Source organism: Silvania sp. (assembly GCF_051656365.1).
GTDB lineage: Bacteria > Pseudomonadota > Gammaproteobacteria > Enterobacterales > Enterobacteriaceae > Enterobacter > Enterobacter hatchlandensis.
Window position 1 is genome coordinate 1 of sequence record NZ_JBOGBT010000086.1, and the last position, 57671, is coordinate 57671.

The following is a 57671-nucleotide window of genomic DNA, read 5'->3' on the forward strand; positions in this document are numbered from 1 at the left end:
ACCGGCACGTCGTAATCCGGACGTTCACGGGCATCAGCCAGCGCGGCTTTGAAGGCGGTGTAAACCGCATTACTTTTCGGCGCGCAGGCCAGATAAACAATCGCCTGCGCAATGGCACGTTCACCTTCTGCAGGCCCGACCCGGGTAAAACAGTCCCAGGCGGATAGTGCCACCTGCATGGCGCGCGGATCGGCGTTACCGACATCTTCCGAGGCAATAGCCAGACAGCGGCGCGCCACATACAGCGGATCGCCCCCGGCGGTAATAATGCGTGCATACCAGTACAGGGCAGCATCAGGTGAACTGCCGCGCACCGATTTATGCAGCGCGGAGATCAGGTCGTAGAAACGGTCGCCCTTATTATCAAAACGCGCGCTGCGCTCCCCGGCGATTTCAGTGAGCAAAGCGGGTTGCAACACCCGCTTGCCGCGGGTATCAGACTCGGCCATGTCGGCCATCATCTCGAGCGTGTTCAGCGCCCGGCGTGCATCGCCGTTGACCAGCTCCGCAATGGCGCGGCGGGTTTCGTCAGGCAGAACAATGTCCTGCCCGCCGTAGCCGCGCGCTTTATCGTCCATTGCCTGGGTCAGCACCTGTTCAATGTCTTCGGTGGTTAACGACTTCAGCAGATAGACGCGGGCCCGGGACAACAGCGCCGAGTTTAGTTCGAACGAGGGATTTTCGGTGGTGGCGCCGATAAACGTAATGGTGCCATCTTCGATGTGCGGCAGGAACGCATCCTGCTGGCTCTTGTTGAAGCGGTGGACTTCGTCGACAAACAGGATCGTGCGGCGACCGGCATTGCGACTCTGACGTGCACGTTCAATTGCTTCACGGATCTCTTTCACCCCGGAGGTGACGGCAGAAATACGTTCAACGTCCGCATCCGCATAGCGGCCGATGACTTCGGCCAGCGTGGTCTTGCCGGTGCCTGGCGGTCCCCACAGGATCATCGAATGCAGATGCCCGGCCTCAATGGCGCGCGGCAAGGGCTTACCCGCAGCCAGCAGGTGCTGCTGGCCGATGTATTGCGCTAAATTTTCTGGCCGCATACGGGCGGCCAGAGGTTGAAACGCATTATCAGAAAAATCGAGCGACAGGTTGCCCACTCACGCCTCTTACTTGTTACGTTGGTCATCCACCGTTACGCCCTTCGGCGGGGTAAAGGTGAATTTCGATGCCTCAATAGCACCGTTTTGCTGTGATTTCAGCTGATAACTGCTGCGCTGTTCGTCCTGCTCAACGGCGCTGAACTGATTGATGGTGCCATTCGCGCTAACGTTGATGGTGAACTGCTTCAGGTTGCCGTTGCTGCCTTTTGGCGTCAGGACAAAGTCATCGCCGTTCTGTTTAATGTTGTACTGCTGCCAGTCGCTGGTCTGGTTACGGGCGATCAGCATAAACGGGGTATTGCTGGTGGCATCTTTCAGCCAGGTCGCCGTCGCCTGCTCAACAAACGGGTTAAAGAACCACAGTGTTTGTCCGTCAGAGACGAGGATGCTTTCATCCGGCTGCGTCATATGCCAGTTGAAAAGATTCGGACGCTTAACCCACAGATCGCCCTGACCTTCCTGCACCGCATTACCGCTGCCGTCAGTCACTTTCTGGGTGAAGCTGGCGTGGAAGCTGCTCACTTTATCCAGGCGGCTTTTCAGATCGCTGGCGGCATCAGCCCAGACGCTGCTTGCCACAAAGCTGGTCAGTAATGCACAGGTGATAGCGATTTTTTTCATTGTTATTCCTTACAATACGTCATCCCGAAATGGGAGCTTTCTGTCAACTATTCTGGACCTGCCCGCAGGCAGGCGACAGAAGAAAATGCTTAAATTTTGCTGATTTACCCATCTTTGCAATCGCGGGTGAATCACTCAAACGGCGGGGGTGCCAGTACTTCACGGTTACCGTTATGGCCCTGTTCGCTGACGATCCCCTGCGCTTCCATCTGCTCGATGATACGCGCCGCGCGGTTGTAACCGATGCGGAACTGACGCTGTACCCCGGAGATCGACGCTTTGCGTTTTTCGGTGACGAAGTTAACGGCCTGGTCGAACAACGGATCGAGATCTTCACCGCCGTCAACACCGCCGCCACCGCCACCTTCGCTCTCGCTGTCAGAGGTGATGCCTTCAACATACTGGGGACGACCACGCGCCTTCCAGTCCTGGACCACGGCATGGACTTCCTGGTCACGGACGAACGCGCCATGAACACGCACTGGCGAGGTGGAATTCGGCCCGGAATAGAGCATATCCCCCATGCCGAGCAGTGATTCCGCACCCGCCTGATCGAGGATAGTACGGGAGTCGATTTTGCTCGACACGGTAAAGGCAATACGGGTCGGGATATTGGCTTTAATCAGGCCCGTGATCACGTCCACCGACGGTCGCTGCGTCGCCAGCACCAGATGGATCCCCGCCGCACGCGCCTTTTGCGCCAGGCGGGCAATCAGCTCTTCAACTTTCTTGCCGACGGTCATCATCAGGTCGGCAAATTCATCCACCAGCACCACAATATACGGCAGTTTTTCCAGCACCGGATGTTGGGCATCCATGCTGTCACCCGGCTTCCAGTACGGATCCGGGATTGGGCGCCCCATTTTGGCTGCTTCCGCGATGATGTCGTTGTAGCCCGCGAGGTTACGCACCCCGAGCGCCGACATCAGCTTATAGCGGCGTTCCATCTCGTTGACGCTCCAGCGCAGGGCGTTGGCGGCATCTTTCATATCGGTGACCACTTCGGTCAACAGATGCGGGATCCCTTCATAAACCGACAGTTCCAGCATTTTCGGGTCGATCATGATGAAACGCACATCTTCCGGCTGGGCTTTATACAGGATGCTGAGGATCATGGCGTTAACGCCGACTGACTTACCGGAGCCCGTCGTACCTGCCACCAGCAGGTGCGGCATTTTTGCCAGATCGGCAATCACCGGCTCACCGGCAATGTCTTTACCCAGCACCACGCTCAGCGGCGACGGGTTATCCCGGAATTTAGCGTTGTCGAGTACTTCACGCAGGTAAACGGTCTGACGCTTTTTATTCGGTAATTCCAGGCCGACATACGGTTTGCCAGGAATGACCTCGACCACGCGCACGGCAACGGTCGACAGCGAACGCGCCAGGTCACGGGAGAGGTTCGAAATACGTGCAGCTTTTACGCCCGGTGCCAGGTTCAGCTCAAAGCGGGTGATTACCGGGCCCGGAGAGTAGTTCACCACATCCGCTTTAATGCGGAAGTCGGCCAGACGTAGCTCAACCAGACGCGCCATCTGATCCAGAGCAAAGGTATCTATCGGTTCAACTTCCGTTGGTGGCGGCGTGAGCAGATCAAACGACGGCAGCGGCGTCGTCGGTCTCTGGAGCGGACGGCTATCACCGTTACGCATCAACAGCGGATGGATCAGGCTCTGCTGCGGCTGAACAAGCTGCTGCGGTACCTGAACCTGCGGCTGCGGCACCTGAATAGGCTGCTGCGGTGCCTGAACCTGCGGCTGCGGCACCTGAACAGGCTGCTGCGGCTGAGCGAATTGCTGCGGTTGTGCAACCTGTTGCGGCTGCGCATAGTGCTGTGGTTGCTGCACCGGTGACGGGGCCACGGCAGGCTGCGGCGGCGTATACGCTTCGCGCGGCGGTTCTGCATCTGGCATCACGCCCGGGGTGAACAGGGGTTCACTCGGCGTATCATCCACCAGATCTTTCATCGGTGAGAATTCGAAGTCTGCCAGCGAGAACGGACTCGCCCCCTCGGGCTGTTCACCGGCGTAACGCTGCTGCTGCGTCGCGGCGAACTGACGCGCCAGCTCCTGCTCTGCGGCATCGTCGTCTTCTTGCTGCTGATAATGCTGAGGCTCAGTCTGATACTCTTCGCCATAACGCTGCTGCTGCGTTGCGGCAAACTGACGCGCCAGCTCATCCTGCTGCATCTCATCAGTATCATCACTGTACTGGTCGTCGTCGTACTGCTGACGCCCGACCTCACGCGCTTTCTCTTCTTCAGCCATGCGCTGAGAAGGCAGCTTGATGCCAAAAGAGGCCAGTTCGCGGCGAGTCGGGACGCGCACACGGTTAGGACGCGGCAGCTGCGGGCCAATGCCCTCTTTGACCTGCGGACGTGGTGCGCCGCTTGACGCGAGGCTGAATAAAGGAGCCGCGGCACTTGCTGCGGCGGTCGCCTGCTGCACGCCTGCAGCTACAGGTGCGACTGCAGCAGTGGCCGATACCGGATCAAAAGCCGGTACCGGAACAGAGGGAATTTCTACCGGTTTAACCGGAGCAGCCTCTTGCACCGGTTCAGGGACGGGCTGATACCAGGCCGCCAGCTGTTCGCGCTCGCGGGCGCGCTTCTCTTCCACTTCTTCAAAATAGTAGAGCGGCGGACGGGTGGCTTTCACCTCTTCGACAGGCGACGCTTCCACCGTCGGTGGAGCAATAACCGGCTCCGGCTGGAGTTCTGGCTGCTGCGGTTCATACTGCGGCTCAGGCTGGTAAGGCGTCTCAGGCTGCTGCCACTGCTGCTGGACATACTGTTCCGGCTCAGGGGCAATAACGGCTTCGGAAACCGGCACGCCAGGGACGGTTTGCCATTCAACCACGGGCTGTTGCAGAGAGGTCTCAGGAACGGAAGGCGCAGAGATTACCGGTTCAACCGGTGCAGCATAGGCCTGGGTGGCCGCCGTTGCGGCAGCGGCCGCCGCGATCGGCTCAGCGACGGAGTGGCCATTCAGCAGCGGGTCGTACTCATCATAGTCAGACGGCAGCGCGCGGTTGCCGGAAAATAGCACATCATCCGGATCGGCCGCGACGCCACGGGCGCTGTACGCCACTTCGTCGTCGTCCATCCGTTTCCCGGAGAACAGCGCGGCATCCGTTTTGCGGCCTAAGGGATTAGAGAATTTCTCGGCCACGCGCTTACGACGCAAAGCAGCGCCGCGCAGAATGCGGGCCCGACGCGATTCGCGGCGTTCAACGACCGGTTCATCTTCATCGTAGTCATCTTCATACTCTTCGTCATTCACCCAGGTGTCATCCCGACGGGTGCGGTTGCTGGCGAAGGTCAGAATATTGAGGATCACGCTGCCGATCTTTTCGGCAATGCTGACCCAGGACCAGCCGGTAAACAGCGTCAGCCCTGCGCCCCAGACGCAAAGCAGCGCAATAGTCCCGCCGCTACTGTGCAGCATCGGCTGCAGCGCGGTGCTGAGCAGGCTGCCAATCACGCCGCCGGAGGCAAAATACCAGATGTCATCGGCGTTAATCGCCGCTAGACCGCAGGACGTCAGAAGCAATGCCAGCGCGCCAATCAGGCGCAGCGAGACGGCAAAATAGTCGATATAGTCATCGTTCTGACGATGGCGCCAGGCAAACCAACAGCCGCCGATAATGATCACCGGCAGGGTGTAGGCCATCACACCAAAAATAAAGAACAGCGTATCGGCAAGCCAGGCACCGGGAACGCCACCCAAATTATGGATAGGCTCATGCCATGCGGTTTGTGACCAGCTGGGATCGGAAGGATTGAAACTGAGTAAGGCCGCCATCAGCCAGACGGCAAACAGGGCAACGAGCAGCAATAACGCCTCAAGGAGTCGGCGTCCACTGCTCAGTTTGGTTAAATTGACTTCTTTGTCTTCGGTGTATTCCTGGCTCAAGAAAGGCTCTCCAGGTATCAGGCATTTCCGGCCTGAGTGCTAAAACGGACAACAGTGCCGGGATCCCGACACTGTTGCTGTATGGATTAACAGGAGTGTAATCAAAGTACGCTCATATTGCACCTGTTCCGTGTTAGCGCGTCTTAATAACCAGACGATTGCTCTGTTTGACTTCTTCCATTACCACATAGGTACGGGTGTCGTTCACGCCAGGCAGTCGCAGCAGGGTCTCACCCAGCAGCTTACGGTAAGCGGACATATCAGGTACACGGGTTTTCAACAGGTAGTCGAAATCGCCGGAAACCAAATGACACTCTTGAATTTCTTCCAGTTTTTGCACAGCGGAGTTAAATTGCTCAAACACATCCGGGGCGCCACGATTCAGAGTAATCTCAACAAATACCAGAAGTGAGGCATCCAGATAATGCGGGTTCAGCAGAGCCGTATAGCCCTGAATAAAACCCTGTCTTTCCAGTCGGCGCACACGCTCAAGGCACGGCGTCGGGGAAAGTCCCACACGTTTTGAAAGCTCGACGTTGGAAATACGCCCATCCTTTTGCAACTCATTAAGAATGTTACGATCGATGCGGTCGAGATCTTTGCCAGGGCGCTTCTTACTATCTACCATTATTATTGTCTCTCTGTATTCCTTCCCTAACTCCTGCCAGGACCCTGTGCACTTCACTGTTCAGAGTCTTTCCCCGTGAGTAATCGCATCACCTGTATTTTAGTTTGCGCGATGTCGATTGGGGTTATGTGGTAAGAAGACCGTGCCCAAAGGCGGCCATCAACATCACGTATGGCATCTGTCCACACCATGCGTAGATTTCGCTGACCCGGTAAAAATGGTGATTTTGTGCATGACTATGCGTTACACAAAGGCCGATTTTTTTTCTTCCTTCAATGTTTTCGCAAAAGCGCAGGGGATTGTCAAAGCAAAACATCGAAATTTAGTACAACATGCCGGATATTCATTGCGACCGGCGATTAATCCTCAACTTATCGCCGCAGTTTCGACCAATCGCCCAGGTCTGCTGGTGATAAAATCAGCACCGCTGTACCGCCGTTCATCGCCCTCTTCTATTGCAGCTATCGTTAACAAAATCGCTGCGCCCTTTTTTTACGGCAACAAATTCCCTACAATCCGTGAAAATATCTGCTAACAACAATGGGGATCTCATGGGCACGGCCAAACACAGTAAACTGCTAATCCTTGGTTCTGGACCTGCGGGATATACCGCAGCGGTCTATGCTGCACGCGCTAACCTGCAACCGGTACTGATTACGGGCATGGAAAAAGGCGGTCAGCTGACCACCACCACCGAAGTAGAAAACTGGCCAGGCGATCCTGAAGGCCTGACTGGGCCACTGCTGATGGAGCGTATGCACGAGCACGCCGCCAAATTTGATACCGAAATCATTTTTGACCACATCAACAAAGTCGATCTGCAGAACCGTCCGTTCCGCCTGATCGGCGACAACGCCGAATACACCTGCGACGCGCTGATCATTGCCACCGGGGCCTCTGCTCGCTACCTGGGTCTGCCGTCTGAAGAGGCGTTCAAAGGCCGCGGCGTGTCCGCCTGCGCCACCTGCGACGGTTTCTTCTACCGCAATCAGAAAGTGGCAGTCATCGGCGGAGGCAACACCGCCGTTGAAGAAGCGCTGTATCTGGCGAACATCGCCTCTGAAGTGCACCTGATCCACCGCCGCGATACCTTCCGCGCGGAAAAAATCCTGATCAAACGTCTGATGGATAAAGTGGCCAGCGGCAACATCGTGCTGCACACCCACCGCACCCTGGAAGAGGTGACCGGCGATCAGATGGGTGTAGCGGGTCTGCGCATTCGTGATACCCAGAACACGGACAACGTCGAGACGCTGGAAGTTGCCGGTCTGTTTGTCGCCATCGGCCACAGCCCGAACACCGCGATTTTTGACGGTCAACTGGCGCTGGAAAACGGCTACATCAAAGTGCAGTCCGGGATCCACGGTAATGCCACCCAGACCAGCATCCCTGGCGTATTCGCCGCAGGCGATGTGATGGACCATATTTACCGTCAGGCAATCACCTCTGCGGGCACCGGCTGTATGGCGGCGCTGGATGCAGAACGTTATCTCGACGGATTAGCCGACCAACGTAAATAATCTTTACAAGTCAGCTACAAACGTAAAAAAGGCGGCGATAAGTCGCCTTTATTGTCTCTGCGTTGTAACATTGCCGGGCCCAATACCCAATAACAGCACCTGCAAATCACGCAATGGAAAAAACCCGTCAACAAGAGCTGACTCGCTGGCTCAAGCAGCAAAGTGTACTTTCGCGCCGCTGGCTGAATATCTCCCGACTTTTGGGGTTTATCAGCGGCCTGTTGATTGTCGGTCAGGCCTGGCTTCTGGCTCGCATTCTTAACCACATGATCATGGAAAATATTCCACGGGAAGCGTTGCTTCTGCCGTTTATCGTGCTGATCCTGGTGTTTATCCTGCGTGCGTGGGTGGTCTGGCTGCGTGAGCGTGTGGGTTTTCACGCCGGACAAAATATCCGCTACGAAATTCGCCGTCAGGTCCTCGACAGGCTGCATGAGGCCGGTCCCGCCTGGATTCAGGGCAAACCTGCCGGTAGCTGGGCCACGCTCGTCCTTGAGCAAATCGACGATATGCATGATTATTATGCCCGCTATCTGCCGCAGATGGCGCTGGCCGTGTTTGTGCCGGTACTGATCGTCCTCGCCATCCTGCCTTACAACTGGATCGCCGCGCTGATCCTGCTCGGCACCGCCCCGCTGATCCCGATGTTTATGGCGATGGTTGGAATGGGTGCTGCAGATGCTAACCGCCGCAACTTCCTGGCGCTGGGCCGACTCAGCGGCCACTTCCTCGACCGCCTGCGCGGAATGGACACGCTGCGCATCTTTGGTCGCGGTGAAGCCGAAACCGAAAACATTCGTCAGGCGTCGCAGGATTTTCGTCAGCGCACCATGGAAGTGCTGCGTCTGGCCTTCTTATCTTCCGGGGTGCTGGAGTTCTTTACCTCGCTGTGCATTGCGCTGGTGGCGGTCTATTTCGGCTTCTCCTATCTGGGCGCGTTTGATTTTGGTCACTACGGCACGGCAGTCACGCTTTCAGCCGGGTTCCTGGCGCTGATCCTTGCGCCGGAGTTTTTCCAGCCGCTGCGCGATTTAGGCACCTTTTACCATGCCAAAGCGCAAGCAGTCGGCGCGGCGGATAGCCTGAAAACCTTCCTTGAAACGCCTCTCGCCCATCCGCAGCGCGGCGACGTGACGCTGAATACCAGCAGTCCGGTCAGCGTTGAAGCAGACGATTTCTGTGTCCTGTCACCAGAAGGCAAAATACTGGCCGGGCCGCTGAATTTTACCCTCTCTGCGGGTCAACGCGTGGTTTTAGTCGGCACCAGCGGGTCAGGCAAAAGCTCCCTGCTGAATGCGTTATCCGGCTTTATGGCCTACAGCGGCTCGTTACGGATTAATCAGACTGAACTCTCGGCTCTGGATCCCGATGAATGGCGTAAGCACCTGAGCTGGGTCGGTCAGAACCCGCAGCTTCCGGCGGCAACGCTGCGCGAAAACGTGTTGCTGGCGCGCCCGGATGCGCGCGAAGATGAACTGCATTCCGTTCTCGATCGCGCCTGGGTCAGCGAATTTCTGCCGCTGCTGCCGAACGGTGTCGATACGGTCGTGGGCGATCAGGCTGCCGGGCTTTCAGTCGGCCAGGCGCAGCGTATCGCCCTCGCTCGTGCCCTGCTTAACCCGTGTCAGCTGTTGCTGTTGGACGAGCCCGCCGCCAGCCTGGATGCACACAGCGAACAGCGCGTGATGCTGGCGCTGGATGAGGCTTCCCGGCAGCAAACGACGCTGATGGTGACCCACCAGTTGGAAGGTATTGCCCACTGGGATCAGATCTGGGTAATGGAAAATGGTCACCTTGTCGAACAGGGTGATTACGCGACGCTCGCTGCGGCTGAAGGACCTTTTGCTGCCCTGCTGGCTAACCGTCAGGAGGACATCTGATGCGTGCCTTACTGCCTTACCTGGCGCTATATATGCGCCACAAATGGATGCTCACCCTTGGCATCGTGCTGGCAATCGTCACGCTGTTGGCAAGTATCGGCCTGCTGACGCTCTCCGGCTGGTTCCTGTCGGCTTCAGCAGTGGCCGGTTTTGCCGGGCTTTACAGCTTCAACTATATGCTGCCTGCTGCAGGCGTGCGCGGTACGGCAATCGCTCGCACCGCCGGACGTTATTTCGAGCGTGTGGTCAGCCATGACGCGACATTCCGGGTGCTGCAACACCTGCGGATCACCACGTTCAGCAAGCTGCTGCCCCTCTCCCCTGCCGGGTTGGCGCGCTATCGTCAGGGCGAACTGCTGAACCGCGTCGTCGCAGATGTGGATACGCTCGATCACCTTTACCTGCGCGTTATCTCCCCGTTGGTGGGCGCGTTCGTGGTGATTGTCGTGGTCACGCTGGGGCTCAGCCTGCTGGATGGCACTATCGCACTGGCCCTCGGCGGGATTATGCTGCTGACCCTGTTTTTACTGCCGCCGCTGTTCTATCGCGCCGGGAAATCGACCGGCGAGAATCTGACCCGTCTGCGCGGCGAATACCGCCAACAGCTCACCTCCTGGCTGCAGGGTCAGGCGGAGCTGACGATTTTCGGTGCCAGCCGCCGCTATCGTGCGCAAATGGAAAATACCGAGATGAGCTGGCACGAAGCGCAGCGCAAGCAGTCGGAACTGACGGCCTTATCCCAGGCATTGATGCTGCTGATTGGCGGTTTTGCGGTGATCGCCATGTTGTGGATGGCCTCCGGCGGCGTGGGCGGCAATACGCAACCTGGCGCCCTGATCGCGCTGTTTGTCTTCTGCGCGCTGGCCGCGTTTGAAGCCCTCGCGCCCGTTACCGGGGCGTTTCAACATCTGGGTCAGGTGGTGGCATCTGCGCTGCGCATCACCCAAATCACCAGCCAGCAGCCCGAAGTGCAGTTCAGCACCGCCTCCTCCGATGTGCCTGAACGGCTGGCACTGCTCCTGACGGATGTGAGCTTTGCCTATGAAGGCCAGGCGCAGCAGGCGCTGGACAACGTTAACCTGACGATCCCCGCAGGCGCACACGTTGCGGTGCTCGGACGTACCGGCTGCGGCAAATCGACGCTGTTACAGCTGTTGACCCGCGCCTGGGACCCGGCGCAAGGCCAGATTCAGTTCAACGACACGCCGCTGATGCAGATCGGCGAAAAGGCGTTGCGTCAATCAGTGAGCGTAGTACCGCAGCGCGTGCATCTTTTCAGCGCGACCCTGCGCGAAAACCTGCTGTTAGCCGCCCCCGGCGCAGCAGACGATGTATTAAGCGCGATGCTGGCAAAAGTGGGCTTGCACAAGCTGCTGGAAGACGAGGGGCTGAACAGCTGGCTCGGCGAAGGCGGACGTCAGCTTTCCGGTGGCGAACTGCGCCGACTGGCGATTGCGCGCGCACTTCTGCATGATGCACCGCTGATGCTGCTCGATGAACCCACAGAAGGTCTGGATGCCACGACCGAGCGTCAGATCCTTGATTTACTGGCGAAAGAGATGCAGGACAAAACGCTGCTGATGGTGACGCACCGTCTGCGCGGACTGGCAGATTTCGATCAAATTATTGTGATGGACAACGGAAAAATTATTGAGCAAGGTAGTCATGCAGAGCTGTTGGCGAAACAGGGCCGCTACTACCAGTTTAAACAACGTCTGTAGTCTATATTTGAACCGATCCCTGCTTCGCGTACTGGAGTTTCGTTGTCATGCGCCTGGTCCAGCTTTCTCGTCATTCTCTGGCGTTCCCTTCTCCGGAAGGGGCGCTGCGTGAACCTAATGGTTTGCTGGCCCTGGGCGGCGACCTGAGTCCATCGCGATTACTGATGGCTTATCAGCACGGTATTTTTCCGTGGTTTTCTCCCGGCGACCCGATTTTATGGTGGTCGCCCGATCCCCGCGCCATCCTGTGGCCCACGCAATTTCATCTCAGCCGCAGCATGAAGCGCTTTCATGCCCGTTCCCCGTATCGCGTGACCCTCAATCACGCCTTTGGACAAGTGATCGAAGGGTGCGCCAGCGACCGTTCAGAAGGCACCTGGGTCACGCCCGACGTGATTGCCGCCTATCACCGGCTACATGAGCTGGGGTATGCGCACTCGATAGAAGTGTGGCAGAACAATCAGCTGGTTGGCGGCATGTACGGGGTTGCTCAAGGTGCCCTGTTTTGCGGTGAATCGATGTTCAGCCGCGCCGTGAATGCATCTAAAACGGCACTGCTGGTCTTCTGCACCCGCTTCGCTCAGAGCGGCGGCAAGCTGATTGATTGTCAGGTCCTGAACGAACATACCGCCTCGCTGGGGGCGGTGGAGATCTCGCGACGCGAATATCTTGAGCATCTGGATGCCCTGCGGATGCAGAAATTACCGCAAAACTTCTGGGTGCCCGCGACGTTATTTACGCCGCAGGGGTAAATGTTTTCCGCATATTTTTCCCTATGATGCTATAATTGTGCCGCAGAGTAGGTTCTGCCTGTTGCCCCGCCGCCGTTTGGGAATAGTTCGCATCCGATAACGCCCTACCGTTTATCCTGCCACCTCCCCTTTACGTATGCGCTTTTCGTACGGTCGAACCGTGACGTCCGGGTAATACGCTGAAACTGCTTTGTTGCGTTTTAACCGCACAAATCTTTACTTAATTGATGAATTTCGGCATTATCTTGCCGGTTCAAAACTTGGTAGTGATACCCCAGAGGATTAGATGGCCAAAGAAGACAATATTGAAATGCAGGGTACCGTACTTGATACGTTACCTAACACCATGTTTCGCGTAGAACTGGAAAACGGTCACGTCGTTACCGCGCATATCTCCGGTAAAATGCGTAAAAACTATATCCGTATTCTGACGGGCGACAAAGTGACTGTTGAGCTGACCCCGTACGACCTGAGCAAAGGCCGCATTGTCTTCCGTAGTCGCTAAGAGTTTTCGCCGGTGATGGCGTACAGAGAATAATAAAGGCCGGGATATCCCGGCCTTTTGTTTTTGCGTTGCTCAGAGCATGTCAGAACCAGATTTCAGTCTGCACGCCAAAGTTCCACGTCCCGCCTGCGGTAAAGCCCTTACTGCCAAAGTCATCGTTGATGGCGTAGCGATCCAGCTCTTTATCCCAGTTCATCCAGGTCGCAAACAGGCGAATTTCCGGTCGCGCCTTAATATCAAATACGTTGCCCACTTTAAACGTCGGCGCAAACGTCAGCTTGTAAAAATCCCCCTTCACTGCCTGATACTGATTCACCTCGCCGTCTGAACGGTAGGTTCGTCCGTTGGGATCCAAATCCATATATTGCCAGGATGCTTCATAGAGCAGCGCAAAGTGCGGACTTAAGGCCTGAGACGCACGCACGTTGAAGCTTGCCCAGTCGTAACGGTCCCCGTCGCGGTAGCGATCTTCACTGTGCTGGGCAATAACCGACGGCGCAATTTCCCAGTTTTTCGCCACCGGCAGAATGCCATACGAGGCGAAACGTAACGAGGTGGCATTATCCGTCAGATCGCCGTCGCTGCCCGGCTGACGCGCTTCTGCCCCCAGTCCCCCGCCAAACTGCAGGGCAGTTTCGGATACCCCTTTGGTCAGCCCATAAAACTGCTGTTTATCATGGTACGCCAGCATCGCGTAGTACCCGTTTTGTGCGATGTTGTCGCTACGCAGGGCATAACTTCCCGTCGTGGAGGTATTGTCTTTAAGTTCGTCATTCCCCTGCGCCGTCATGCCGGTGAGCATCAGCTGCCAGTTACCGTAGAAGTGGTTAGCCGTGAGCATAAGGTTCTGAATGTCGTTGTCTTCATAATGTGAACTGCCCAGATCGCCGAAGTTGCGTCCATACAGGGAATAGTCACCTTTCAGGTTATTGGTCCACTGCACGTCGTAGATCCCGGCTCCGGTCCCGCCGAGGAACATGATATCGCTGTCGGTGAAGTGAATATCAAAGTTGTCCCTGTCAAAACGCTTCCCGGCCCAGAGGTAAGCATTCTGTACCGGCCCGGAAAACTCCGGGAAGTTGCCCATCTCAACGTACATCTGTCGCACGTTGATGTGGTGGCTGTCGTTATCCTGTACCCAGGGATCGGGGTTGGTGGCGCCATCGGCAATCATGGTTTTAAAATGCGCCCACGAGCCGTCATCAAAGGTCATGCGCTTCCCGAAACTGAGCTCGATGTAATTATCTTCTTCGTTACCCAGTCGCCCGACGTGTGCGTCACCGTTCAGGGAACTGGCCGGCGACACGCCCGGCCCGCCGCGTCCGCCTTTGCCGTGGTTATTGATCAGCAATCCAGAGCGGGCGTAGGCATTAAATTCAAACCCGTCGGCGAGCGCGTTTTTCTGCTGCTTTTGGCTGACGGTTTCCACTTTTTTATCGGTGGCCTGGGCCTGCTGGCTCAGAGTCGCGACCTGCTCTTCTGCTTTAACCGCACGCTTTTCTGCCTCGGCGGTACGTTGTTCCGCCATGCTCAGACGCTGCTCCAGCTGCGCCAGACGTTGTTCAACACTTTGTCCGTCGGCAAACACATACGACGGTGAAAAAAGGGCGCAGCAAACCGCTGCGCTCATCACAGAGATGCGCATAGATGTCCTGTTATCAGAAAGGGGTCAGTTTAAATAACGGCAGATTTTTTAAGTTTAGGTTCGTCGTCTTTCGCGAAAATTCCGGCATCCAGATCGGCCCGGATCGCCTCGAAGCTATCGTCGAGCCGGTAGAAGCGACCGATCCAGAACATCGACGCCACAATCAGCCCGGCGGGGATCCACAGATAGCAGGCTTTGATGGCAAACAGCGCGTCCGGGGATTGCACGCTGTTCGCAATATAGCCGCCCGAAGAGAGCAGAAAACCGGTGATCGCCCCTGCCCCTGCCATCGCCACCTTGCCGAGAAAGCCGTTGATGGAGGTCAAAATACCCGCGGTATTGATACCCGTTTTCCAGACGCCGTAATCCACCGGGTCGGCCTGCATTGAGAAGTAGATTGCAGTACGCTGGCCTGCGCCAAGCGACAGGACGATGGCACCAATAATTAATCCCCAGTAGTTCACCCCGGCGACAATCATGATGCCCATACCGATAAGGTTAATGGTGCTGGCCACCAGGTAGACATGGCGTTTTTTCATTTTGCCCGCGAGGAACGGCACCGTCAGCGTACCGAGCAACGGCACAAAGGAGGCGATCCCGGCCACGATGGCGGTCAGTTCACTGCTGCCGACGTAGTAATGGAAGAAATAGACCAGCGCCCCGGTCTGGAAGAAGAACGCGCCCCACATCAGGAAGATGTTCAGCGCGAATACTTTCCACGGCGTGTTAGATTTCAGGCCCGTCCAGGCACGTTTAAGCGTCATGCGCTCCTGGGTGATCGTGATCTTCTCCTCAACGTTGCGGAAACTGATCAGCAGGAAGAAGGTCGCAATCACGCCAAACACAATGGCGGTGTACAAAAACCCCTGCGCCTGATTGCCCTGTCCCAATGCGCCGACCAGCGGCAGCGTGGCAACCGCCACAATGGTGGAGCCCAGCGAGCCCAACAGAATACGCACAGCCGATAAGGTGGTGCGCTCCTGTGAATCCGCAGTCAGGAACGGCAGCATCGCGCAGAAGGGAATATTGACGATGGTGTACAGGAATGACAGGCAGAGATAGGTGATGAAGGCATAGATCAGCTTCCCGGTGGTACCGAAATCAGGAACGTAAAATGCCAGAATACACATCAAACCAAAGGGTACCGCGCCAATCAGCAGCCACGGGCGGCAGCGCCCCCAGCGGGTGGTGGTATTGTCGATCATCAGCCCCATCAACACATCCGCCACGCCATCGACCAGCCGCGTCACGAGGAACATGATCCCGACCCAGTAAGCCGGTAAGTTCATCACATCGGTATAAAAGAACATCAGATACAGGGAAATCAGCTGCCAGACCAGGTTACAGGAGAGATCGGCGATCCCGTAGCCTAACCGTTGCCGCCATAGCATTAAGAATGATTTAGCCATTTTGTCCACTTTATAGTTGTTTATCAGAGACCGAACTGGCGGATAAACCAGGCCGGGGTACAGCTCCACGCATGGCAGTAACTGTTGATGAGCTTACTGCCATAAGGAGAGAAATCGGGTCTTTCTGGATCAAATAATTCCCAGAAGGTATCCGCCCCGTCGTCCACCATCGCCCCCCAGTAGGCTTTAATCTCGGCCACGGCACGTTCACGCAGCCCGCATTTCAACAGCGCGGCAATAAAGTGATGGCGTAGATAGGGGGTGTTCATTCCCACTGATGGGGGAGACTGAATCAAATTGCTGAGAACATTTTGCTGATGCGCCACATCGCCCACGTCGGCCAGCACCAGCCAGATTTGCGAGGCGGCGCTGATCTGGCGCTGAGCGCCGCTGACATAAAATCCCGCTGACTCATCCCACAGCTGATGGGCCGCACGTTTCACCTGTGCCAGCTTGTCGTTCAGCATTGCGCCTTGGGCAGGGTCGCAAATCTCTGCCAGCCGAACGGCTTTTTCGATGCAGTAGATGAGCACTCCCTGGGATGCGGCCTGCTTATTAAGCCGATCGTGCCAGTCGATAAACGACCACCAGTCGTCACCATCGATGACCAGCCCGTCATGGCAACGCGCCAGCGCCAGTTCGATCTGACGAAGGGCGACAGGCCACAGGGCTTCGGCTGTGTGTCTGTCGTCGGTCGCCTGCAGATAGTTGTAGAGGGTGTCGACAAAAAAGAGTGAATAATCAAACAGAAACGTATCGTCAGCCACCACATCAGGACGAACAAAGATATTGGCAGACACCATCCCGTCTGCGCGGCGATGACCGGCAAACAGATACAGGCAGCGGCGAACAAGGTCGTGATTCGCGAAGGTAACGTCATTTACCAGCGCCTGTAAGCGCAGATCGCCCAGCCATAAACGACGATCGCGCTTCGGCCCGTCTTCGAACACCTCCTGCATGCAATTGCGCAGGGTTCTGACCGCCACTTCATCTATTTTTCGCAGCTGAGGATCGGCAGATTCACAGGCTGGATATTCCAGTGGGGCGGAGCTGACGCTATTTAAGGTGATCTGCTTAAAGCGCAGCTGATATTTTGGCGAGAGCGCCACGACGCGAATTTTCAGATAACGGAAGCAGTAGCGGCGTGCCAGCGTAATATCTGCCGGCAGGATATCAAGATATTCATGATGTTGTTGTAACCAGCTGCTGCTTAACCATCCTTGATAATCGCTGAACGGCTCGGCCATTTCGCACAGCGTTTCGCCAAAAATAAACTCCAGATGGGCAGGTGCATCCGGCGGACTGCCTGCGGCTTCACAGCTAAAATTTAACCAGCCGACACCGTGGGTGCCAAAATCCAGAATAAAGGTATCGCCCGGCGAGAAGCTTTTTGTCAGCCATGTGCTGGCATCGGCTATCTTTTCGGCGCGCCAGCCGAGCAATGCGGAACCGTCGGCAACCGGGTTGATGACGCTGACCGGCGAAATCGCCTGAGAATGGAGCGTTGGCATTAATGCGCTGGCGTTGGCAAGGAACTGCTCATCGCGAAGCATAGTGAGATTATGGTGCTGCTGGATTGCCTGAGACATACTGCGTCCTCTGTAAGATTTTAGGCAGAATAAAGTTCATCCGGAAACCCAGCCACTCTGATAGTGCCAACCCCCTGCGAAGGTTGGCACTGCGAGTGAGGTCGACCTGAGAATGTTCACACTTTGTAAAAGAGGGCTTCTGTCGGGTGGGTAAATCTATTAAGGTGCTCGCAGCTTTCCTTGCCGCAGGATAATTTATGAACACCTTAACCGTTGAGCATTATTTCAGTTCCATCCACGACAAACTCGCGCTTTATAGAAGCGACCCGGAAGACAATAGCTGCGAGCATTGCCATGAATTTGATGAACTGGTTATTGTTGAGCAAGGACATGGTCTGCACGTTATTAATGGAAAGCCACTTTATATCCAGCAAGGGGATATTTTTTATGTGCAGCGCGGCGACTCTCACTTTTATGATGAACTGGGGACGTTGAAGCTAATCAATATCCTTATCAATCCCGTGGCTAATTTTGTTTTCTTACAGCAAACAGAATCCCTTCTGCAACGATTCTCGGTGCGGGATGCGCGCTGCTATACGTGGCTGGCACCGGATGCGCGAATGCAGTGTAATTCGCTAATTGATAAAATCTTCAGTTCCCAGCCGCTCCGGGCTGAGCAGCGGGAGTCGCTTTTTTTCCAGCTGGTCAATACGCTGCTGCAGGCGCAGTCGGAGGTTAACCATAACAACACCCGTTATAAATTGCATAAGCTGCTGAACCACTTACAGGAAAACTGTTTTGAAGAGTATGACTGGAATGACCTCGCAAAGCAGTTTCATTTAACGCCAAGAACCGCGTTTCGGCATATCAAAGCCGCAACAGGCATGACGCCAGAAAATTATGTTAAGCACCTGAGGCTGGTATCGGCTCGGGTAAAAGTCCGTGAAACCGACATGACCATTACCGAAATCGCCTTCCTGTGCGGTTTTGCCAACAGCAGCCATTTCAGCACCCTGTATAAAAAAGTCTTTTCGATTACGCCAAGTGAAGAGCGCCGACGGGTTGAAATTTGTGGCTAGTGCGCCTGAATGTCTCAGGCGCAGGATTGGCATCAGTGAATGCTCACCACCGTCATATCTGCCAGCATGCTATGTGTAATATCGTGTAGCAGCCCGGTGAGATGCGGGAGCTGATCGCGATCGAAATGCGACACCAGCAGGACATGGTTTAGCGCGCGGCAGTAGTCGCACTGGGTTTCGGTGCTGTCCAGCAGCCACTCTTTTCTCTGCGCAGGTTGTAACTCATCGTCATCAAGCACGCGAAAATCAGTCATCGATTTTTCGAGCTCAGCGTTGAATGCCTCAAGATAAGCGGCAAGGCAGCGAGCGATGGGCTGCGTTTGCGGTAGCGAGTCGCAATCCACCAGGATTTCAGTCAGCAGGTTGCAGCGCGCTGCGAGGGTGGCGAGATCGGGGGTGTTGAGTTCGAGTTCGCTATATAGTTGGGAAATAGTATTTTCATTAAGCATAAATCATCCTTTATGCACGGGTAATTTTCATTGTGCACACTCTCAGGACGCCAATCCTGACACCTGATTTTGCAGGTGCGCCGCCATTTTATTACTGTGGTTTTATCCAGCAATAATCTTGTTTCAATTCTGGATAGCGCCTCGCAAAGTTTGATGTCGCCATGGCAATGGGATCCCCACAACTTGCTGATTTTATTCAGGCATAAAAAAACCGGGCTTTCGCCCGGTTTTTATCATCAGTACAAAATCTTAGTGTGCCGCTTCCGGCTTATGCTTCTGCGCACTCTGGAAATCGTACGTCAGCTCGCCCTTCTCCTGGTCCAGCGCCACCGTCACCTGGCCGCCGTCCACCAGTGAGCCAAACAGCAGCTCGTTGGCCAGCGGTTTCTTCAGGTTGTCCTGAATCACACGCGCCATTGGACGGGCACCCATTGCACGGTCGTAGCCTTTCTCGGCCAGCCAGTCGCGCGCCTCCTGACTGACTTCCAGCGACACGCCTTTCTGATCCAGCTGAACCTGCAGCTCGACGATGAACTTGTCCACCACCTGATGGATCACCTCGGTCGACAGGTGATCGAACCAGATAATGTTGTCCAGACGGTTACGGAACTCCGGCGTAAAGACCTTCTTGATCTCTTCCATCGCATCGGTGCTGTTATCCTGGTGGATCAGGCCAATGGATTTACGCTCGGTTTCACGCACCCCGGCGTTGGTGGTCATCACCATCACCACGTTGCGGAAGTCCGCCTTGCGCCCGTTGTTGTCGGTCAGCGTGCCGTTGTCCATGACCTGCAGCAGCAGGTTAAAGACGTCCGGGTGCGCTTTCTCGATTTCATCGAGCAGCAGAACCGCGTGCGGATGCTTAATCACCGCATCGGTAAGCAGGCCGCCCTGGTCAAAGCCCACATATCCCGGAGGCGCACCGATCAGACGACTGACGGTGTGACGCTCCATATACTCGGACATATCAAAACGCAGCAGCTCAATGCCCAGCGCTTTGGAGAGCTGAACCGTGACCTCGGTTTTCCCTACCCCGGTCGGACCGGCGAACAGGAAAGAACCCACTGGCTTATGGTCGTGCCCCAGTCCGGCGCGGGCCATCTTAATGGCTTCGGTTAACGCCTCAATGGCTTTACCCTGCCCAAAGACCAGCATTTTCAGACGATCGCTGAGGTTTTTCAGCGTGTCGCGGTCGCTCTGAGAAACACTCTTCTCAGGGATACGCGCGATGCGTGCGACTACGGATTCTATATCCGCCACGTTAACCGTTTTCTTACGCTTGCTGACCGGCATCAGACGCGCACGCGCGCCCGCTTCGTCGATCACATCAATCGCTTTATCCGGTAGATGACGGTCGTTGATATATTTCACCGCCAGCTCCACCGCCGCACGCACCGCTTTCGCGGTATAACGCACGTCGTGGTGCGCTTCGTACTTCGGTTTCAGGCCGTTGATTATCTGTACAGTCTCTTCAACAGAAGGCTCAGTGATGTCGATTTTCTGGAAGCGACGCGCCAGAGCACGGTCTTTTTCGAAAATGTTGCTGAACTCCTGATAGGTGGTCGAGCCCATCACACGAATCTTGCCGCTGGAGAGCAGCGGTTTTATCAGGTTAGCCGCATCCACCTGGCCACCCGATGCCGCACCGGCACCAATGATGGTATGGATCTCATCAATAAACAGGATGCTGCTGGTATCCTGCTCCAGCTGCTTGAGCAGCGCTTTGAAACGTTTTTCAAAATCACCGCGGTACTTGGTTCCGGCCAGCAGAGAGCCAATATCGAGCGAGTAAATGGTGCAATCGGCGATCACTTCCGGTACGTCGCCCTGCACGATACGCCAGGCCAGCCCTTCGGCGATGGCGGTTTTACCCACGCCCGACTCCCCCACCAGCAGCGGGTTGTTCTTGCGACGACGGCACAGGACCTGAATTGCTCGTTCCAGCTCTTTATCGCGGCCGATCAGCGGGTCGATACCGCCAACGCGAGCAAGCTGGTTAAGATTGGTGGTGAAGTTTTCCATACGTTCCTCCCCGCCTGCTTGCTCTTCGCTGTTAACCTGATTGCTGGAATCCGATGCCTGATTCGGCTCGTCTTTGCGCGTTCCATGAGAGATGAAGTTCACCACGTCGAGGCGGCTGACTTCGTGCTTACGCAGAAGATACGCAGCCTGCGACTCCTGCTCGCTGAAGATGGCAACCAGCACGTTGGCGCCGGTAACTTCGCTACGTCCGGAGGACTGGACGTGGAATACCGCGCGCTGCAGAACGCGCTGGAAGCTGAGCGTCGGCTGCGTGTCGCGCTCCTCTTCGCTGACGGGCAGCACCGGTGTGGTTTGTTCGATGAAGGCTTCGAGCTCCTGGCGCAGTGCGACCAGATCCACGGAGCACGCTTCCAGCGCTTCACGGGCGGATGGATTGCTAAGCAGTGCAAGCAGCAAGTGCTCGACCGTCATAAATTCATGTCGGTGCTCACGCGCTCTGGCGAAAGCCATGTTTAAACTGAGTTCCAGTTCTTGATTGAGCATAGGCACCTCCCCCAATTTTCATTGCCTTATTCAGGCTTTTTCCAGCGTACACAGCAACGGATGCTCATTCTCCCTCGCGTACTCGTTCACCATCGCCACTTTGGTTTCGGCGACTTCTGCCGTAAACACGCCGCAGATCGCTTTGCCATGATAGTGAACCGTAAGCATCAGTTGCGTTGCACGTTCTACATCATAAGAAAAGAACTTTTGTAGCACGTCAATAACAAATTCCATCGGCGTGTAATCATCGTTCATTAACATAACTTTATACATAGATGGCGGTTTTAGCGCGTCGCGCACTTTATCTTCCGCCAACTTGTCAAAATCCAGCCAGTCGTTCGTCTTACCCATTGTCAGTCGTCATCATCGTTTTATGGTCTCCGGTCACGTGTTCTGACGCAGGCCGAAGGCTATACATACCTTGAATCTACCTCAGATGTCAGATAACTCACATCTATTATTGCCATCCGCGATATCTGTCACAATACCCGTCAATAGCGTTAACTGCTTCAAATTTTGATTCATTTTTCACCCCATAACCCCGGCAAATGCTTGACGATCTCTTTGGTTTATCTAAATTGTACAGGCGTGAGTTGGCGAGGTTTTAACCAGCCCCCGCTCCACCACCGGTTCAATACATCTTACTAATAAGATTTCGAAGGATGTCGAAGCATGGAAACGGGTACTGTTAAGTGGTTCAACAACGCCAAAGGGTTTGGTTTCATTTGCCCTGAAGGTGGTGGCGAAGACATATTCGCCCATTACTCAACCATTCAGATGGATGGTTACAGAACGTTAAAAGCCGGGCAGGCCGTCCGGTTCGATGTACACCTGGGGCCGAAAGGCAATCATGCCAGCGTCATTGTGCCTGTCGAAGCAGAAGCGGTGGCGTAGCTCTCTGTTTTATTGTGTACACCCCGCACTCAAAATGCCAGCCCGATCGGCTGGCATTTTTATTTGCGTCTTGTCCGACAAAAAACTTACTCCCTGGCCAACGCGTCCACCGGATCCAGTCGCGCTGCATTGCGCGCCGGTAGCCAGCCGAATAGCACCCCGGTAAAGGTTGAACAGAGGAACGCGGTCAGTAACGCCATCGGCGAGAAGCCAATTTCCCAGCCGGGTAAAAACAGCTGCAGCGTAAAAGCGATCATCAGTGACAGCGAAATTCCCAGCGCGCCGCCCACCAGACAAACCAGCACCGCTTCAATCAAAAACTGTTGCAGCACATCGCTGGCCCGGGCACCGACCGCCATCCGGATACCGATTTCACGCGTGCGCTCAGTCACCGACACCAGCATGATATTCATCACCCCAATGCCCCCCACCAGCAGGGAGATGATCGCCACCAGCGTGAGAAAGAGCTGTAAAGTACGTGTGGTCTTTTCAGCCGTTTTCAAGAGACCGTCCATGTTCCAGGTGAAGACATCTTTCTTGCCGTGGCGCAGCAGCAGCATCCGTTCAAGCTGCTGTTCCGCCAGCGTGCTGTCGTAACCCTCTTTCACCCGCACGGTGATCGAGTTGAGCCACGACTGGCCCATAATGCGCCCGGAAATGGTGGAATACGGCAGCCAGACGCGCAAAATTTTGCTGCTACCAAACATCGACTGCTTCTCTTGCGCCACCCCAATCACCGTCGCAGGCATATTGCCTACCAGGATAATCTCTCCCACCACGCTGGCTTTGTTGGGGAACAGCTGCCGCCGGGAGTTGGCGTCCAGCACCACCACCTGCGCCCTGCCCGAGAGCTGCTCGGCGTTAAAGGTGGTCCCTTCGCTGAAGGTCATGCCGTAGACGTTAAAATAGTCACCGCTGACCCCGTTGGCGCTGGCCGCTACGTCAATGTTTCCGTAGCGCAGCCGCAGGCTCTGGGACACCGCAGGCGTGGCGGAGTTAACCCACGGCTGCTTCTGGATGGCGGCGAGATCGTCATATTTCAGCGCTTGTTGATACTGCGGCTCGTCATCGCCAAAATCTTTGCCTGGATAGACGTCGATGGTATTGGTGCCGATGGCGCGAATGTCTGCCAACACCAGCTGTTTTGCGGCATCGCCCACCACCACAATCGACACCACCGAAGCGATGCCGATGATGATCCCGAGCATCGTCAGCAAAGTACGCATCTTATTGGCGGCCATCGCCAGCCACGCCATGGTCAGCGCCTCGCGAAAGCTGCTGGCAAACTGTCGCCAGCCGGATGGAGGCGGCAGGACCACTTCCTGTCGCCGGGAGCCATTGCTGTTGGGCGGGGGATTGCTGACTAACTCGCCGTCGCGGATCTCGACGATCCGCCCGGCCTGCGCCGCGACCTGCGGATCGTGGGTCACGATGATCACCGTATGCCCCTGATCCCGCAGTTGGTGGAGGATCGCCATTACCTCCTCCCCGGAGTGGCTGTCCAGCGCCCCGGTCGGTTCATCGGCCAGGATCACCTGTCCGCCGTTCATTAGCGCACGGGCGATACTCACCCGCTGCTGCTGCCCACCAGACAGCTGCGAAGGCTGATAATCCACCCGCTCGCCCAGCCCCAGCCGGGTTAACAGCGCCTGGGCCCGCTCAAGCCGTTTTTTGCGCTCCACGCCCGCATAAACTGCAGGCACTTCCACGTTTTGCACGGCGCTAAGGTGCGACAGCAGATGGTAGCGCTGGAAGATAAAGCCGAAGTGCTCCCGGCGCAGTTTCGCCAGCGCGTCGCCATCCAGCGTGGCGATATCGGTTCCGGCCACGCGATAGGTGCCGCTGGTGGGTTTATCCAGGCAGCCGAGGATATTCATCAGCGTCGATTTACCGGAACCCGAGGCACCGATAATCGCCACCATCTCCCCCGCTTCCACCCGCAGGGTGATGCCTTTCAGTACCTCCACCGGCCCATCCCCGGAGGGATAGCTGCGGCGAATGTCATTCAGCTCAAGCAGTGCGGTCATTGCGCCGCCCCTGGCTGGGTCTCGCTAATGACGACTTCGTCACCCTCTTCCAGCCCTTTCACCACCACCACGTCAGTGTCGTTGCGTGCGCCGAGGCTGACTTCACGCTCTCGGGTCTCCCCGTTACGCAGCACTTTCACTTTATAGCGGTTGTCACCTGCCGATTCTCCCAGCGCCGCCAGCGGAATGGTCAGCACGTTCTTTACCCCGGTCAGCTGAATATGCACCTGTGCAGTCATCTCAAGGCGCAGCACCCCTTGCGGGTTAGGCACTTCAAAACGGGCATGGTAAAAAATGGCGTCGTTGACCTTCTCCGGCGTCGGCAGAATGTCTTTCAGCACACCTTCGTAGCGGGTCTGCGGATCGCCCAACACCGTAAACCAGGCTTTTTGCCCCGGCTTAAGGTGGATAACGTCCGCCTCGGACACCTGAGCCTTCACCAGCATGGTGCTCATGTCCGCCAGGGTCAGAATGTTTGGCGCCTGCTGGGCAGCAATCACCGTCTGGCCCTGCAGGGTAGTGATTTGCGTCACTTCTCCGCCCATCGGGGCCACAATGCGGGTGTAATCGAGGTTAGTTTTGGCGCTATCCAGCGTGGCCTGATTGCGTTTGATCTGCGCATCAATGGTGCCAATCTGCGCCTGTTTCACCGCCAGTTCGGTGGCGGCGGTGTCCAGTTCCTGCTGCGAAATCGCCTGGGTGGTGGCCAGCTGGCGTTGACGATTCAGCGTCACCTGCGCCAGCTTGCGTTCAGCATCGGCCTGGCTGCGCTGCGCACGCAGCTCCATCAGGGTCGCTTCGACCTCTTTGATCTGGTTTTCAGCCTGCTCCGGATCAATCACCCCCAGCAGCTGGCCTTTTTTGACCTTATCGCCGATCTCTACCGACAGCGTTTTCAGCTGCCCGCTCACCTGCGCGCCCACGTCAACTTTACGTAGCGCATCCAGCTTGCCGGTCGCCAGCACGTTCTGCTGCAGCTCGCCCGGACGGACAATCAGCGTCGTATAGTGCGGCACCGGCGCGTTAAGCGTTCTCCAGGCGGTAATCAGCGCAACGATAATGATAAGCGCGGCTATCACGTACCGTTTTTTAAGCTTTCTCCTGATATTCATAGCGATCCTGAGTCCTTCGTGTGATCCATCAAAATGAGAAGGATAACTTCAACAGCGGTTAAACAAAATTTGAAAGGTGATGAGAGTATCAGACTTATTGATATTTGGTTAAGTATACGGATGGTGAAATAAATACATCAATTCTACTGGATGGTTTCACCATGTCGCAGCTTACCGAACACACTTTTGCCCCGTCTCGCTCCATGACCCGTCTGGGATTGTTCTTCAATCTGTTTAGCGGTAAATGGCGCCCGGGTCAGTTCTGGCACCGCCGCAGCTTCCGGCTTAAGTTCCTCCTGCGCTCATTGCTGATGCCCCGCTTAAGCCTGGAATGGATGAACGCACTGGCACATTTTCCGGATCTCGTTGAGCTGTTGACCCGCCAGCCGCGCCTGCCCGTACGCCTGCATCGCCCCTATCTGGCCGTCAATCTCGACCGTAAGCAGCTGCTGGAGGCCATCCGCTACCACTACGCCCGGCTGTACGCCACCCTGACGCCCAAGGAGCTGCGCGACTATATGCAGGGCAACGGACTGGTGCTGGCTCAGCTGGAGGGTAAAAACGGCGAACAGTACACCCTTGAGCTCACCATGATGATCACCCTGGATAAAGAAGGGGAAAGCACGATCCTGATGCGAAACGACGAGGGTGAAACGCTGGCGGAAATGACCTTCACGCTCTGCCAGTACCAGAATCAACCGACGTTGTTTATCGGCGGTTTGCAGGGCGGCAAGCGCGAGTTACCGCATGAGGAGATCCAGAAGGCGACCAAAGCCTGTCACGGGCTGTTCCCGAAACGTCTGGTGATGGAGGCGATTTGCCAGTTTGCCGCCCGCTTCGAGGTGACGCAGATTCTGGCGGTGAGCAACGAAACGCATATCTATCGCAGCCTGCGCTATCGCGATAAAAAGGATAAGATCCACGCCGACTACAGCGGCTTCTGGGAGACCGTCGGCGGCGAGTGCGATGCCAACGGCTATTTTCATATTCCCGGCACCGTCGCGCGTAAAAGCGAGGCCGAGATCGCCAGCAAAAAACGCGCTGAGTATCGCCGCCGTCATCAGCTGCTGGATGCGATCCCGGCGCACATGTCCGGGCTGTTTCGTTAATCCGCTCTGCCGCGCGCCAGCCACAGCACGCGGGAGAACATTTTGCGCAGCAGGGTGGGCACAGATTCCACCCCTCTGCGCCCGGCCTCCATGGCCACCTCTATTGCCAGATCCGGTTTAGACGAGCGGTGGATCGCTTTGGTGATCACCCGCCGGATGTTCATCGGAATATTTTCCGGCAGCATCGCCACCCGGTGGAACACGTCGGAAAACCCCTGCCGGTACATGAAATGCTCCATGTCCATGGCGGGCAGCATCGTCAGATGTTCACGCTCTTCTTCCCGATCATTGTTAAGCAGCCCACGCACGGTGGCAGCATATTTCTTGCCCGCCTCGTCGCCGTCCACCAGCACATGCCACTCGATGCCCATCCGCCGGGCAAATTTCACCAGCGGCTTTAAGCCCGACTGGGCGAACTCAATTACCTTAATGCCCTCGGCGTCGAAGTGATGGCCACACTGGCGGGCCAGTTCGTTGATGACCCAGGTTTCGGTCTCCCCTTCCACCAGCAGCCAGCAGCGGGCAAACAGCGAGGATGCGCGGTTGAAGCGAATATGAAAAGCGATCCGCCGACCATCTTCGGCGCTCATCCCCCCCGGCCCGAGGCGGTATGCGGTAACGCGCGACGATTCGCGTACCAGCCTGCAGACGTGCTCAACCGGGGTTAACGACAGCAGTTCCCCGGAATTGGTGGTGGTGATGCGCTGCAGAGGCAGCAGGTTAAGCAGGTGCCATGCCACCGACAGCATGATGGGATGCAGGCGGGTCTCGGGGTCTTCCACCAGCAGTAGCGGGCGGGCGTCACGGTCCAGCCGGACGGCTCCTTTCGCCTGCAGCAGGGTGGAGAACAACCCCAGCAGGATCACCCGGTGCGAACGGCCGCCGGGCCTGTCGATCATCCGGTTGATGATGTCGAGATAGCGCCAGCTGCGCTGCTCGTCGTGCGATCGGCGTCGCATCAGCCGATTGCGGACTGGTGAGGTGCCCTGCTCGGAAAAGTAGTGTTCCAGAAGCTGCACCATCGCCGACAGCCCCTGGCGGATCTGCCCGTCGGTCAAGTTTTGCGGCCGGGCCACCAGCTCGCGGGCCAGATAGTCCAGCTCGCGGGCGGTGACCTCCACGTCGGGCATATGTGGCACTGTGTCGTTGCGGATCCGCCGCATAAAGCGGGCATCGCGCAATCGCAGGACCGGCATCAGCCGCACCAGATGGCGCGCCAGGTCGTCAATCTCGTCAAGTGGCAGCGGGTTGCCCTGGGCGTCGAGAAACTCACGCAGGGTTAAGACGCTGTCATCATCGGCCAGCGAGCCCTCCAGGCGATAAAAAACACGGTGGTAGTTGTCCGGGCATTTCACCCAGCAGTCGGCCAGCGGGCGATAGCGCCGGACATGATGGCGGCCCGGCTCCGATTCGCAAAAGGTCAACAGGATATGCAGATGGTGTTCGCGCCCCAGCACGTCGCCGGGTGGGAACCAGAAGTCGTCGCGCACAAAATGATAGAGGTCAGATTCCGGCGACAGCAGCAGAGTCAGGGCATCCAGCAGGCTGGACTTGCCCCAGGCGTTTTCGCCAATCAGGACGTTGTTTTGCTCGAGCATCAGCGACAGACGATTGATGCCGCGAAAACCCACGATTTCCACACGTTCAAGTAGCATGTGCCCTCCGGGAGAGATCCACTTTTTCCTTTTAAATTATCCGGAGTATAACGCCAGCACGCGCATGCGACACGCGATGCCTTTTAGAATAGTGAACGACCCCTCGCGAAAATTAAGATTTTAACAACACGTTTTGCCTTGAAAAAATTAAACGTGGGTAAATGTCAAAGCTGGAGAAAATGCACTATGCTTTTTCGGCTGGCTTTTATAAAGGGATCAGCAACTCATTGCCCTAAATCAAACTTACCTTATTTATTTAGCTGGTGAGGGAGGTGCCGCATTTTTAGAATAGTGACGCTTCAAATATCGTCGCCCTTTTTTTGGCGATAAACATTTCTTGCGCAGGTAAGCGCTATTTTATTGAGGTGGTTATGTTCAGAAAGTTAGCAGCTGAATGTTTTGGTACGTTCTGGTTAGTATTTGGTGGCTGCGGTAGCGCGGTTCTGGCGGCAGGCTTTCCAGAATTAGGGATTGGCTTTGTCGGTGTGTCACTGGCATTTGGTTTAACCGTATTAACCATGGCCTATGCCGTGGGCCATATCTCCGGCGGACACTTCAACCCGGCCGTGACCCTCGGCCTGTGGGCGGGCGGGCGTTTCCCGGCAAAAGACGTGATTGGCTATATCATCGCCCAGGTGATCGGCGGCATTATCGCTGCCGCGATTCTGTACGTGATTGCCAGCGGTAAGGCCGACTTTGACGCGGCGGCCAGCGGCTTTGCGTCGAATGGCTTTGGCGAACACTCCCCGGGCGGCTTCTCGATGCTGTCTGCTATCGTGATTGAAATTGTGCTGACGGCGGGCTTCCTGCTGGTGATCCACGGCGCAACCGACAAACACGCCCCGGCCGGTTTCGCCCCTATTGCCATTGGCCTGGCGCTGACCCTCATCCACTTGATCAGCATTCCGGTTACCAACACCTCGGTTAACCCGGCGCGCAGCACCGCGGTTGCTATTTTCCAGGGTGGCTGGGCGCTGGAGCAGCTGTGGCTGTTCTGGGTGATGCCAATTGTGGGCGGTATTCTTGGCGGCGTGCTGTACCGCACTCTGCTGCAAAAAAAATCGACTGCCAGTGCGAGTGACGTGGTGTCGGATAACGCTTAGTTTACCCAACTGACAAAATAGTTCGTACTCACTCCAGGCCGGGCACGCGTCAGCGCCGCCCGGCTTTATTTTTTTGCACCTTTACTGAACAGCCTGAATTGGGTAGTGTCTCTGCGCCACTCATATAAAGGACCCGGTTGTTCATGTTTTCAGGACTCTTAATCATCTTGATCCCGCTTGTCGTGGGCTATCTTATTCCTCTTCGCCAGGTATCGGCTTTAAAACTGATCAACCGTTTTCTGAGCTGGATTGTCTACGTCATTCTGTTCTTTATGGGGATCAGCCTCGCCTTCCTCGATAATCTGGCCGCCAATCTGCTCTCCATTCTGCATTATTCCATTATTACAATTGTGGTTATTTTGCTGTGTAATATTGCGGCCCTGTTCTGGCTGGAGCGCACTATTCCGTGGCGTAACTATCACCAGCAGGAAAAATTACCTTCACGGATTGCAATGGCGCTGGAGTCATTAAAACTGTGCGGCGTGGTGGTGATTGGCTTTCTTCTGGGGCTCAGCGGGCTGGATTTTTTACAGCACGCCACCGAGGCCAGCGAATACACCCTGATCTTCCTGCTGTTCCTGATTGGTATTCAGCTGCGCAATAACGGCATGACCTTAAAACAGATCGTGCTCAACCGTCGGGGAATGATGGTCGCCGTGGTCGTGGTGGGTAGCTCGATGGTGGGCGGAGTGATCAATGCCTTTATTCTCGACCTGCCGCTCAATACCGCGCTGGCGATGGCCTCCGGTTTTGGCTGGTATTCTCTGTCCGGCATTCTGTTAACCGAATCCTTTGGTCCGGTGATTGGCAGCGCCGCCTTCTTTAATGACCTGGGACGCGAGCTGATCGCCATTATGCTGATCCCAGGCCTCGTACGCCGCAGCCGCTCCACGGCGCTGGGCCTGTGCGGGGCCACCTCGATGGACTTTACCCTGCCGGTGCTGCAGCGTTCAGGTGGGTTGGAAATGGTGCCTGCCGCTATCGTCCACGGCTTTATTTTAAGCCTGCTGGTTCCGGTAATGATGGCGTTCTTCTCGGCCTGATACTGCTTTGGCGGTAGCCTGCTACCGCCAAAATTGCGCTAAATCAATATCCCTCTATTTTGTAGCAGAAAGACCTTTCCTCCCTTTCTTCACCAGCATAATCTTAAACATGTATCTAAAATATAACTTTAACAGGTGTGATTATGTTTTGTGTGCAATGTGAACAAACTATCCGTACCCCAGTCGGCAACGGCTGCTCTTACGCGCAGGGTATGTGCGGTAAAACCGCCGAAACCTCCGATCTGCAGGATCTGCTGATCGCCTCCCTGCAGGGTTTATCTGCCTGGGCGGTAAAAGCCCGTGAATACGGCATTGTCGACCACTACGTAGACAATTTCGCGCCACGCGCGTTTTTCTCCACCCTGACTAACGTTAACTTCGATTCCCCGCGTATCGTCGGCTACGCGCGCGAAGCTATCGCTCTGCGTGAAGCGCTGAAAGCACAGTCCCTGAACATGGATGCTCACGCCACCGTCGATAACCCAATGGCCGACCTGCAGTTGGTCAGCGACGATCTGGGCGACCTGCAACGTCAGGCAGCAGATTTTACCCCGAACAAAGACAAAGCCGCGATTGGCGAGAACATCCTTGGCCTGCGCCTGCTGTGCCTGTACGGTCTGAAAGGTGCGGCGGCCTATATGGAGCACGCCCACGTTCTGGATCAGTACGACAACGACATCTACGCGCAGTACCACAAAATTATGGCGTGGCTGGGCACCTGGCCGTCCGATATGAACGCTCTGCTGGAGTGTTCCATGGAAATCGGCCAGATGAACTTCAAAGTGATGAGCATTCTGGACGCCGGTGAAACCACCAAATACGGCCACCCGACCCCGACCCAGGTTAACGTGAAAGCCACTGAAGGTAAGTGCATCCTGATCTCCGGCCACGACCTGAAAGACCTGTACAACCTGCTGGTTCAGACCGAAGGTACCGGCGTTAACGTCTATACCCACGGCGAAATGCTGCCAGCCCACGGCTACCCGGAGCTGCGTAAATTCAAACACCTGATCGGTAACTACGGCAGCGGCTGGCAGAACCAGCAGGTGGAGTTTGCCCGCTTCCCTGGCCCAATCGTGATGACCTCTAACTGCATCATCGACCCTACCGTGGGCGCATACGATGACCGCATCTGGACCCGCAGCATCGTCGGCTGGCCGGACGTAAGCCACCTGGAAGGCGACGACTTCGCACCGGTGATTGCGCAGGCACAGCAGATGGCGGGCTTCCCGTACAGCGAAATCCCACACCTGATCACCGTTGGTTTTGGCCGTCAGACCCTGCTGGGCGCGGCGGATTCCCTGATTGACCTGGTGAGCCGCGAAAAACTGCGTCACATCTTCCTGATCGGCGGCTGTGACGGCGCACGCGGTGAACGAAACTACTTCACCGATTTCGCCACCAGCGTGCCGGACGACTGCCTGATCCTGACCCTGGCCTGCGGTAAATACCGTTTCAACAAACTCGATTTCGGCGATATCGAAGGCCTGCCGCGTCTGGTGGATGCCGGTCAGTGTAACGACGCTTACTCGGCCATCATTTTGGCGGTCACCCTGGCAGAGAAACTGGGCTGTGGCGTGAACGACCTGCCGCTGTCGCTGGTGCTCTCCTGGTTCGAACAGAAAGCGATTGTGATCCTGCTGACCCTGCTGTCGCTGGGCGTGAAAAACATCGTCACCGGTCCAACGGCACCTGGCTTCTTTACGCCGGATCTGCTGGCCATCCTCAACGAGAAATTTGGTCTGCGTTCCGTGACCACCGTTGAAGAAGACATGAAGCAACTGCTGAGCGCGTAAGGAGTTTAAGAATGACAATGCCAACCCATCAGTGCCCGTGGCGGATGCAGGTTCATCACATCCATCAGGAAACGCCGGATGTCTGGACAATTTCGTTGCTGTGCCACGACTATTATCCTTACCGTGCCGGGCAGTATGCGCTGGTCAGCGTGCGTAATTCAGCCGAGACGCTGCGGGCGTACACGATCTCCTCAACGCCGGGCATCAGCGAATACATTACGCTGACCATCCGTCGCATTGATGAGGGGGCAGGCTCCCAGTGGCTGACCGGTGACGTGAAGCGTGGGGATTACATCTGGCTCTCCGACGCGCAGGGTGATTTCACCTGTGACGACAAAGCCGAGGATAAATTCCTGCTGCTGGCTGCCGGCTGCGGCGTAACGCCGGTCATGTCGATGCGTCGCTGGCTGGCAAAAAACCGTCCGCAGGCCGACGTAGAAGTGATCTTCAGCGTGCGTTCGCCAGAGGATGTGATTTTTGCTGACGAATGGCGTCACTACCCGGTCACGCTGGTGGCCGAAAACAACGCCACCGACGGCTTTGTGGCCGGTCGCCTGAACCGCGACCTGCTGCAGCGCGTGCCGGATATCGCCGCGCGCACCGTGATGACCTGTGGTCCGGCACCGTATATGGACATCGTTGAAGAAGAGGTGAAAGCCCTGGGCGTGAGCCGCTTCTTCAAAGAGCAGTTCTTTACGCCCGTGGCGGAAGCGGCAACCAGCGGGCTGAAGTTCACCAAGCTGCAGCCGGCGAAGACCTTCTTTGGCCGCGTCGGCAGCACCCTGCTGGACGCGCTGGAAAGCAATAACGTACCTGTAGTCGCCGCCTGTCGTGCGGGCGTGTGCGGTTGCTGCAAAACGAAAGTGGTCGACGGGAACTATACGGTCAGCAGCACCATGACGCTGACGGATGCCGAGATTGCCGAAGGCTACGTGCTGGCGTGCTCCTGCCATCCGCAGGGCGATCTGGTTCTGGCCTGATAAAAAAGCCCGGTCACGCTGACCGGGCCTGAAACTGAAATCCCCGCAATCCTGTCGGGGATTTTTTTATTTCCACGCCGGATCGCTCACCACCGAATAGCGCCCTGCCCCTAAGAACGCCACCGCCAGCGCGCCCACGAAGAAGTAGACCAGGCTCTCAATTGCCCAGGCCCCTACCGCATCCAGCGCGAAGGTTTTACCGGTTCCGACCATCAGCCACGCCACCACCATGGTAAAGGCCAGCACCAGCGCCGACGGACGGGTCAGAATACCGAGGATAATCAGGATCGGGGCCAGCACTTCCCCCACCAGCACCCCGTAGGCAATAAAGCCCGGGAGCCCCTTCGCCGCCAGCATCCCGGCAATACCACCGACCCCATCGATGGCTTTGTGCATGCCATGAAACAGCATCAATCCCCCTACCGCCAAACGTAACAACAGCTTACCGAAATCGTCGTGCGTTAGCGTTTTATTAACAGCGATTAACAATGATTTAACCATTTGAATTGATTCCTGTTTTTATTCTGTGTCGCACCACAATATGACGAAATGTTGCTCAATGAAAGCAGCTATTAATGAGGGGGACGCCTTTACCGGGCATGGCGGTGAGTTTCATCTAAGCTTGTTAGCGTGATCACAATCAGGAGACGGACAACCATGAAACAAACCGTGGCAAACTACATTGCGAAAATGCTTGAACAGGTCGGCGTAAAACGGATCTGGGGGGTGACCGGCGATTCGCTCAACGGCCTGAGCGACAGCCTGAACCGGATGGGCACCATCGACTGGATGCCCACCCGCCATGAAGAGGTCGCCGCCTTTGCCGCCGGGGCAGAAGCACAGTTAACCGGCGAGCTGGCGGTTTGCGCAGGCTCCTGCGGACCGGGCAACCTGCATCTGATTAACGGCCTGTTTGACTGCCATCGCAACCACGTCCCGGTACTGGCGATTGCGGCCCATATTCCGTCGAGCGAAATCGGCAGCGGCTATTTTCAGGAGACGCATCCTCAGGAGCTGTTCCGTGAATGCAGCCACTATTGCGAGCTGGTGTCGACGCCGGAGCAGATCCCGCAGGTGCTGGCCCTGGCCCTGCGCAACGCTATTTTGAACCGCGGCGTGTCGGTAATCGTGCTGCCCGGCGACGTCGCCCTGCAGGCGGCGCCGGAAAGCGCCAGCAGCCACTGGTACCCGGCCCCGCCGCCGGTCGTCATTCCTGCTCACGCCGAGCTGAAGAAACTGGCGCAGCTGCTGCGCTACTCCAGCAATATTGCCCTGCTGTGCGGCAGCGGCTGTGCGGGAGCCCATGAGGAGCTGCTGGAATTTGCCGGCACCCTTAAAGCGCCAATTGTTCACGCTCTGCGCGGCAAAGAGCACGTGGAATACGACAACCCCTTTGATGTGGGGATGACCGGGCTGATCGGCTTCTCGTCCGGGTTCCACACCATGATGAACGCCGACACGCTGGTGCTGCTCGGCACCCAATTCCCGTATCGCGCCTTCTACCCCTCTGACGCCAAAATCATTCAGATCGACATCAATCCCGCCAGCATCGGCGCACACAGCAAAGTGGACATGGCGCTGGTGGGCGACATCAAGGCCACGCTGAGTGCCCTCCTACCGCTGCTTGAGGAGAAAACCGAGCGTAAGTTTCTCGATAAAGCGCTCAGCGACTATCGCGATGCGCGTAAAGGGCTGGACGACCTGGCGAAGCCGGGCGACAAAGCCCTGCATCCGCAGTACCTGGCGCAGCAGATCAGCCACTACGCCGACGAAGATGCCATCTTCACCTGCGACGTGGGCACCCCCACCGTCTGGGCCGCCCGCTACCTGAAAATGAACGGCAAGCGCCGCCTGCTGGGCTCGTTCAACCACGGTTCGATGGCCAATGCCATGCCGCAGGCGCTGGGGGCAAAAGCCACCGCTCCGGACAGGCAGGTGGTGGCGATGTGCGGCGACGGCGGTTTCAGCATGCTGATGGGCGATTTCCTGTCGGTGGTGCAGATGAAGCTGCCTGTCAAAATTATCGTCTTCAATAACAGCGTGCTGGGCTTTGTGGCGATGGAGATGAAGGCCGGGGGCTACCTGACCGACGGCACCGATCTGCACGACACTAACTTCGCCCGCATCGCCGAAGCCTGCGGCATCACCGGCATTCGGGTCGAGAAAGCGTCCGAGGTAGATGACGCGCTGCAGCGGGCCTTTGCCACTGACGGCCCGGTGCTGGTGGACGTGGTGGTCGCCAAAGATGAATTAGCCATTCCGCCGCAGATCAAACTCGAACAGGCGAAGGGCTTTAGCCTGTATATGCTGCGCGCCATTATCAGCGGACGCGGTGACGAAGTTTTGGAACTGGCAAAAACCAACTGGCTCAGGTAAAACAATCGGCATCGCCTTTAAAATAATAAGGAAATGCCATGATTGATTTACGCAGCGATACCGTTACCCGCCCGACGCAGGCCATGCTCAATGAAATGATGGCCGCGCCGGTCGGGGACGACGTTTACGGCGACGACCCAACCGTTAATGAACTCCAGCGCTATGCCGCCGAACTGAGCGGCAAAGAGGCGGCGCTGTTCCTGCCGACCGGGACTCAGGCCAACCTTGTGGCACTGCTCAGCCACTGCGAGCGTGGCGAAGAGTACATCGTCGGCCAGGGGGCGCATAATTACCTGTATGAAGCCGGCGGCGCGGCGGTGCTCGGCAGTATTCAGCCCCAGCCTATCGATGCGGCCCCGGACGGCTCTCTGCCGCTGGACAAAGTGGCCGCTAAAATCAAAGCTGACGATATCCACTTCGCCCGCACTAAATTACTGAGTCTGGAAAATACCCATAACGGCAAAGTGCTGCCGCGCGAGTACCTGAAAGCGGCGTGGGAGTTTACCCGCGAGCGCAAGCTGGGACTGCACGTCGACGGCGCGCGTATCTTTAACGCCGTGGTGGAGTATGGCTGCGAGCTGAAAGAGATTACCCAGTACTGCGACTCGTTCACCATCTGCCTCTCCAAGGGGCTGGGTACGCCGGTCGGCTCCCTGCTGGTGGGCGACGCCGACTACATCAAGCGCGCCAACCGCTGGCGTAAAATGACCGGCGGCGGCATGCGCCAGGCCGGGATCCTCGCTGCGGCGGGCCTTTATGCTCTGAAAAACAACGTCGCCCGTCTGAAAGACGATCACGACAATGCCGCATGGATGGCTACCCAGCTGCGCGAGATCGGTGCCGATGTGATGCGTCACGATACCAACATGCTGTTTATCCGCGTCGGCGACGACAACGCCGCTGCGCTGGGCGAGTTCATGCAGGCCCGTGGTGTGCTGATCAACGCCTCCCCGGTGGTACGCCTGGTGATGCATCTGGACGTCAACCGTGACCAGCTTGCCGAGGTGGTTGCCCACTGGCAGGCATTTTTACAGCGCTAAGGAGCTAAACGTGCCGCAACGTATTCTGGTGCTGGGTGCCAGCGGGTATATCGGTCAGCATCTGGTGACGGCGCTGAGTCAGCGCGGGCATCATGTACGGGCCGCGGCACGCAACGTTGAACGCTTGCAGAAGCAGAACCTGCCCAACGTCACCTGCCATGCCATCGATCTCAACTGGCCGCAGGATCTGCCTGCCCTGCTTGAGGGCGTCGAGACGCTCTATTATCTGGTCCACAGCATGGGCGAAGGGGGCGATTTTATTGCCCACGAGCGTCAGGTGGCGATGAACGTGCGCGACGTGCTGCTGGAGACCCCGGTTAAACAGGTGATTTTCCTCAGCTCCCTGCAGGCCCCCGAGCATGAACAATCCGACCATCTGCGCGCCCGCCAGCTGACCGCCGAGACGCTGCGCAGCGCCGGTATTCCCCTGACCGAGTTGCGGGCCGGTATCATCGTCGGCGCAGGCTCTGCCGCCTTCGAAGTGATGCGCGATATGGTCTATAACCTGCCGGTGCTGACCCCGCCGCGCTGGGTACGATCCCGCACCACGCCGATTGCGCTGGAGAACCTGCTTCACTATCTGGTGGAACTGCTGGACCATCCGGCCACGGAGCACCGGGTGCTTGAGGCCGCCGGGCCCGAAGTGCTGAGCTATCAGCAGCAGTTCGAACACTTTATGCAGGTGAGCGGACGCCGCCGCTGGCTGATCCCCATCCCCTTCCCGACCCGTTGGATCTCGGTGTGGTTTTTAAACGTCATCACCTCGGTGCCGCCAACCACTGCCAAAGCGTTAATTCAGGGGCTGAAGCACGACCTGCTGGCGGACGACCGCGCACTGCGGGCGCTGATCCCACAGAAGTTGATCCCCTTCGACGATGCGGTTCGCAACACGCTAAAAGAAGAAGAGAAGCTGGTGAACTCCAGCGACTGGGGCTACGATGCCCAGGCCTTTGCCCGCTGGCGGCCGGAGTACGGCTATTACCCGAAGCAGGCGGGCTGTACGGTAAAAACGTCCGCCAGCCTGAGCGCCCTGTGGCAGGTGGTGAATCAGATTGGCGGCAAAGAGGGCTACTTCTTTGGCAACGCCCTGTGGCAGACCCGGGCAATGATGGATCTGCTGGTCGGGCATAAGCTGGCAAAAGGCCGTCCGGCGGCGCCCTTGCTGCAAACCGGCGATACGGTCGACAGCTGGAAGGTGATTATCGTCGAGCCGGAGAAGCAGCTGGCGATGCTGTTTGGCATGAAAGCGCCCGGGCTCGGGCGGTTGTGCTTTACGCTGAAGGACAAAGGTACGCATCGGGAGCTGGACGTGCGCGCATGGTGGCATCCCCACGGCATGCCGGGGCTGTTCTACTGGCTGCTGATGATCCCGGCGCACCTGTTTATCTTCCGGGGGATGGCGCGGCGTATTGCGCAACGCGCAGAACAGTACCCAGAAAAAGTCTGATTAAAACGTCGAATCTTTCACGTTTCCCATTGCATACAGGCGTAATTCACGGAAGAATGCGCACGAAATTCTTTTCTACACAGTGGATTGATATGAAGGTACTGGTTACCGGCGCCACCAGCGGCTTAGGCCGAAACGCGGTCGAGTTTTTGCGCAATAAAGGCATCAGCGTGCGGGCCACCGGCCGCAACGAAGCGATGGGCACCTTGCTGCAAAAAATGGGCGCAGAATTTGTCCATGCCGACCTGACGGAACTGGTCTCTTCGCAGGCAAAAGTGATGCTGGCTGGTATCGATACCCTGTGGCACTGCTCCAGCTTTACCTCTCCGTGGGGGACGCAGCAGGCCTTCGATCTGGCGAACGTGCGCGCCACCCGCCGTCTGGGCGAGTGGGCCGTAGCCTGGGGGGTGCGTCACTTCGTGCATATCTCCTCCCCGTCGCTCTATTTTGACTACCACCACCATCGCGGTATTCAGGAAGACTTCCGCCCGACGCGCTTCGCCTGCGAGTTTGCCCGCAGCAAAGCCGCCAGCGAAGAGGTTATCGATCTGCTGGCTCAGTCGAACCCCCATACCCGTTTTACGGTACTGCGCCCACAAAGCCTGTTTGGCCCGCACGATAAGGTGTTTATTCCGCGCCTGGCGCAGATGATGCACCACTACGGCAGCGTCCTGCTGCCGCGCGGGGGTGATGCGCTGGTGGACATGACCTACTTCGATAACGCCATTCACGCCATGTGGCTCGCCAGCCAGAGCCAGTGCGACAGTCTGCCGTCCGGACGGGCGTACAACATCACCAACGGCGAACCACGCTCGCTGCGCAGCATTGTGCAGAAGCTGATTGACGAGCTGAACATTCACTGCCGGATCCGCTCGGTGCCCTACCCGATGCTGGATATCATTGCCCGCAGCATGGAGAGGCTGGGTAACAAGGCGGCCAAAGAGCCCGCGCTGACCCACTACGGGGTGTCGAAACTGAACTTTGATTTTACCCTCGATACGCGACGCGCCGAGAGTGAACTCGGCTATACACCCCTGGTGACGCTGGATGAAGGCATTGAGCGCACCGCCGCCTGGCTGCGGGATCACGGTAAGTTACACCGCTAACAAACTAAAACGGCAACCCGAAGGTTGCCGTTTTGCTTTTACAGCGCGGTCCAGGCATCTGCCCATGACAGGCCTACGCCCGGTTCATAGTATGCCGCTGCACTGTTACACCATCCACTGTACGGGAACGGTTTACACTGGAACAGCTTGCCTTGGTTATTCACGATATCACCGGCGTTATACTTGCTGTTAGCGCTCCATGCAGGGTAGCTGCCGGACGTATCTTCGTCCGGAGATGCCGCTTTCGCATTCACGTTCAGCAGGTAAGTGGTGGTGTCGCTCAGCTCGCCATCGCTGACGGTCAGGCTTAATTCATACTGCCTGGCTGTAGCTGCTTCCGGTGCGTCGAAAGTCACCACCGCTTTATCTTCGCCGCTGACAGTCTGGCCATCCTGAGAACGCCAGGTATAGGTCAGTTTATTGCCGTCTTCATCGGTAGAGCCTTCCGCACTCAGGGAAACCTTCGCGCCAGCGTCTACTGCACCGACCGGACCCGCGATATGCGCAACTGGCGCATGGTTAGCGACTGGCGGTGTGACATCATCCGGCGGCGTGGTGTCGTCCGGTGGGGTGGTGTCGTCCGTTGGGGTGATGCTGGAGCCGTCATCGTTCACGATGTTGACGTTAAAGAACTTCTGCACGCACTTCGTGTAGTCACCTTCTTTGAACGCGCTGAACGGCGTCTGGTAGCCCACCAGCTGGCAGGAGTAAGTTTTGCCGTCTGGCGTATCCGCGCTCCATCCCCAGTCCTGTTCCCAGTAGATTTTCAGTGCACCAGCGCCGCCTTCATCGAACTGCTTCATGTTCGCGCAGCCCAGTACTTCATCTTCCGGAACGGGTACCTTCAGGTAGTTGGCGAGCTCTTTGTAGTACTTGATACGGTTCTGAGACTGGGCGATTTCCGTCGGGCCGCCGCACTCGACGCCACCATTGATGATCTGGGTGGTCACACCAAAGCCCGGGACCAGTCCGTTCGCTTTATCGTGATCGTTCGGCTGCCAGGTACCGTCGATAACCTGCAGCATGCTCGGCTTAGGCGGTTGCGGGTAGGCGAAGAAGAAGATCGCACTCGCCAGGTTCAGCCAGGTGTCAGCCACCAGTTCCGGTTTATCCAGCAGCGTGCGGACATCGCCAAACATCGCTTCCGAGAACGGACCGTAGTTATAGTTATAAGAGAGCTGTTTTGCACCGCGACCAAAGTAGCTCAGGAAATCACCGTCTTTGTCTTTACCGCACGGCCAGGTCTGACCCTGCCAGATATCCGGGTTACATTCGCCGTTGTAGCCGCCTTTCTGGCCTTCGGTCCAGCCCATTTCACGCACGTAAACCAGCGCCTGACGCCATTCCGCTTCAGGGCGCCAGCTTTCATGCCCCCCGGTTTCCTGGGCGAAGTGGGCAAACATCGTGGCCAGTTCTTTACGGCAGATAGACTCACTATTGCGGCCGTCATTATAGGTGTCGCACAGCGCCGGGAATTTACCCACGGCTTTCAGGAAGTTGCTGTAGCTGTAGTCCCTGGCGCGCAGTGGGAAAAGATATTCCCAGTCACTGGCTTTAACAATGCCTTCTACACGCTTCACGTTAGCAGGGTTTGCCGCACGGCCAGGCTCAATTTGCTCAACCTGACTGTTATCGAGGGTGCGGATCGTTGCCTTCACCGACTGCATCAGCGGGAAGTTAGTCAACTCTTGCTCTTTCTTCGCAAGGTCGCTGGCCTTCATGGTGTAAGGTTCGGTGCTGTCCGCTTGCAGCATAGCTGCCTGCGCCATAACGGGCGCCACGCATGCTGCAGCAATGAGAACGCTCAGTAATGTCCTTTTATTCATCTCGATTTTTCCTGTTGTAAACCATATAACAAATTCCATCCCGACTTATATATTGATCCTTTAATAAACAAATCCGGCGATGTTTCCTTTTTATTTTGTGAAGCACACCAGCCTGGTATGCTTCAAAAAAAAGTAAGGACCCCGTCACTGATATTTCACCCGCTGATAGTGCTGATATTTAACCCAGACTTTGCGGGCATATAACCTGCGCTGCGGGGAGTTTTCTTTTTTCAATCCAGCGTTATAAGCGCCTACCGCTTCCCAGTTATAGCCATACACTTTGATCATGTCGGCGAGGATGGATGCGCCCACCATAATCGAGGTGCAGGGCTGGGTTATTAATCGGTACTCATCAATGCCTTTGCGTGCCAGCTCAGGGAAGTGGGAGCTATTAATCTGCATTAAACCGACATCGCGTGAACCATCGTCGTTATGGCCTATCGCGTAGGGATTAAGCCCGGACTCAACTTGTGCAATTGAAAATAATAAATACGGGTCAATGTGATAATAGTGTGCGGCCCGGTCCCAACAATTTGCCCATGCGCTTTGACTTAATAACAGTAACAGCAAAATAAAGCGTTTCATTTCTTCACCCGTGCAGGTATTTACTTATTCTTCTTGCCCTCCTGTCTATTTGAAAGCACTGACCGCCCCCGCAGTGGTTGACGGTCAGTTATTGCGGGCGAATATCACGCCCGCAATATGCGATGAAGAAGATTACTGACAGTCTGTTGCTGCGCCCTCTTTCACCCATACATCGCTGTGGGCTGGGTTGTCACCACGGGTCCACCATTTCGCACGGTAAACAAAACCTTCATAGGTGGTGGTGTCGCCGCCGTTATAAACCATGTCAGCACGCCAGTTGAACTTCACGTTGCTGACCAGTTCCCAAGCGCCTTCACCTAAGGAAGGTTGATTACCCTGAGTCCAGTACTTCGCTTTCCAGACCAGGTGGTCGAAGCTGACGGTATCGCCATTGTTGTAGACTTTGCTGGCTTCCCACGCCGCATATTTGCTGGCGTTAGCATCCACTGGTGCATCACAGCTACCCTTGCTATCGCCTTCATCAGGCGGCGTGACGTCGTCTGGCGGCGTAATATCGTCTGGCGCTTTCGGCGTGACGATCACCTGGACGTTAGACAGCACGCTGCTCTTGCCATCGCTGACGGTAACGCTCAGGGTTGAGCTTGTCTCAGAGGTCACGTCCGGTGCAGTAATACGTACGTTAGCGGTATCAGTACCGGTCGCGTTCATATTTGCCGGGACGTTCCAGCTGTAGGTCAGCGCATCGCCATCCGGATCGTTTGCCTGCACGTGCAGAGACTGGGTCTGACCAGACTCGAGAGTGACGGCTTCCATCGGATTGACAACAGGAGCCTGGTTCGCTTGTGGCGCCTTATTCAGAACCTGTACGTCAGCGGTGCTGCTAAGACCTTTTGCATCGGTCACGGTCAGACGGAATGCCAGTGTCTGGTTAGCGGATACTGCCGGTGCGTTAAAGGTCGCTTTGGCTGAAGTGCTGTTGGCGAGCGCCACCGTCGCACCTGCCGTCTGCGTCCACCGGTAAGTCAGGGCGTCGCCATCCGGATCGGAAGAGGCAGAACCATCCAGCATAACGGTAACCGGACCTGTCACAGCCTGGTCAGATGCCGTCGCTACCGGGGCATGATTGGTGATAACAGGCTCATCATCGGAAGGCGTTCCGCTGCCCAACAGGCTTTCGTTCATCGCGTTCAGAATGTCGCCGTTATCCGCTTCCACAGACCATGCGAACAGACCGCCAAGATTTTTGTCCAGTACATACTTACCTTTCGCATGAACGGAACGTGCATCGTCATAGCTCAGGAGTTCACCGGTGGTTTTGTTGAACAGATAAGGCGCTTCAGCTGCGGCGTCGTATTTGTACTCCCAGCCAGGCTTGCCTTTCATCTGGTTGACGATCGCGCGGTAATCAACGATCCCTGGTTCCCATGTCCCAGGAATTTTGCCGGTAGCCGTACCGGTAAATGGATTGTCGCCAGTGTAACCATGGACGCCAGTCCAGCCGCGACCATACATTGCCGCGCCCACGACGATTTTGCCCGGCTGGACATTCTGGGCCAGCATCGCTTTAACCGCGTTATCGGTGGTGTAGTTGGTATCCGGTTTCCAGGAAGCGCCGTACAACGCCGTCTGGTGGCCCAGTTCGGTGTTGCTCCATCCGCCGTAGTAGTCATAGCTCATCAGGAAGATATGGTCGAGATATTGCTGTGCGGTGGTGTAGTCAACGTCTTCAATCTTATCGCCGCCCGCGCCGATTGCGGAGGTCAGCTCGTAAGTACGGCCGGTTTCAGCCGACAGCTCGTTAAGCATGGCGCGCAGTTCTCGCATCAGTGCGGTATAAGTGGCTTTATCGGTCTGCGGGTTGCCCAGAGTGGCATTCTCGCCGCCGCCGCCCGGGAATTCCCAGTCGATATCCACACCATCGAATACTTTCCAGGTTTTCAGGAACTCTTTAACGGAACCGACGAAACGGTCACGCAGGACTTTGTTGTCCATCTGGTAGAACGGATCGGAAAGGGTCCAGCCGCCCACGGAAGGTAGAACTTTCAGGTTCGGGTTGGCTTTTTTCATCGCCATCAGCTGGCCGTAGTTGCCTTTGTACGGCTCGTCCCAGCCGGTCACGCCCTGCTGTGGTTTTTGCAGTGCAGCCCATGGGTCATGGATAGCGACGGTGTAATCCTGACGACCTGCGCAGGCACGCTTCAGGGATTCCAGCGCACCGGTAGATTTGGCGCTGTCGTTGATACCATCGCCGCCGCAGATTGGAATGAAGCCGTAAAGGATGTGGTTGAGGTTGGCAACCGGGATTTTGTCCACGGTGAAGTTACGGTCATAAACGCCCCACTCTGGGAAGTAGGCCGCCACCACTTTATCGGTATGCGTAGCAAAGGCTTTGTTGTTCTCATGCAGCGTGGTGGTCAGGGGAAGCAGGTGGCTACCATCCGTATCCGCAACAATGATTAACTTGCTGGCGCTGGTGCTACAGCCGCTGGTGTTACATACCTGAACCTGCTCCTGGTAACGGCCGCCTTTCTTGACCTTAAAGGTTGCAGAACCCGCCATGCCGCTCGCGCCAGACCAGACCTCTTTACCATCCAGCAGCACTTTCGCCGACGTCGGCGCATCGCCGCTCCAGACGTTCCACTCTACTTTAACATTTGCGCCATCGTGAACGGTTACCAGGGAGTTATAGTCCTGCGCAGATTGACTCACTTCAACAATGGAAAACTTATCATTGCCGCTGGTCAATGAAGGCACACCTGGGACGGCTGCAAATACAGGGCTGACCGCCGCCGCCACAAAAAGCGCCAGATATTTAGGCTTCATAAATTTCATTTTCATTCCTGATAATTTATTTGTGAAATTAAAAACATGTCTTCCTTAAACATGAAATAAAACCAGCATACATTGAAAAAATCAAATACATTGCCACTTGAAATGTTTTTAATACTTTCAGTTAACCTCAACAAAAAGATGAGTAATGCATGTAGTTCATAACCTAAAGAGTATTTGAAAAAGAATTATCACTCACGTCATTCCCTTATCGAAAAAATATCAAAAATCATTTGACAGATTATTCAGGGGATGAGCGAATAACGTTGCAAAATAAAGGTAATAACACCCGCAACAGCCAGAGCGGGGCCAAAAGGAATGGACGCTGCTTTGTTGTTCGATTTTATAAAGAGGCAATACCCGGCAATGCCCGTTAACGACGCCAGTAATATTACGCTGGGCAGCGCCTGCCAGCCGCACCAGGCCCCCAGCGCCGCCAGCAGCTTGAAATCGCCGTAACCCAGCCCTTCACGACCGGTCACCAGACGAAATGTCCAGTACAGGAGCCAGAGAAAGAGATAGCCCACCACGGCACCGACAATGGCGTCGCTCAGGGGCAGCGTCGGATGTGCGAGATGAACCAGCAGCCCGGTCCAGAGCAGCGGTTGCGTCAGACAGTCCGGCAGCAGCAAATGCCGTAGGTCAATGAGAGCCAGCGGCAGCAAAAAAGCGCTTAACAGCCAGAGTGAAAACAGCGTCGGGATGTCCGGGATAAACCAGGCCGTGGCGCCAAAAAACAGGAAGGTAAAAGCTTCGAGTAACCATAAGCGCAGCGGGATGGCGCTGCCGCAGTGGTAGCAGTGCCCGCGCAGCGCCAGCCAGCTCACCAGCGGGATATTTTCCCACCAGGCTAATTCATGCTGGCACGCCGGGCAGTGCGAGGCCGGAAACAGCAAGTTGATCCGCGCCTCATCGTCGAGCAACATCGGCGGGATCCGCTCTGCCACTACTCCGAGAAAGCTGCCGATAATCGTGCCGAAGAGCGCACTCATCAGGCTGAACAGTGCCGGACTGCTCTCCCGAAACAGGGCAAAGGCTGTCATGCCGCTTTTTTCCAACTGAGCTGGATCTCCGCCCTGACGTCACGCTGATGATCGACAGGCGTCAGCTTCATCTTCTCCAGCCGGATACCCGAGACGGCGTTAATTTCTCGCAGCCAGTTTTTTAGCGCATTAATCTCCACCCGGGGCACAATAAAGGACAACGACTGCCCTTCCTGACGCACGTCATTCAGCGGCAGCTGAATTTCCCGGGCGCTGTTTTCAACCACGCTGCGCGGATTATCGGTTTTTGTTTGCTGCACCTGGAGATGATTTTTATTAATTTCGCCGCGCATCCAGATCAGGGTTTCTGTCTGGCGCTTTAGCGTGGCCTGGCTATTTTTAATCATATTATCCAGCGGAACCATGCCGCCGTAATAAACGACGGCGCAACAGAGTGCCGCGCCGCAGAATTTCATCAGCTGCTTTTCGCGGGCAGAGTAAGCCTGATACCGCGCTTTAAGTTGTGCGACACGCTCTTTCATTTATGTTTCCCGGTGATCATGGCAGTAAAGGGGGCGACCGTTGAAACCGGCTCGAGCGAAAAGTCAAAATCCGCACGGGTCTGTTCAATAAAGTTCTGTAGCGAGGCGCTGCTTTCACTGCTTACGCCAATCGTCCAGCTTTTTTGCGCACTGTCATAATCCAGCAGGTTAACTTCTATACCCGGAACTGCCTGCTTCGCTTTATTCAGATCGTCCATTTGCAGAAAGACGCCCTTAGTGACCTTCTTCAGGTTCTGACCAAAGTGATACTTAATATTGCTTTGCTGACGCAGGCTGGGGAAATGGTATTGGTAGACCGTGACAATCTCCTGCTGCAGCTGGTTTTCCTGCTGCACCAGCATCAGGGCCATCGCCAGTCTCGGCCCCAGCAGCAGCCCGACGCTGAGCAGCGCCAGCGCTACCATCAGCCCTTTCAGCCCTTTGGGCGTGCCGCCTCCAGTGCCGCTGGGGTTAAACTCGCCGTGCAGCATGTTGGCCCGGCAGGCCTGCCACTGCGGCTGGATCAGCTGCAATGGATGCTGCCAGGGTAAGGATTCATCCACCGTGACCCCATTAGGCGCCTCACCATAGCAGCGCACCTCCCCGGCCCCGGTTTTCTGCATCAGCAGCGGCAGCAGCGAGGCGTCGACTTCACAGGCGCTGGCCGGTGAAAAGCGCAGCCAGTAGCTCTCATCCAGCGATACCAGAGTGCTTCCCCCTTCAGCGACCGGCAGCAGCCAGGCGTCAGGCAGCGCCTGCACCACCTTCAGCCCGGCCTGTTGAAAGCGGGCGATCCAGTCGCGTAAGCGCTGCGCATCAATGGCGACAGCATCCACTTCCCGTCCTTTTTTACACAGCACCGTCCAGTGCAGGTCGTCGACATCGCCTATCAGCGTCTCCTCCGCCATCCACGAGAACGGCGACGTCTGGGGGCTGAGCCCTTTCGTTGGCAGAGAGAAGTGACGGAAGATCATCTCGCCAACGGGCAGCAGCAGACAAACATGCGACGCCAGCGGATGGTCCGCGAGGGTGTCCAGTGCCGCCATGCCCGGCAGAGAATTCACCTGCTGGCTGCCGGATTCGCACCACGCAAGCGTCCCGTCCTCGCGGCTATCGGAACGAATAAACAGTATTTTTTTCATCGGTATCGGCTTTTGCTATTCAATCATTCGGTAACGACGTTGCCACGTTACGATTTCGCCCGCTTCGCTGTTCACCTGAAGCTGACTGATCACGCGCAGCGTTAAATCGTCGGTGTTACCGGTGTAGTTAACCCGGAAGTAGCGACTGTTGACGGCCACTGCTTCGGCAACCTGTGTTAAATCGTCTTTCAGCTGCGGGAAGTCTTGCTCCAGCGCCTTACTGAAAGCCTCAACGTTTTCCCATCCCGCCTCCGGACGCGCCGCGAGCAGCCGGGCGGCGTCATCCTCCGTCAGTTTTCCCACAAACAGCGCCGCCAGCAGTTTTGCCTGCTCAGGCTTAAGGGTATTGACGTTAATCTTGCTGCTGGCATCCGGCAGAGCGCACAGCAGCCCGCTGACTTTGGCGTACGCCGCCGCCGGAAACGCAGGCAGTAACCTGATTTCGCTGATGTTGCGCATCATCTGGTTGGCGGGTAACCGCGCGGGCTGCACGCCTGCCCAGGCGTCGCTCTCCTGGGCCGCCTTCAGCGTGGTGCTGTCGCCGTCCAGGTAGTCCACTAACTGCTGATAGACCTGCTCAGCGGTGAGCTGATCCAGACCCGCGTCAGCCAGCAGCTGCTCAACCGTCAGCTGTTTACGGGGTTTTTCCGGGGGGGTTGACGCGGCCGGATCCTTCGCCGCCTTCTCCTCAGCAAGCAGGTTATTGACGTTGAAACAGTCCTGCGCATCCTCGACCTGGCTCACCACCGTGTAATATTCCCCCTGCGTCTCAAGGGGCTGATGCCACTCACCGTCCGGCTCCAGGGCGTTCTCGCCGCTGGCGGCGGTTTGCAATAGCTGCTTCACCGCCTGCTCCTGGCGCTGTATCGCCCAGCGCAGCTGCTGCTGACTCACCTGATAGTGGGTTTTCTGTAAATTGCGGCTGAACTGCTGGCTGATTCTGGCCGCCAGGGCCGACATCATTACCAGCAGGATAAGCACCACCAGCAGCGCAACGCCCCGCTGCCGATTGAGATTGCTTCTGGTCATGGCTGAGCGTCCGGCGCGGGCGTCGCCGCCTGTTCTGGGGCGGATACCGTCGCCTGTTCTGAAGCGGACGCCGTCTTCTGATCTTCAGGTTTTTCGACCGTTTTCACGGCAATCTGCGGCTGCGGCATATCGCCAGGGGTAGTAAACACCCAGCGCCAGGTGTCGCCGCTCTCCATGGTCAGCGTCAGCTCGACACCTTGTGGCTGATGCGTGCTGTCGCGCCAGCCTTTCAGCCATGCATCGCTGAAAAATCGCCACTGCACGGCTTTCACCTCAGAGACAATCGGCACCTCTTCCGGTTTAACGCCGGCCGGGCTGTCGATGGTCGGCCACACGTCGCGCCACAGCCGATGATCGTCAAACCGCCAGCGTACCCGCTCAAGCTGGACCGTCCCGCTCACGCCGTTGAGGGTGGTCAGCTCAATGGCGTTCTCATCCTGGCGAAAAACGTCAGGTTCATTGCGCGGCGCACGGGCCTGCTGCTGAAAAAAATCACGTGCCAGCAGGCTCCAGGCGCGCTGGATCTGATTGAGTCTGGCTGCGTTGCGATCGGTGGCGTTGCTGGTACGCATCGCGCCATCGAGGATCTGCCAGGCGAGCGTGCTAATCACCGCAAAAATGGTTAGCGCAATCATGATCTCCAGCAGCGTAAAGCCGCCCTGGCTCTGCAGTTTTTTCACTTTATCTCCTCCGGGGACAGAACCCGCATCGCCACAACCGGCTGGCTCTCATCCCCTTCGGCATAGACCAGGATCTCATCCGCCCAGCGTTTATCGGCGACCTTCACCCGCTGCATACGCCAGTTCCAGTTGCGCCCGCCCATCAGCTCCGTGCCCTTCTGCTCTGCATCCGGGAAGTCGCTTTTGGTCAGTTGCGCTTCGGCGAGCTGGTTCTCAGCCACCCAGCTGGCCTGCAGGGTATCGGCAAGACCGTGGGTGAAGCGCACATTCAGGGAGACCGAGTTCATTAATGCCAGCGCGGCGGTGGAGAAGATCACCAGAGCGACCATCACCTCCAGCAGCGTCATCCCGCGCTGCGACGCATTGCGTTTAGCCATCGTTTTCTACCGTAACCGGCGGCGCGCCCTGGGACACGACACGGAAATGATGTGCTTTATCGGCACTCTGTAACGTCAGGGTGAAACGGCTCATCTCGCCGTCCGGTAAAAAGACAATCTGCGGCTCGGCACCGGGCGTGGTGGCCAGACGCTGCGGAGAGAGCGAGACGTGCATCTCTTCAGGGAAACGCCCTTCGGTGGTGATACGTCGTTGCGCTAACGGTGCCCAGCTGCGCTCGCCGTTTTTTTCATCCAGCGTCATCAGCTGATATTTGTCCGTCGTGATCGTCAGGCCCACAATATTTCCATCCATCACCGCGCGATCGGAACCATATTCAATAACGGCTTTTAATTGCTGGCCAAATATATCCGCGCCGCTACGTGATGGTATTGTAGAGACCACCATCATGGCGCAGCTGGCGAATATCACCAGAGCGAGGATAATTTCCAGCAAAGTAAATCCGCGTTGTTTGTTCATTATTTTTTATCGAGCGACCAGTTGGTAATATCGTCTGGGGTATTGGCTTCGCCGTCCGGACCCGCAGAAAACAGGTCAATAGCGCCATGCTCGCCAGGGCTGACCAGAATATAGTCGCTGCCCCACGGATCCTGCGGCAGGCGGCGAATATAACCGTCGGCGCGGTAGCCGCCAGGGATCGGTGCGATTTCAGGTTTGGTGACCAGCGCCTGCAGGCCCTGTTCGGTGGTGGGATAACGGTGGTTATCCAGCTTATACATATCCAGCGAGCCTTCCAGCGCCACAATATCGCTGGTCGCTTTCTGGGCATCAGCCTTCTCTTTATTGCCCATCAAATTCGGCACCACCATGCTCGCCAGTACGCCGAGAATAACAATCACCACCATTAATTCGAGCAAAGTAAAGCCCGCCTGGCGTGCCAGGTTTTTTCGTTTCATCGCCATAATTAACCTACCATGTTATTAAGTTGCAGAAGCGGTTGTAATATTGACATCACAATAAACAGAACAATGGTCGCCATAGAGACCACCAGCGCTGGCTCAAATACCGACAGCGTTAAGGTAATTCGATGTTGTAATGCCGATTCCTGATTTTCTGCCGCCCGGTCCATTAAATTACCCAATTCACCGCTCTCTTCGCCGGAGGCAATCATATACAGCATGGTAGGCGGGAATAATTTCGCCTGCTCCAGGGCGGCATACAGCGATGAACCCTGGCGTACGGTATCGGCCGCCTGATCGAGCACCTGGCGAGCATAAAGATTTTCGATACCGTCCATGGCGATATACATGCCTTCCAGCAGCGGTACGCTACTGGCCTGCAAAATGCTCAGGGTGCGGATGTAGCGCGCGCTGTTGATGGCGCACACCAGCTTTTTGATCGGCGAGGCGTTAACCAACCAGCGGTTCCAGATAAAGCGGTGGGTAGTTTTCTTCAACCAACTTTTAAAGCCGATAAAACCTGCCGCCAGTCCGCCGCAGAGAAACAGGCCGTACGCCTGCAGAAAATCACTTACCGCAATCAGCGTGCGGGTGGTGATCGGCAGCTGCTGTTTCATATGGGTGAACTGTTCGATAACCTGCGGCACCACCGCCACCAGCAGAATGCCGATCACCGCCACCGCCACCACCGTCAGGGTAATGGGGTAGACCATCGCCTGAGTGAGCTTGCTTTTCATCTTCTGGCGCTGCTCGTTGTACTCCGCCAGTTTTTCCAGCACGTCCCCCAGATAACCGGTTTTTTCCCCGGCCATCACCAGCGTGCAGTAGAGCTTGTCGAAGGTGCGCGGAAACTGGCTGAAGGCGTCAAACAGCGTGTGTCCTTCCACTACCTTTTCGCGGATTTCCGTCACCATCGCCGCCAGCTTTTTATCTTCGGACTGTCTGGCAATCGCCTTCAGGGCACTTTCCAACGGCAGCGCGGCATTGATCAGCGTCGACAGCTGACGGGTAAACATCGACAGCACTGGCGTGGAGAGTTTTATCCCTTTCTGGGCGCTCCCGGCGGCGCTGCTCTCGCGGGTAACCGCAATGCTTACCGGCATCAGCTTTTGCTCGCGCAGCGCCTGACGAACCTGCTTTGGCCCTTCGGCCTGCATCTTGCCGCGCTGGGTTTTGCCCGCCGCGTTGGTCGCCGTCCACGCATACCACGCCATTATTCCTCCCCTCCGCGTTCGGCGGTGACGCGCATCACCTCTTCCAGAGAGGTGATGCCGGAGATCACTTTCATCAGGCCGTTTTCCCGCAGGCTATAGGCCTGCTTAAACAGCTGCGTTTCGATAGACATTTCATCTTTGTCTTCATGGATAGCACGACGCATCCCGCTATCCACCACCAGAAATTCATGTATTCCGGCACGCCCCTGATAGCCGCCCTGGCGGCATTTCTCACAGCCCACGGCACGATAAATCGCCTTCGGCGGCGTCGTCATAAAGCTGAAAAGCTGCCGTTCATTGTCATCCAGCGGACGGGTGGTACGGCAATGAGTACAGAGTCGACGCACCAGACGCTGAGCAATAACCCCCAACAGGGATGAACCGATTAAAAAGGATTCCAGCCCCATATCCCGCAGGCGGGTGATGGCCCCAGCCGCACTGTTGGTGTGCAAGGTCGACATCACCAGGTGACCGGTCAGCGACGCCTGTACCGCAATCTGCGCGGTTTCGCCGTCACGGATTTCGCCGATCATTACCACGTCCGGGTCCTGACGCAGGATGGCGCGCAGGCCGCGGGCAAAGGTCATGTCAACCCGGGGGTTAACCTGGGTTTGCCCAACGCCTTCCAGCTCATACTCGATGGGATCTTCAACGGTGAGAATATTGCGCTCGTGGCCATTCAGCGCCGACAGAATGGCGTACAGGGTGGTACTTTTCCCGGATCCGGTCGGGCCGGTGACCAGGATAATGCCATGCGGGCGGGCAATCAGCTCTTTAAGCTGAGCCAGCTCGTCGTCAATCAGCCCCAGCTTGTTGATGTCCGGCTGCAGGTTACTTTTGTCCAGCAGACGCATGACCACCCGCTCGCCGTACTGGGAGGGAATGGTGGAGACACGCACGTCGATGGCTTTGCGCCCGATACGCAGCGAGATACGCCCATCCTGGGGCAGGCGTTTTTCGGCGATATCAAGCTTCGACATCACTTTGATCCTCGACACCAGCAGCGGCGCCAGCTTGCGCGCTGGCTGCAGCACCGGGCGTAGCACGCCGTCGACGCGAAAGCGGATGCTCAGGGTGCGCTCGAAGGTTTCAATATGTATATCCGACGCGCCCTCTTTCACCGCCTCGCCAAGAATGGCGTTGATGAGACGGATCACCGGCGAGTTTTCATCGTTATCCAGCAGATCCTCGTTGTCGGGGATCTCCTCGGTCAACGCCAGCAGGTCAATGTCGGCATCCATGTCATCCACCAGCTGCTGAGACACGCCGCTGTTCTGCTGCCAGACTTTGGTCAGCATCTCGTCAAAGGCTTCTGCCGTCAGAACCGTCGGGGTAAAGGATCGCCCCAGCACCCGGCGCATCTCCAGCAGGGCGAACGCCGGGGTGTTATCGCGGATAAAGACCTGCTCCTGATAAATCAGGACGCCGTTATCCTTTGCGTAGCTGCTGGTGCATAAAACGTTGCTTAGCTCATCCATCCTCCACCCCCTTACTCTTTAAAAGGATTGCGGGCGGCCGCAGTGTTGCCGGTGCTCTGATGCGGGTAGGCCGGCAGCACCGCTGTGTCAGTGTTGGAAATAATGCCCAGCTTTCTCTCTTCCATACGCTGCTGCTGACGGGCGCGGATCTGGTCATATTTTTCCTTCGATGACGCGCTGTAGGTGTCGTCGTCACGCAGGACGGTGGTATGGATAAAGACCATCAGATTTCGTTTCGAGGTATCCTGAGAGGTGTAGCGGAACAGCTGCCCCACCAGCGGGAGATCCCCCAGCAGCGGCACTTTCGAGACGTTCTGCTTAGTCACGTTCTCCATTAACCCGCCAAGCACCACCGTCTGCCCACTGTGGACCATCACTTCGTTATTGATGGTACGGGTGTTGAAGGTCGGGCCGAGGCTGGCATCTTCCGTCGCGCTGGCATCCACGCTGGAGACTTCCTGCTCAATCTTCATATGAATGATGTCCCCGTCGTTGATCTGCGGAACAATTTTCAGCTTGGTACCGACGGTTTTACGCTCCACCGAGTTAAAGACGTTATCGCCGCTGGTGGTCTGGGAACCGGACAGCACCGGCACGTCCTGACCGACATTGAACGACGCCTCTTTGTTATCCAGCGTCACCACGCTCGGGGTCGAGAGAATGTCGTTTTTACCATCGGTGGCAAGGGCGGTCATCAGCGCGCCAAAATCACCGTTAAAGAAGCCGGTCGCCATGCCGGTAAAGTTGGACCCTTTAATGATGCCGTTCTTAACCTGACTAATCGGCATGCCGGTGGCGCCAAACTGTACGCCGCCATGTTTGCTGGTCCACTGCACGCCAAGGTCGAGGCCGTTGCCGTCCTGCACTTCGGCAATGATCGCCTCCACCAGAACCTGCGGACGACGGATATCGAGCTTGTCGATCACTTTTTCCAGCGAGTTCATGACGTTAGGCTGGGCAGTGATCACCAGTGAGTTGGTGGCCTCATCCGCGGTGATATTCAGGTCGCTGCTGGCGGAGGCCGTTTTGCTTTTTGCCGCTGGCGCTTTGTCTTTCAGCTGTTCGCCGATGCCGGTCAGGACCGGCACGACTTTGCTGGCATTCGCATACTTCAGGTAGAAGACGCGGGTATTGCCCTCGTTATTTTGTTCGCGATCGAGCTGATTAATCAGCAACCGGGTGCGCGCCCGGGCGTCTTCCGGACCGCTGATCACCAGGCTATTGGTTTCATCATCGGCAACCACTTTGGTCGCCAGCTGTGGCGCGTTCTGCCCCTTCTGCTCTTCATTGCTGAGATTATTCAACATCTCGCCGAGGGGTTTCGCCGAAGCGTAGCGTAGCGGCACAATTTCACGGCGCTGAACGCCGGAGCGATCTACCCGCTCCACCAGATCCACAAGCCGGTTCACCACCGAGGCGCGTCCGGTGAGCAACAGCACGTTGGAGGGTTCAAAATGCACCACATTGCCGATGCCGGAGGCGTCGTTCAACTGGCGCAACAGTGGGGCCAGCTCGCGTACCGGCACGTTCTCCATGCGCACCACGCGGGTGATTATCTCATCACCCTTACCCGGATTTTTGCTGTCGGCCAGCGGCACGCCGGCGGTACGTGCCACGCTGGAGCGCACCACCTTCACCATGCCGTTATCCATTGGGATAACCGTCAGGCCATAGACATCCAGCACGCTGAGGAAGAACTGATAATATTCATCCTCGGTGAGCACGTTGTAGGTCCTGACAGAAACGGTGCCCTGAACGGACGGGTCCACCAGAATCGTTTTATTCAGGTTGCGGCTTACCGTATCGATAAATTCGCGAATATCGGTATTCTTAAAGCTGGCGCTAAAATTAGCGGCCAGCAGCGAACTGGAAAACAGCGAGGCAGCAGTGAACGCCAGACACGCCCAGGGAATTTTCTTCATGGTTTTACACTTGTTAATTGTTTAAAACATTAACCCGAATATTTTCAAGGTGAGCGTGACGTTTAACTACAACCTCCGCCTCTCTCATTTTCGACCAGCTGGCGATAATAATTTTCGCCTGTTCTTCTTTCGTCATATCGACGGTATTCACTTTCACAACCACGTCGCCTTTTTTCAGTCCGCTGTGGCTAAAAAAAGCCGACGCGTTCCTTGGCTTAATTTGATATCCCTCGAGATGACCGTTGTCGAACCGGGGTTTCAGCACTAAATAGTCGTTAAGGTGTAAATTATTTAAACCCGGTTCCACCTGCGGGGCAGGCATGGGGGCACTGTTAATATCACCTTTAAAATAGTCGGGGCGTTTAATCGCCAGCGTTTGCGGGCTGCCCTGATAGTTAATCACGACATTGTCGCGGTTGATCTCTTCCACCCAGGTATCGGGGTAGCCCGTCAGGCTCTCGCCTTCGCGATAGCTCTGCTGCCCGGAAGGCGTTTTTATCACCGCAAACGACATCCAGGCCTCGTCGCTACGGATAATGCCCTCCACCTCGGCGTTGATCGGCGCTTGCACCGTCCGCTGCGCAGCGGGCTGGCTCACTGCAGGCTGGAAAAGGGCAAAACCTTGCACCTCTTCCCGATGACTATCCGACACAGGGTCAGCCTCAGACAATTTATCGCTGACCTTTTTATACTGTTTTAAAACAACATATCCCTGATGCCCGCTGGATATCAGCAAAATAAACATCACGCAGGGTGTTATCAGGCTATAAAGACGCTGCATCCTCATTATTTAACGAACCTTTTAAATGCAGAAACTGACAGTTGGGCTGTTTAAGAATGACCTAATACTAATGACCTGACATGGCGTGCTCCACCGGGATTGCCAGCAAATTTAGTGCGGAAAAATATTGACCCGCAATAATGCAGATGTTAGGTGTTATTCAGGTTATTTTTCTCCTGTTTGCAAATTGAACATCACGGCGGCATCCCTTACTTTCGGCGGTGAATATCTGTTTTTGTCATCCCGGGGTGTGTCGTTATGTATCTGAAACATTTTAAACTCGCAGGCCAGCCTTTTATGAAGGTGACCCGTTCAGCGGGTGAGTTCTTTGTGCCTTACCATCAGGATGTGTCAGGCATGCTGCGGGAGAAATCACGCACGCCGGGGATTATCGGGCTGTTTTCCGACGACGAACCCCTGCTCAGCCAGTTCAGCAGCGAACTGCTGGCGCAGACGACCGGGGTAGCAATTAATGCGTTTCCCAAACTGAGCGCCAGCGCCCTGCTGTATAAACTCAAACCGGACAACACCGATGCCAAAAACAGACTTCATGCCATTGATGCAGTGCTGCGCCAATGGCATGAGGCGTATTCCTCCTGCCGTACCCACGGCCTGGTGCTGAGTATTTCTGCGATTCAGGCGATGCAGGACAAATGCTGGGACGTTCTGGGCATGTTGCTGACCCGCGCTCAGGAGCGCGGCCTGCCACTCACTCTTCTGCTGACCGGGACTGTAGATCAGGAGGCACGTTTGCTAGCCCATTCCGGTCTCGGTGCCCGGGTGCATACGCGCCATAGCTTGCGAGCCCTCACTGGTCGCGAGTGCCTGGATTATGTTCAGGCGCAAACCGCTCATCACGGCGCAGAAACCTCACCGTTCACCCCGGCCCGCATTCGGCGAATGCAGACCCTGACCAAAGGGTGCGTCAGCCAGCTAAATGCGCTGGCGCACCTGGCACTACTGGCCGCATGGACTGAACGCGCCGGACTGGTGGGGACACGCCATCTGCGTCTGGCGGCGGGCGAAGTCCTGCCGATCAAGCGAAGCAACAGACGTCTGGCGACAGTAGGGCTGTTTGCCTGCATGATATTTGCTGCCTGCGGCTGGCATTTTTCTACGGCCATAACGGCCGCGCTGCCGTTCAAACCGCCAGTACCTGCCCGCTGGATCCCGCAGATGAAACATCAGCAGGCGCCGGTCCAGCCGGTTTTCGATCGCGAAGTCGTGAACCAGCCGGATGCCATGCATCAGCTTTACATCATGTGGGGATATGACGCCTCCACCGGGGAGGCGCTATGCCAGAATGCCGGGCGGGTGAATCTGCAGTGTAAGCAGGGTAATGCTCCGCTGTCGACGCTGGAGCAGGAGGAGTATCCGTGGGTCAGCGAGCTGAAAACCGGGGAGCACCTGAACTACGCGGTGGTGGCGCGGGTCGGGAATGACTCCCTCGATCTGCTGATGAATAATCGTACCTGGCAGGTGAGCCGGAGCTGGTTTACCCGGCACGCCACCGGAAATTATACCCTGCTGCACCGCCTGACGCCGTCCGGTAGAGAGGCCATCGGTGCGGCCAGCGATAAACAGGATCTGGACTGGATCGACACCCAGCTGAGCCTGGCACTGAATGAACCGGAAACCCACGCCCATCGTTGGACCCAGACGCTGGCGGACCGCACCCGTGAATTCCAGCAAAAAAATCGCTTACACGTCGATGGCCTGCCAGGGGAAGAGACCCTGATGCAGTTGATGCGCGTGAATAACATCACCCCCACTATTGTGACACCCTTGACGCAGGGAGAAACGCACTGATGTCCACAATCTGTCTGGCTGCCCAGCGCAGCTATACCACCGGTGAGGCGGTATTTTTTTCGTACCGCCTACCCTCAATAAGAAAGGTGCTGGCCAGCCTGATGTGCCTGTGCGTCATGCTTGCGGTAGGCATTTATGCCCATCTGCTGCGGGATTTGCGCTATCCTGCGCCCGCCGAAAAACCGGTTAAGGTCGTCAACCCTGACACCCAGCTGTCGGATATGCACTATGTGTATGTGTCAAAACCCTTCCCGCAGCCAACACCGACGCCGTTGCCGGCAATACCGTTGCCCGCCCCCGAAGAGGGCCCGGTGATGGATAATACCCCCGACTGGCAACAGCCCCCGGACGGCGAGATTCAGGAGCAGGCTCTGCCCGCCACGCACGAAAAATTGCACACCCCAACATTGCAGGAACGCTTTATGCAGGCGGTAAAAGAACAGCAATTAGAGTATTCGCAAGGGAAAATTCCACCCGAGCCGAAAGCTGAGACGTCAGATAACGGACATGAGGTAAGAAAATCCCCTTCGGGGAGATCCGAAGGGGACGAAAGACGAGAATTTCAGTAGCGTTCCGGGAGGGAGTTAATTGAAATCAACTTGCCCTTTTCGACAACA

At 56.5% G+C, this 57671-nt stretch carries 49 protein-coding genes (1 of these 49 running past the window's edge); 19 read left to right on the top strand and 30 right to left on the bottom strand.

Annotated elements, in window-relative coordinates:
* The 4 genes from ACRDD5_RS15995 to lrp form a co-directional block, all read right to left on the bottom strand.
* The coding region (locus ACRDD5_RS15995) for a replication-associated recombination protein A (protein ID WP_438677318.1) at positions 1 to 1109 on the bottom strand (1109 nt) is incomplete at its 3' end.
* Positions 1110 to 1118: 9 nt separating this feature from the next.
* Positions 1119 to 1733 carry an outer membrane lipoprotein chaperone LolA gene (gene lolA / locus ACRDD5_RS16000; RefSeq protein WP_271282073.1) on the bottom strand — a complete coding sequence of 205 codons (615 nt, stop codon included), beginning with the start codon at positions 1731 to 1733 and terminating at the stop codon, positions 1119 to 1121.
* A gap of 131 nt (positions 1734 to 1864) precedes the next feature.
* Entirely contained in the window at positions 1865 to 5647 is a 3783-nt protein-coding gene (gene ftsK, locus ACRDD5_RS16005; protein WP_438677319.1) for a DNA translocase FtsK, read from the bottom strand.
* 133 nt (positions 5648 to 5780) lie between these two features.
* Positions 5781 to 6275 carry a leucine-responsive transcriptional regulator Lrp gene (gene lrp, locus ACRDD5_RS16010; RefSeq protein ID WP_002439523.1) on the bottom strand — a complete coding sequence of 165 codons (495 nt, stop codon included), beginning with the start codon at positions 6273 to 6275 and terminating at the stop codon, positions 5781 to 5783.
* A gap of 232 nt (positions 6276 to 6507) precedes the next feature.
* Between lrp and ACRDD5_RS16015 the strand changes: the two genes are divergently transcribed.
* From ACRDD5_RS16015 to infA, 6 genes are all read left to right on the top strand, one after another.
* Positions 6508 to 6810, top strand: a complete 303-nt coding sequence (locus ACRDD5_RS16015) for a hypothetical protein (protein WP_438677320.1) — start codon at positions 6508 to 6510, stop codon at positions 6808 to 6810.
* A gap of 16 nt (positions 6811 to 6826) precedes the next feature.
* Positions 6827 to 7795 carry a thioredoxin-disulfide reductase gene (trxB, locus tag ACRDD5_RS16020; protein WP_438677321.1) on the top strand — a complete coding sequence of 323 codons (969 nt, stop codon included), beginning with the start codon at positions 6827 to 6829 and terminating at the stop codon, positions 7793 to 7795.
* A gap of 113 nt (positions 7796 to 7908) precedes the next feature.
* Positions 7909 to 9675 carry a heme ABC transporter permease/ATP-binding protein CydD gene (gene cydD, locus ACRDD5_RS16025; protein ID WP_438677322.1) on the top strand — a complete coding sequence of 589 codons (1767 nt, stop codon included), beginning with the start codon at positions 7909 to 7911 and terminating at the stop codon, positions 9673 to 9675.
* Complete coding sequence (gene cydC / locus ACRDD5_RS16030; RefSeq protein ID WP_438677323.1) at positions 9675 to 11396, top strand: heme ABC transporter ATP-binding protein/permease CydC; 1722 nt, start codon at positions 9675 to 9677, stop codon at positions 11394 to 11396. Before cydD ends, cydC begins: the two co-directional genes overlap by 1 nt.
* A gap of 47 nt (positions 11397 to 11443) precedes the next feature.
* The gene (aat, locus tag ACRDD5_RS16035; RefSeq protein WP_438677324.1) at positions 11444 to 12148 is read left to right on the top strand and encodes a leucyl/phenylalanyl-tRNA--protein transferase; all 705 of its coding nucleotides are present in this window, start codon (positions 11444 to 11446) and stop codon (positions 12146 to 12148) included.
* Positions 12149 to 12434: 286 nt separating this feature from the next.
* Positions 12435 to 12653 (top strand): translation initiation factor IF-1, encoded by a 219-nt coding sequence (infA, locus tag ACRDD5_RS16040; RefSeq protein ID WP_002211347.1) that lies wholly within the window; start codon positions 12435 to 12437, stop codon positions 12651 to 12653.
* A gap of 82 nt (positions 12654 to 12735) precedes the next feature.
* Here the strand turns inward: infA and ACRDD5_RS16045 are convergent, their stop codons facing one another.
* The 3 genes from ACRDD5_RS16045 to ACRDD5_RS16055 are packed head-to-tail and all read right to left on the bottom strand — an operon-like array spanning position 12736 to position 17296.
* The gene (locus tag ACRDD5_RS16045; RefSeq protein WP_438677325.1) at positions 12736 to 14298 is read right to left on the bottom strand and encodes a carbohydrate porin; all 1563 of its coding nucleotides are present in this window, start codon (positions 14296 to 14298) and stop codon (positions 12736 to 12738) included.
* Positions 14299 to 14327: 29 nt separating this feature from the next.
* Positions 14328 to 15707 carry an MFS transporter gene (locus ACRDD5_RS16050; protein WP_271282081.1) on the bottom strand — a complete coding sequence of 460 codons (1380 nt, stop codon included), beginning with the start codon at positions 15705 to 15707 and terminating at the stop codon, positions 14328 to 14330.
* A 23-nt stretch (positions 15708 to 15730) separates the two neighbouring features.
* Entirely contained in the window at positions 15731 to 17296 is a 1566-nt protein-coding gene (locus tag ACRDD5_RS16055) for an alpha-L-rhamnosidase-related protein (protein ID WP_438677326.1), read from the bottom strand.
* 197 nt (positions 17297 to 17493) lie between these two features.
* Between ACRDD5_RS16055 and ACRDD5_RS16060 the strand changes: the two genes are divergently transcribed.
* Positions 17494 to 18315 (top strand): helix-turn-helix domain-containing protein, encoded by an 822-nt coding sequence (locus ACRDD5_RS16060; RefSeq protein WP_271282083.1) that lies wholly within the window; start codon positions 17494 to 17496, stop codon positions 18313 to 18315.
* Positions 18316 to 18347: 32 nt separating this feature from the next.
* On the opposite strand, the gene ACRDD5_RS16065 is transcribed toward ACRDD5_RS16060, so the two are convergent.
* The 3 genes from ACRDD5_RS16065 to clpS all read right to left on the bottom strand — a co-directional run bounded on the left by ACRDD5_RS16065 (position 18348) and on the right by clpS (position 21641).
* On the bottom strand, positions 18348 to 18764 hold the full coding sequence (locus ACRDD5_RS16065) for a hypothetical protein (RefSeq protein ID WP_271282084.1): 417 nt from the start codon (positions 18762 to 18764) through the stop codon (positions 18348 to 18350).
* 249 nt (positions 18765 to 19013) lie between these two features.
* Positions 19014 to 21290, bottom strand: a complete 2277-nt coding sequence (gene clpA, locus ACRDD5_RS16070) for an ATP-dependent Clp protease ATP-binding subunit ClpA (RefSeq protein WP_271282085.1) — start codon at positions 21288 to 21290, stop codon at positions 19014 to 19016.
* 30 nt (positions 21291 to 21320) lie between these two features.
* Positions 21321 to 21641: an ATP-dependent Clp protease adapter ClpS gene (gene clpS, locus ACRDD5_RS16075; protein ID WP_271269399.1), complete on the bottom strand. Its 321-nt coding sequence runs from the start codon at positions 21639 to 21641 to the stop codon at positions 21321 to 21323.
* A gap of 321 nt (positions 21642 to 21962) precedes the next feature.
* Between clpS and cspD the strand changes: the two genes are divergently transcribed.
* Positions 21963 to 22184 carry a cold shock-like protein CspD gene (gene cspD, locus ACRDD5_RS16080; protein ID WP_271282086.1) on the top strand — a complete coding sequence of 74 codons (222 nt, stop codon included), beginning with the start codon at positions 21963 to 21965 and terminating at the stop codon, positions 22182 to 22184.
* 86 nt (positions 22185 to 22270) lie between these two features.
* On the opposite strand, the gene macB is transcribed toward cspD, so the two are convergent.
* Together macB and macA are read right to left on the bottom strand one after the other, a co-directional pair.
* Complete coding sequence (gene macB, locus ACRDD5_RS16085; protein ID WP_438677327.1) at positions 22271 to 24211, bottom strand: macrolide ABC transporter ATP-binding protein/permease MacB; 1941 nt, start codon at positions 24209 to 24211, stop codon at positions 22271 to 22273.
* Positions 24208 to 25323, bottom strand: coding sequence for a macrolide transporter subunit MacA (macA, locus tag ACRDD5_RS16090; protein ID WP_438677328.1), 1116 nt, complete (start codon positions 25321 to 25323; stop codon positions 24208 to 24210). The genes macB and macA overlap by 4 nt, the downstream gene beginning before the upstream one ends.
* Positions 25324 to 25484: 161 nt before the next feature.
* On the opposite strand from macA, the gene ACRDD5_RS16095 reads away from it, so the two are divergent.
* Positions 25485 to 26432 carry a VirK/YbjX family protein gene (locus tag ACRDD5_RS16095; RefSeq protein WP_438677329.1) on the top strand — a complete coding sequence of 316 codons (948 nt, stop codon included), beginning with the start codon at positions 25485 to 25487 and terminating at the stop codon, positions 26430 to 26432.
* Here the strand turns inward: ACRDD5_RS16095 and ACRDD5_RS16100 are convergent.
* Positions 26429 to 28087 (bottom strand): ATP-dependent endonuclease, encoded by a 1659-nt coding sequence (locus ACRDD5_RS16100; RefSeq protein ID WP_438677330.1) that lies wholly within the window; start codon positions 28085 to 28087, stop codon positions 26429 to 26431. The two genes, ACRDD5_RS16095 and ACRDD5_RS16100, sit on opposite strands and share 4 nt — an antisense overlap.
* Before the next feature lie 371 nt (positions 28088 to 28458).
* Between ACRDD5_RS16100 and aqpZ the strand changes: the two genes are divergently transcribed.
* The 4 genes from aqpZ to hcr all read left to right on the top strand — a co-directional run bounded on the left by aqpZ (position 28459) and on the right by hcr (position 33009).
* The gene (aqpZ, locus tag ACRDD5_RS16105) at positions 28459 to 29190 is read left to right on the top strand and encodes an aquaporin Z (RefSeq protein WP_438677331.1); all 732 of its coding nucleotides are present in this window, start codon (positions 28459 to 28461) and stop codon (positions 29188 to 29190) included.
* A 143-nt stretch (positions 29191 to 29333) separates the two neighbouring features.
* Entirely contained in the window at positions 29334 to 30233 is a 900-nt protein-coding gene (locus ACRDD5_RS16110) for a lysine exporter LysO family protein (RefSeq protein ID WP_271282092.1), read from the top strand.
* Positions 30234 to 30376: 143 nt separating this feature from the next.
* The gene (hcp, locus tag ACRDD5_RS16115) at positions 30377 to 32029 is read left to right on the top strand and encodes a hydroxylamine reductase (RefSeq protein ID WP_438677332.1); all 1653 of its coding nucleotides are present in this window, start codon (positions 30377 to 30379) and stop codon (positions 32027 to 32029) included.
* Positions 32030 to 32040: 11 nt separating this feature from the next.
* Complete coding sequence (gene hcr / locus ACRDD5_RS16120; protein WP_438677333.1) at positions 32041 to 33009, top strand: NADH oxidoreductase; 969 nt, start codon at positions 32041 to 32043, stop codon at positions 33007 to 33009.
* Positions 33010 to 33075: 66 nt separating this feature from the next.
* Here hcr and ACRDD5_RS16125 read toward each other — a convergent pair whose 3' ends face one another.
* A complete protein-coding gene (locus ACRDD5_RS16125; protein ID WP_438677334.1) occupies positions 33076 to 33510 on the bottom strand; it encodes a DoxX family protein in 435 nt (144 codons plus the stop codon).
* 156 nt (positions 33511 to 33666) lie between these two features.
* Here ACRDD5_RS16125 and poxB point away from each other — a divergent pair, with 156 nt between their 5' ends.
* The 4 genes from poxB to ACRDD5_RS16145 all read left to right on the top strand — a co-directional run bounded on the left by poxB (position 33667) and on the right by ACRDD5_RS16145 (position 38978).
* A complete protein-coding gene (gene poxB, locus ACRDD5_RS16130) occupies positions 33667 to 35385 on the top strand; it encodes a ubiquinone-dependent pyruvate dehydrogenase (protein ID WP_438677335.1) in 1719 nt (572 codons plus the stop codon).
* Positions 35386 to 35423: 38 nt separating this feature from the next.
* Entirely contained in the window at positions 35424 to 36425 is a 1002-nt protein-coding gene (ltaE, locus tag ACRDD5_RS16135) for a low-specificity L-threonine aldolase (RefSeq protein WP_438677336.1), read from the top strand.
* Between the two features lie 10 nt (positions 36426 to 36435).
* Complete coding sequence (locus ACRDD5_RS16140; RefSeq protein WP_438677337.1) at positions 36436 to 37872, top strand: DUF2867 domain-containing protein; 1437 nt, start codon at positions 36436 to 36438, stop codon at positions 37870 to 37872.
* A gap of 92 nt (positions 37873 to 37964) precedes the next feature.
* Complete coding sequence (locus tag ACRDD5_RS16145) at positions 37965 to 38978, top strand: NAD-dependent epimerase/dehydratase family protein (protein ID WP_271282099.1); 1014 nt, start codon at positions 37965 to 37967, stop codon at positions 38976 to 38978.
* 38 nt (positions 38979 to 39016) lie between these two features.
* Here the strand turns inward: ACRDD5_RS16145 and ACRDD5_RS16150 are convergent, their stop codons facing one another.
* The 15 genes from ACRDD5_RS16150 to gspC all read right to left on the bottom strand — a co-directional run bounded on the left by ACRDD5_RS16150 (position 39017) and on the right by gspC (position 55209).
* Complete coding sequence (locus tag ACRDD5_RS16150; protein WP_438677338.1) at positions 39017 to 40804, bottom strand: glycoside hydrolase family 19 protein; 1788 nt, start codon at positions 40802 to 40804, stop codon at positions 39017 to 39019.
* A 144-nt stretch (positions 40805 to 40948) separates the two neighbouring features.
* Positions 40949 to 41389, bottom strand: coding sequence for a type III secretion system invasion protein IagB (iagB, locus tag ACRDD5_RS16155; protein ID WP_438677339.1), 441 nt, complete (start codon positions 41387 to 41389; stop codon positions 40949 to 40951).
* 132 nt (positions 41390 to 41521) lie between these two features.
* A complete protein-coding gene (locus tag ACRDD5_RS16160) occupies positions 41522 to 44182 on the bottom strand; it encodes a glycosyl hydrolase family 18 protein (protein WP_438677340.1) in 2661 nt (886 codons plus the stop codon).
* A gap of 242 nt (positions 44183 to 44424) precedes the next feature.
* Entirely contained in the window at positions 44425 to 45222 is a 798-nt protein-coding gene (locus ACRDD5_RS16165) for a prepilin peptidase (protein WP_438677341.1), read from the bottom strand.
* Complete coding sequence (gene gspM / locus ACRDD5_RS16170; RefSeq protein ID WP_438677342.1) at positions 45219 to 45704, bottom strand: type II secretion system protein GspM; 486 nt, start codon at positions 45702 to 45704, stop codon at positions 45219 to 45221. The genes ACRDD5_RS16165 and gspM overlap by 4 nt, the downstream gene beginning before the upstream one ends.
* Positions 45701 to 46846, bottom strand: a complete 1146-nt coding sequence (gspL, locus tag ACRDD5_RS16175) for a type II secretion system protein GspL (RefSeq protein ID WP_438677343.1) — start codon at positions 46844 to 46846, stop codon at positions 45701 to 45703. Before gspL ends, gspM begins: the two co-directional genes overlap by 4 nt.
* A 15-nt stretch (positions 46847 to 46861) precedes the next feature.
* Positions 46862 to 47875: a type II secretion system minor pseudopilin GspK gene (gspK, locus tag ACRDD5_RS16180; protein ID WP_438677344.1), complete on the bottom strand. Its 1014-nt coding sequence runs from the start codon at positions 47873 to 47875 to the stop codon at positions 46862 to 46864.
* Positions 47872 to 48555: a type II secretion system minor pseudopilin GspJ gene (gspJ, locus tag ACRDD5_RS16185; RefSeq protein ID WP_438677345.1), complete on the bottom strand. Its 684-nt coding sequence runs from the start codon at positions 48553 to 48555 to the stop codon at positions 47872 to 47874. The genes gspK and gspJ overlap by 4 nt, the downstream gene beginning before the upstream one ends.
* The gene (gspI, locus tag ACRDD5_RS16190; protein ID WP_438677346.1) at positions 48552 to 48932 is read right to left on the bottom strand and encodes a type II secretion system minor pseudopilin GspI; all 381 of its coding nucleotides are present in this window, start codon (positions 48930 to 48932) and stop codon (positions 48552 to 48554) included. Before gspI ends, gspJ begins: the two co-directional genes overlap by 4 nt.
* Entirely contained in the window at positions 48925 to 49410 is a 486-nt protein-coding gene (gene gspH / locus ACRDD5_RS16195) for a type II secretion system minor pseudopilin GspH (RefSeq protein WP_438677347.1), read from the bottom strand. Before gspH ends, gspI begins: the two co-directional genes overlap by 8 nt.
* Positions 49410 to 49853: a type II secretion system major pseudopilin GspG gene (gene gspG / locus ACRDD5_RS16200; protein WP_438677348.1), complete on the bottom strand. Its 444-nt coding sequence runs from the start codon at positions 49851 to 49853 to the stop codon at positions 49410 to 49412. Before gspG ends, gspH begins: the two co-directional genes overlap by 1 nt.
* Before the next feature lie 2 nt (positions 49854 to 49855).
* A complete protein-coding gene (gene gspF / locus ACRDD5_RS16205) occupies positions 49856 to 51064 on the bottom strand; it encodes a type II secretion system inner membrane protein GspF (protein WP_438677349.1) in 1209 nt (402 codons plus the stop codon).
* Complete coding sequence (gspE, locus tag ACRDD5_RS16210) at positions 51064 to 52542, bottom strand: type II secretion system ATPase GspE (protein ID WP_271282111.1); 1479 nt, start codon at positions 52540 to 52542, stop codon at positions 51064 to 51066. The genes gspF and gspE overlap by 1 nt, the downstream gene beginning before the upstream one ends.
* A gap of 11 nt (positions 52543 to 52553) precedes the next feature.
* A complete protein-coding gene (gene gspD, locus ACRDD5_RS16215) occupies positions 52554 to 54464 on the bottom strand; it encodes a type II secretion system secretin GspD (RefSeq protein WP_271282112.1) in 1911 nt (636 codons plus the stop codon).
* A gap of 13 nt (positions 54465 to 54477) precedes the next feature.
* Positions 54478 to 55209 carry a type II secretion system protein GspC gene (gene gspC, locus ACRDD5_RS16220; protein WP_438677357.1) on the bottom strand — a complete coding sequence of 244 codons (732 nt, stop codon included), beginning with the start codon at positions 55207 to 55209 and terminating at the stop codon, positions 54478 to 54480.
* A 294-nt stretch (positions 55210 to 55503) separates the two neighbouring features.
* On the opposite strand from gspC, the gene ACRDD5_RS16225 reads away from it, so the two are divergent.
* The gene (locus tag ACRDD5_RS16225; RefSeq protein WP_438677350.1) at positions 55504 to 57054 is read left to right on the top strand and encodes a peptidoglycan-binding domain-containing protein; all 1551 of its coding nucleotides are present in this window, start codon (positions 55504 to 55506) and stop codon (positions 57052 to 57054) included.
* Positions 57054 to 57623, top strand: coding sequence for a hypothetical protein (locus ACRDD5_RS16230; RefSeq protein ID WP_438677351.1), 570 nt, complete (start codon positions 57054 to 57056; stop codon positions 57621 to 57623). The genes ACRDD5_RS16225 and ACRDD5_RS16230 overlap by 1 nt, the downstream gene beginning before the upstream one ends.
* On the opposite strand, the gene ACRDD5_RS16235 is transcribed toward ACRDD5_RS16230, so the two are convergent.
* A protein-coding gene (locus tag ACRDD5_RS16235) for a helix-turn-helix domain-containing protein (protein WP_438677352.1) crosses the window boundary here: on the bottom strand, positions 57617 to 57671 show its end. It continues 569 nt past the right edge of the window; the window shows 55 of its 624 coding nt (coding positions 570-624); its start codon lies off the right edge, out of view — the gene reads right to left on this strand; its stop codon occupies positions 57617 to 57619. The genes ACRDD5_RS16230 and ACRDD5_RS16235 overlap by 7 nt on opposite strands.

Bases quoted from the DNA above. Each gene is read 5' to 3' on its own strand.
- ACRDD5_RS16015 (WP_438677320.1), top strand. From the start codon at position 6,508: ATGACTATGCGTTACACAAAGGCCGATTTTTTTTCTTCCTTCAATGTT.
- macA (WP_438677328.1), bottom strand. From the start codon at position 25,323: ATGAATATCAGGAGAAAGCTTAAAAAACGGTACGTGATAGCCGCGCTT.
- aat (WP_438677324.1), top strand. From the start codon at position 11,444: ATGCGCCTGGTCCAGCTTTCTCGTCATTCTCTGGCGTTCCCTTCTCCG.
- infA (WP_002211347.1), top strand. From the start codon at position 12,435: ATGGCCAAAGAAGACAATATTGAAATGCAGGGTACCGTACTTGATACG.
- ACRDD5_RS16160 (WP_438677340.1), bottom strand. From the start codon at position 44,182: ATGAAATTTATGAAGCCTAAATATCTGGCGCTTTTTGTGGCGGCGGCG.
- ACRDD5_RS16145 (WP_271282099.1), top strand. From the start codon at position 37,965: ATGAAGGTACTGGTTACCGGCGCCACCAGCGGCTTAGGCCGAAACGCG.
- gspH (WP_438677347.1), bottom strand. From the start codon at position 49,410: ATGAACAAACAACGCGGATTTACTTTGCTGGAAATTATCCTCGCTCTG.
- cydD (WP_438677322.1), top strand. From the start codon at position 7,909: ATGGAAAAAACCCGTCAACAAGAGCTGACTCGCTGGCTCAAGCAGCAA.
- trxB (WP_438677321.1), top strand. From the start codon at position 6,827: ATGGGCACGGCCAAACACAGTAAACTGCTAATCCTTGGTTCTGGACCT.
- hcp (WP_438677332.1), top strand. From the start codon at position 30,377: ATGTTTTGTGTGCAATGTGAACAAACTATCCGTACCCCAGTCGGCAAC.
- ACRDD5_RS16150 (WP_438677338.1), bottom strand. From the start codon at position 40,804: ATGAATAAAAGGACATTACTGAGCGTTCTCATTGCTGCAGCATGCGTG.
- ACRDD5_RS16110 (WP_271282092.1), top strand. From the start codon at position 29,334: ATGTTTTCAGGACTCTTAATCATCTTGATCCCGCTTGTCGTGGGCTAT.
- cydC (WP_438677323.1), top strand. From the start codon at position 9,675: ATGCGTGCCTTACTGCCTTACCTGGCGCTATATATGCGCCACAAATGG.
- clpS (WP_271269399.1), bottom strand. From the start codon at position 21,641: ATGGGTAAGACGAACGACTGGCTGGATTTTGACAAGTTGGCGGAAGAT.
- gspG (WP_438677348.1), bottom strand. From the start codon at position 49,853: ATGGCGATGAAACGAAAAAACCTGGCACGCCAGGCGGGCTTTACTTTG.
- ACRDD5_RS16055 (WP_438677326.1), bottom strand. From the start codon at position 17,296: ATGTCTCAGGCAATCCAGCAGCACCATAATCTCACTATGCTTCGCGAT.
- ACRDD5_RS16225 (WP_438677350.1), top strand. From the start codon at position 55,504: ATGTATCTGAAACATTTTAAACTCGCAGGCCAGCCTTTTATGAAGGTG.
- hcr (WP_438677333.1), top strand. From the start codon at position 32,041: ATGACAATGCCAACCCATCAGTGCCCGTGGCGGATGCAGGTTCATCAC.
- gspI (WP_438677346.1), bottom strand. From the start codon at position 48,932: ATGGCTAAACGCAATGCGTCGCAGCGCGGGATGACGCTGCTGGAGGTG.
- gspF (WP_438677349.1), bottom strand. From the start codon at position 51,064: ATGGCGTGGTATGCGTGGACGGCGACCAACGCGGCGGGCAAAACCCAG.
- ACRDD5_RS16100 (WP_438677330.1), bottom strand. From the start codon at position 28,087: ATGCTACTTGAACGTGTGGAAATCGTGGGTTTTCGCGGCATCAATCGT.
- gspC (WP_438677357.1), bottom strand. From the start codon at position 55,209: ATGTTTATTTTGCTGATATCCAGCGGGCATCAGGGATATGTTGTTTTA.
- ACRDD5_RS16095 (WP_438677329.1), top strand. From the start codon at position 25,485: ATGTCGCAGCTTACCGAACACACTTTTGCCCCGTCTCGCTCCATGACC.
- clpA (WP_271282085.1), bottom strand. From the start codon at position 21,290: ATGCTCAATCAAGAACTGGAACTCAGTTTAAACATGGCTTTCGCCAGA.
- gspD (WP_271282112.1), bottom strand. From the start codon at position 54,464: ATGAAGAAAATTCCCTGGGCGTGTCTGGCGTTCACTGCTGCCTCGCTG.
- gspL (WP_438677343.1), bottom strand. From the start codon at position 46,846: ATGAAAAAAATACTGTTTATTCGTTCCGATAGCCGCGAGGACGGGACG.
- lrp (WP_002439523.1), bottom strand. From the start codon at position 6,275: ATGGTAGATAGTAAGAAGCGCCCTGGCAAAGATCTCGACCGCATCGAT.
- lolA (WP_271282073.1), bottom strand. From the start codon at position 1,733: ATGAAAAAAATCGCTATCACCTGTGCATTACTGACCAGCTTTGTGGCA.
- ACRDD5_RS16165 (WP_438677341.1), bottom strand. From the start codon at position 45,222: ATGACAGCCTTTGCCCTGTTTCGGGAGAGCAGTCCGGCACTGTTCAGC.
- aqpZ (WP_438677331.1), top strand. From the start codon at position 28,459: ATGTTCAGAAAGTTAGCAGCTGAATGTTTTGGTACGTTCTGGTTAGTA.
- macB (WP_438677327.1), bottom strand. From the start codon at position 24,211: ATGACCGCACTGCTTGAGCTGAATGACATTCGCCGCAGCTATCCCTCC.
- cspD (WP_271282086.1), top strand. From the start codon at position 21,963: ATGGAAACGGGTACTGTTAAGTGGTTCAACAACGCCAAAGGGTTTGGT.
- gspE (WP_271282111.1), bottom strand. From the start codon at position 52,542: ATGGATGAGCTAAGCAACGTTTTATGCACCAGCAGCTACGCAAAGGAT.
- ACRDD5_RS16060 (WP_271282083.1), top strand. From the start codon at position 17,494: ATGAACACCTTAACCGTTGAGCATTATTTCAGTTCCATCCACGACAAA.
- ACRDD5_RS16045 (WP_438677325.1), bottom strand. From the start codon at position 14,298: ATGCGCATCTCTGTGATGAGCGCAGCGGTTTGCTGCGCCCTTTTTTCA.
- ACRDD5_RS16125 (WP_438677334.1), bottom strand. From the start codon at position 33,510: ATGGTTAAATCATTGTTAATCGCTGTTAATAAAACGCTAACGCACGAC.
- ACRDD5_RS16230 (WP_438677351.1), top strand. From the start codon at position 57,054: ATGTCCACAATCTGTCTGGCTGCCCAGCGCAGCTATACCACCGGTGAG.
- ltaE (WP_438677336.1), top strand. From the start codon at position 35,424: ATGATTGATTTACGCAGCGATACCGTTACCCGCCCGACGCAGGCCATG.
- gspK (WP_438677344.1), bottom strand. From the start codon at position 47,875: ATGACCAGAAGCAATCTCAATCGGCAGCGGGGCGTTGCGCTGCTGGTG.
- iagB (WP_438677339.1), bottom strand. From the start codon at position 41,389: ATGAAACGCTTTATTTTGCTGTTACTGTTATTAAGTCAAAGCGCATGG.
- poxB (WP_438677335.1), top strand. From the start codon at position 33,667: ATGAAACAAACCGTGGCAAACTACATTGCGAAAATGCTTGAACAGGTC.
- ACRDD5_RS16065 (WP_271282084.1), bottom strand. From the start codon at position 18,764: ATGCTTAATGAAAATACTATTTCCCAACTATATAGCGAACTCGAACTC.
- ACRDD5_RS16050 (WP_271282081.1), bottom strand. From the start codon at position 15,707: ATGGCTAAATCATTCTTAATGCTATGGCGGCAACGGTTAGGCTACGGG.
- gspM (WP_438677342.1), bottom strand. From the start codon at position 45,704: ATGAAAGAGCGTGTCGCACAACTTAAAGCGCGGTATCAGGCTTACTCT.